Below are 55,556 nucleotides of genomic sequence, written 5' to 3' on the forward strand. Positions count from 1 at the left end.
GGGGGTACCCCGGCCGTGACCGGGGAGTGACGAGAGCCCCGGCAGCTTGCGGCTGCCGGGGCTCCCGTACGTCCGTACCCGGCGGGCCCGGACCGTCAGCCGGTCCAGAAGTCCCACCAGCGGGTCAGGACCAGCATCGCGATCACCCCGATGTGCAGGGCGGGCGGCGCCCAGCCGAACTCGGTGAAGAAGACGCGCACCGGGCCGGGCGCGGGCAGGTGCCGGGCGCGGACGTTGTGCGCCGTGACCGCCCAGAACATCAGCAGCGTCGCCACCCAGGCCAGGCTGCACCACAGGCACAGGGCGTTGATCTCGTAGAGGGACTGGACCATCAGCCAGGCGCAGAAGCCGGTGCCGAAGAGGGTGCCGGCGTTCAGTCCCAGCCAGAACCAGCCGCGGTAGCGGGCCCCGGACAGCAGGCCCGCGCCCACGCAGACCACGACGGCGTAGCAGGCCAGTCCCAGCATCGGGTTGGGGAACCCGAAGGCCGCCGCCTGGTCGCTCTTCATGACGCTGCCGCAGGAGACCACGGGGTTGAGGCTGCACGCGGGCTTGAAGTCCGGGTCCTCCAACAGGAGGAACTTGTCCAGGGTGATCACCCACGAGGCCAGCAGCCCGGCGGCTCCGGTGACCACCAGCAGCCAGGCCAAACCCCTTGGGGCCGGGCCGAGTTCGTCCTCGGGCCGGCTGCGGGTCCGGCGCTGTTGGCGGGGGACGCCCACTGTATTCGTTGCCATGCCGCCCATAGTCCCCCGCAGCGCCACAGAGCGGCACTAACCATGCCTATGCATACGGAAGTTGACCTGAAGGTGTGGCGGGAACCCCTGATACTTCCCGGACGTTTTACCGAACCCCGGACGTGATGTCAGAACCAGGGGCTACGTTGAGCGTCTGCGAAGTGACAACCTGCGACGGCCTGGAGACCCACCTTGAGCGATCCGTACGAGACAACCGAGGCGCACCTCGATCGACTCCTCGGCCGCGCACTCAACTCCTTCGACCTGCCGGACCAGCTGGTCGAGCGCCTGAACACGGCGCTCGCCCACAGCTCTTCGCTGTACACCACGCACCACAGTCCGGCGGCGGGGCTGTGGCGGGAGACCCACCGGCACACGTACCTGCTGGCCGACGGCGGTGCGGAGTCCCTGTGGGAACTGGCCTACCGGCTGAAGGGTGACCGCGCCACCCGCTGCGAGGTCTTCGCGAGCAAGGGCGAGCTGGTCCTGGCGGTGGCCGGGCTGTTCGGCGAGGGGCCGCAGGACGCGGTGCCGGATCCGTTCCCGGCCGGCCACGAGGGGCAGCGGGAGGACGACCTCGCGGTGCTGAGCGCCCTGTTCGCCACGCCGGCCCCGGAGGAGCGGCACCGCGAGTACACCGTGGAGGAGTCCGCCGACCACGCCCGCCGGGTGCTGCGCCGCGCGGAGAACTCCGACCGTCCCGGGGACGGGGTGGGGGCGCGGCTGCGCGAGGCGTACGCCCACCGGATCACCCAGGCCTTCGGGGGCCGGCAGTGCCTCGCCGACGGGCGGGACGCGGGCTTCAGCCTGTACGAGCACGCGTTCGTCCTGCTGGACGGCAGCGAGGTCAGTCTGTGGGAGGTCGAGCACACGGCCACGCCGGACGGCCGCCACATGTGCGAGGTCTACGAGAGCGAGGCCGCCGCCCGTGGTGCGATGGAGGTCCGCGCGCGGGTGCGGTGACCCCTCCCCGGGTCAGGGGGCGGGGTCAGGCCAGCGGGAGGTCCAGGGGCGGGTCCGCGGTCACGCGGACCGCTCCGGGGCGCAGGTCCCCGGGGGTGGGCATGGCGCTGCCCGGCAGCTGGACGGCCGCGGCTCCGTGGGCCAGGGCCGAGGCGAGGGCGGCCGGGCCGGTGCCTCCGGCGATGAGGAATCCGGCGAGGGAGGCGTCGCCGGCCCCGACGTCGCTGCGGACGGCGGTGACGGGCGCGGTGCCGTGGAAGGTGCCCTCCGCGCAGACGAGGAGCTGTCCGTCGGCACCGAGGGAGGCCAGGACGGCTCCGGCGCCGAGCGTGCGGAGCTCCTCGGCGGCCTTGACGGCGTCGCCGAGGGTGGGCAGGGGGCGGCCGACGGCTTCGGCCAGTTCCGCCGCGTTGGGCTTGATCACGTCCGGGCGGGCCGGCAGGGCCGCGAGGAGCGCGGGGCCTGAGGTGTCCAGGGCGACCCGGGCGCCGCCCTCGTGGGCCCGGGCGACGAGTTCGGCGTACCAGCCGGGGCCGGGGCCGCCGGGGAGGCTGCCGCAGCAGGCGATCCACTCCGCCTGGCCGGCGCAGGTGCGGACGGTGTCCAGGAGCAGGGCCGCTTCGTCCGGGAGCAGCTCGGGGCCCGGCGCGTTGATCTTCGTGAGGGTGCCGTCCGGTTCGGCGACCGAGATGTTCGAGCGGGTCTGGCCGGCGATCGAGACGGCGGTGACGTCGACGCCCTGGGCGCCGAGCAGTTCGGCGAGGAGTATGCCCGGGGAGCCGCCCAGCGGGAGGACCGCCGTCGTGCGGACGCCCGCCGCGGCGACGGCGCGCGAGACGTTGACGCCCTTGCCGCCGGGGTCGACCCGGTCACCGGTGGCGCGCAGGACCGTACCGCGTTCCAGCGAGGGGACCTCGTACGTCCGGTCGAGGGAGGGGTTGGGGGTGACGGTGACGATCATACGAGCACGACTTCCGTACCGGCGGCTTCGACGGCCGCCTTGTGAGCCGGGTCGAGCCCGGTGTCGGTGATGAGGAGGTCCACGTCCGCGAAGGTCCCGAAGCGGGCGAAGTGTTCCTGCCCGGCCTTCGCGGAGTCGGCGAGCAGCACCACCCGGCGGGCTGCGGCGATCGCGGCGCGTTTGACGGCGGCCTCGGCCAGGTCGGGCGTGGTCAGGCCGGTACCGGCGCTGAAGCCGTTCGTCGCGAGGAAGAGGACGTCGGCGCGGATCTCGGCGTAGGCGCGCAGTGCCCAGGCGTCGACGGCGGCCCGGGTGCGGTGGCGGACGCGGCCTCCGACGAGGTGCAGGTCGATGCCGGTGTGGTCGGCGAGGCGAGCGGCGACGGGCAGCGCGTGGGTGACGACGGTGAGCGCCGTGTCGAGGGGGATCCGGGCGGCGAGGCGGGCGACGGTGCTGCCGGCGTCGAGGATGACGCCCGCGCCGTCGGGGATCCGGGTGAGGGCGGCGGCCGCGATGCGGTCCTTCTCGTCGGCGGCGGTGGCTTCGCGTTCGGTGAGGTCGGGCTCGAAGTCGAGGCGGCCGGCGGGGATGGCTCCGCCGTGCACCCGCCGGACGAGGCCGGCCCGGTCGAGGGCCGTCAGGTCGCGGCGTACGGTTTCGGCGGTGACCTGGAAGCGGTCGGCGAGGGAGAGCACGTCGACGCGTCCGGCCTCGCGGGCGAGGCGCAGGATCTCCTGCTGGCGTTCGGGTGCGTACATGTGGTTTTCGGTCCGTTCCGTGCCCGACTCTGTGGATTCCCCTCCACCGTACGTCCCCGGAACGGGATGAGCAAAGCAAAACGGACATGCCCGCAGTTAGGGGGCATGTCCGTTCAGGCGTGGGGCAGCGGCAGACCTAGGCGGCCGGAACCTTCTCGGGTGCCGGGGCGGATCCCTCGGCCGCCTCCGGGACGGCGCCTTCGCGCTCGCCCATCGGGACCTGCTTGCGCGGCAGCATGAACATCACCGCGAAGATCACGACGAGGACGGCGACGACCCACCAGAGCGCGCTGCGGAAGGCCTCGACGTACGGGGGTCCGTAGATCGCGTCGTTGTCCATGACCCCGAAGAAGACGACGGAGGTCAGGCCGAGGCCGAGGGCGTTGCCCATCTGGCCGGTGGTGTTGATCAGGCCGGAGGCGGACCCGGCGTGCTCGCGCGGGACCTGCGACAGGACGGTGTCGGTCAGCGGGGCGACGATGAGGCCCATGCCGGCGCCCATGACGATCAGCGGGGCAGCCATCTGCCAGGAGGCGATCCCCATGCCGTAGTGCTCGGACTCCCAGATGTAGAGGAGCAGGCCCGCGGCCATGGTCAGCGCGCCGGCCTGGAGCACCTTGCGGCCGAAGCGCGGGACGAGCTTCTGGACGGACATGCCCGCGGCGGCCGAGACGGCGATGGAGAACGGGATGCCGGTGGTGCCGGCCCGCAGGGCGCTCCAGCCGAGGCCCATCTGCATGTACAGGGTCCAGACGAGGAAGAAGATGCCCGTCGCTATGCCGAAGGTCAGCTGGACGGCTATGCCGCCCGCGAAGCTCTTGACCTTGAAGAGGGAGAGCTCGACGAGCGGCGAGCCGTCCTTCTTGATCTTGTACTTCTCGTAGGCGATGAAGGCGGCGAAGACGAAGGGCACCGCACCCATGCACAGGAAGCCCCACAGCGGCCAGTCGTTCTCCCGGCCGTGGGTAAGCGGGAAGATCAGCATGACGAGGCCGGCGGTGGCGAGGACGACGCCGACCAGGTCGAGTCGCAGCGCCTGGGGGGCCTTGGACTCGGTGATGAACTTGCGGCCCAGGAGCACGCCGGCGATGCCGACGGGCAGGTTGATCAGGAAGATCGGGCGCCATTCGAGGCCGAAGAGGTTCCACTGGGTGAGCAGCGCGCCGAGCATCGGGCCCGAGACGGCGCCGAGGCCGACGATCGCGCCGAACATGCCGAAGACCTTGCCGCGCTCGTGCGGCGGGAAGGTGACGTGGATGATCGCCAGTACCTGCGGGACCATCAGGGCCGCCATCGCGCCCTGGAGGATGCGGGAGGCGACGAGCATGGACGGGTTCGCGGCGATGCCGCAGAGCAGCGAGGCGGCGGTGAAGCCCGCGATGCCGATGAGGAAGAGGCGCTTGCGGCCGTAGATGTCACCGAGACGGCCTCCGGTGATCAGGCCGGCGGCGAAGGCGAGGGCGTAACCGGCGGTGATCCACTGGATCGCGCTGGTGGAGGCGCCGAAGCCGTCGCGCATGCTGGGTATCGCGATGTTGACGATCGTGACGTCGACCAGGTCCATGAAGGCCGCGGTCATCACGATGGCGAGGGCCAGCCAGCGGCGGCGGTCGCCGGGCGAGCCCGCCCCCTCCGCGGGGGCGGCCTGGGAGGATCCGGCGCCCGGTGCGGCGCCCTTGTCCGGTGCGGGTGCGGCGGGTGCGTTCCGCTCTTCTCGTACGGGCCCGTTCTCTCTTTCGGGCGATGTCTGGGACGTCTCGGTGCTCATGGAGAGAAACCTAGACGGGATGTAGGTCAGATGGTGTCCTATTTCGGTGGCAGCCTTGAGCCATGAACGACACCCCGGCGCGGCTGCTCACCCTGCTGTCCCTGCTCCAGACCCCGCGCGAGTGGCCCGGGAGCGAGCTCGCCGAGCGGCTGCACGTCAGCGCGCGGACCATCCGGCGGGACATCGACCGGCTGCGCGACCTCGGCTACCCGGTCGAGGCCTCCCTCGGATCGGAGGGCGGGTACCGGCTGGTGGCGGGGGCGGCGATGCCGCCGCTGCTGCTGGACGACGAGGAGGCGGTGGCGATCGCGGTGGGGCTGCGGGCGGGGGCCGGGCACGCGATCGAGGGGGTCGAGGAGGCCTCCGTACGGGCCCTGGCGAAGCTGGAGCAGGTGCTCCCGTCGCGGCTGCGGCACCGGGTGGGCGCGCTCCAGTCGGCCACGGTCGCGGTGACCCGGGGCGACGGGGCGAGCGTGGATCCGCGGACGCTGACGACGATGGCGGCGGCCATCGCCGGGCCGGAGCGGGTGCGGTTCGCGTACCGGGCGCGGGACGGGGCGGACACCCGGCGGCAGGTGGAGCCGTACCGGCTGGTGAGCACGGGGAGCCGCTGGTACCTGGTCGCCTACGACCTGGAGCGGGAGGACTGGCGGACCTTCCGGATGGACCGGGTCAGCGAGCCCTTCGCCACCGGGGCCCGGTTCGCGCCGCGTGAGCTGCCGATGGAGGCGGCGGAGTTCGTCCGGCGTGGGCTGCGCGGCGGGGAGGGGTACCGGGTCGACGTGTCCTTCGCGGCGGCTCCGGAGGACCTCCCGGGCTGGCTGCGCGAGGCGGCCGAGGCGGAGGCGGGCGGCGCCCGGGTGCGCTTCGAGACGGCGGACACCCCGGAGTGGCTGGCGGCGCGGCTGGCGCTGGCGGGGCTCCCGTTCACGGTGCGGGAGCCGGAGTTCCTCGCCGGGGCGGCGCGGACGCTGGCGGCCCGGCTGTCGGGGGCGGCACGGGTGTAGCGGAGCCGGCGCGGGTGGGGCGGAGCCGGCGCGCGGGGCGACCCGGTCGACCCGGCGTGAGGGAGCCCCGGCACCTGGGGGGGTAGGTACCGGGGCTCGTCAGGGGGGCTGTGACGCGGGCCGGTCAGGCCACGGCGTCGAAGCCGGTGTCGCGGGCCATGCGCTTCAGTTCGAGCAGCGCGTGCTTCTCGATCTGGCGGATCCGCTCGCGGGTCAAGCCGTGCTGCTTGCCGACCTCCGTCAGCGTCCGCTCGCGGCCGTCCTCGATGCCGTACCGCATCTTGATGATGGACGCGGTGCGCTGGTCCAGCTTGCCGAGGAGGTCCTCCAGCTCCTCGCTGCGCAGCAGCGAGAGCACGGACTGCTCGGGGGAGATCGCGGAGGTGTCCTCCAGCAGGTCGCCGAACTGGGTGTCGCCCTCGTCGTCCACCGACATGTTCAGGCTGACCGGGTCCCGCGCCCAGTCCAGGACGTCGCCGACGCGCTTCTCCGTGGTGTCCAGCTCGGCGGCGATCTCCGCGTGCTCCGGGTCGCGGCCGTTCTCGCGGTTGAACTCGCGCTGCACCCGGCGGATCCGGCCGAGCTCCTCGACCAGGTGGACGGGGAGGCGGATGGTGCGGGACTGGTCGGCGATGGAGCGGGTGATGGCCTGGCGGATCCACCACGTGGCGTACGTGGAGAACTTGAAGCCCTTGGCGTAGTCGAACTTCTCCACGGCGCGGACCAGGCCGGCGTTGCCCTCCTGGATCAGGTCGAGGAGGGGCAGGCCGCTGCGCGGGTAGCGGCGGGCGACGGCCACGACCAGGCGGAGGTTGGAGCGGATGAACACTTCCTTGGCGCGCTCGCCCTCGGCGGCCAGGGCCTCCAGCTCCTCGCGCGCGGGGGCCTCCCCTTCGCGCTCTATCGCCTCGTCGAGGATCTGCCGGGCGTACACGCCCGCCTCGATGATCTGCGAGAGCTCCACTTCCCTGGCGGCGTCGAGCAGCGGGGTGCGCGCGATCTCGTCCAGGTACATGCCGACCAGGTCACGGTCGGCGATCTCCCCGCCCACGGAGCGGGCGCTGCTCGTGGACTGACGACGGGCGACGGCGCGGGTTGCCATGCGTGCTCCCTTGCGATGCGATGAGTCGGTCGCGGTGCGGCTGGTGGACGGCCCGGGGCCGCTGGTGGTGCGGCGGTCCGTCCTTCGGACACTCTCCCGAGTGCCCGCTTCCGATGGAAACAACGACTGGAATCGGGACAGAATTCCCACGGTGCTCCCTCTTTTTCGAGATCTTGCAGTATCCTGCCCCGCCATCACCCGAACACTCAGGGGGCGCGATGCCGCGAGAAATCGAAGGGGTGCAGGTCAGGCCCGGAACCGAGGCGGATCTTGCGGGCCTCACGGAGCTGTACAACCACTACGTCCGTGAGACCGCCGTCACATTCGACACGGTCCCCTTCAGCCCGGAACAGCGCCGGCCGTGGCTGCACTCCCACCCTGAAGACGGCCCCCACCGGCTTCTGGTTGCCTGGACTGGCGAGCGAATGGCCGGATACGCGACAAGCAGCGCTTTCCGCCCCAAACCGGCGTACGCGAGTTCGGTGGAGGTCAGCGTCTACCTCGCCCCGCACGCGGTGGGCCGGGGCATCGGCACCCTGCTCTACGACGCCCTCTTCGCGGCGCTCGCCGACGAGCCCGTGCACCGGGCGTTCGCGGGCATCGCCCTGCCGAACGAGGCCTCGGTGCGCCTGCACGAGCGGTACGGCTTCCGCCGCGTCGGGGAGTTCACCGAAGCGGGCTGGAAGTTCGGCCGCTACTGGGACGTCCGCTGGTACGAGAAGCCCCTGAAGCCGCCCCGCCACCCGCCCGAGTGAGCCGGGGTCGCACTCCTGCGGCCCATCCCCGGCCCCACCCAAGGTCGGGGGCGTCGCTTGTGCCGCCCGGCCGGCGGCGCCCACACTTGAGGAGGAGGTGCTGCACCCATGACCGCTCTCGCCCGCGAGACCGCCACACCCCCTTCAGATCTGGACGAGGCCCTGTGGCTCGCATGGCGAGCCGCAGTCGAGAAACTCCCCGAGGGCTTCCACGCCGAGATCATCGAGGGGAACATCGAAGTGTCATCCACCGGGCGCTTCTCGCACGGCGAGACCGCCAACGTCCTGCGTGACGCCCTCGTGGTGTTCCTGGCCGGCAGCGGCTACGCCGCGCGACAGGACATGAACGTCGTCCACGGGCGCAAGGTCTCGATCCCCGACCTGTTCATCGCACCGAAGGACGCCCGGGAACACGTCACCGAGGACGGCATCGGCATCATGGCCTCCGGCGTGGAGCTGGTCGTCGAAGTGGTCTCCCCCGGTCACGACAGCGTCTCCCGCGACCGGATCCGCAAGCGGCGGGCCTACGCCCGCGCCGGCATCCCGGTCTACCTCCTGATCGACGACCACGACGACCGCGGCACCGTCACGGTACTGAGCTCACCCGATCCCGAGAAGGCCGTCTACGACGACGAGGTCCGGGCGGCCTACGGGACCGCGGTCACCATCCCCACGGGACCCGCCAAGGGGTTCACGGTCGACGAATCGATCACCGGGGCGCCCCGCGGCGGCTAGCCGAACTGGAGGGAGCGCTTCGAGAGGCCCATCCAGAAGCCGTCGACCGGGGTGCGCTGGGCGGCGAGGTCGGCTTCGGCCGCGCCGAGGGTGACGAACAGCGGGGCGAAGTGCTCGGTCCGGGGATGGGCCAGGCGGCCCGCCGGGGACTTGGTCTCGAAGTCGAGCAGGGCGTCGACGTCGGCGGCGGCGAGGGCCTCGCGGCCCCACGCGTCGAACTCCGCCGACCAGCCGGGGACGCCGGGGCCGGTGTGCCGCAGCGCGGCCAGGTTGTGGGTGAAGAAGCCGCTGCCGACGATGAGCACGCCCTCGTCGCGCAGCGGGGCGAGCCGGCGGCCGATGTTCATGAGGCGGGCGGGGTCGAGCGTCGGCAGGGAGATCTGCAGGACCGGTATGTCGGCCTCGGGGTACATCTCGACCAGGGGGACGTAGGCGCCGTGGTCGAGACCGCGGTCGGGGATGTCCTGGACGGGGGTGCCGGGGGCCCGCAGCAGGGAGCGGACCGAGGCGGCGAGTTCCGGCGCGCCGGGGGCCCCGTAGCGCACCGCGTAGTAGTGCTCGGGGAAGCCCCAGAAGTCGTAGACGAGCGGGACGGGCTCGGTGGCGCCCAGGGCCAGGGGGGCCTCCTCCCAGTGGGCGGAGACCATCAGGATCGCGCGCGGCCGGGGCAGCTCCGCCGACCAGGCGGCGAGCTCGGCGGGCCAGAGCGGATCGTCGGCCAGCGGCGGGGCGCCGTGGCTCAGGTACAGCGCCGGCATGCGGGCGGGAGTGGGCGCGGTGGTCATCGGGCGCTCCTCGGTCGTCGGGAGTTCGGTACGGGGCCTGCCGGGCCGCCGTACGGAGCCGGGCCGCCGGACAAAAGACTAACCCCGCTTCGTTCAAATTTGAACGAAGCGGGGTGATCAGTCATTCCCGCACCGGGAGCCGCGTCAGTGGGCGATCACCGGGACCTTGAACTCGGCGTCCTCGGAGCCGGAGCCGGAGGCCACCGGCGCGCCCGAACCGGGACGGCCCGTGTTGATCAGGGTGAGCGCGATGGTCGCGCTGATCACGAGGATGCCGACGGCCCACCAGATCGCGGACGAGTAGCCCTCGACCATGGCCCGCGCCTGCACCAGCTGCGCCGCCGGTCCGCCCGCCGCGGCCTCGGCCGCGTGGTCGGTCAGGTACGCGGTCGTCGCCGAGGCGGCGATCGTGTTCAGCAGGGCGGTACCGATGGCTCCGCCGACCTGCTGCGAGGTGTTGACCATGGCCGAGGCCACGCCGGCGTCGGCCGGGTCGACCCCGTGGGTGGCCAGGGACATGGCCGGCATGAAGGCCGTGCCCATGCCGAGGCCCAGCAGCAGCTGCGCCGGCAGGATCAGCGCCGGGTAGGAGGAGCCGACCTCCAGCTGGGTCAGCAGCAGCATGCCCGTCGCGGCGATCAGGAAGCCCGGGCCCATGAGCAGGCGCGGCGGCACGCGGGTCATCAGACGGGCGCCGATCTGGGTGGATCCCGTGATCATGCCCACGATCATCGGCAGGAAGGCGAAGCCGGTCTTGACGGGCGAGAAGCCCTTCACGACCTGGAGGTAGTAGGTGAGGAAGAGGAACAGGCCGAACATCGCGATGACGGCCAGACCGAGCGAGAGGTAGACGCCGCCGCGGTTGCGCTCCAGCAGGACGCGCAGGGGCAGCAGGGGGGACTTCACCTTGGACTCGACGTACACGAAGGCCAGCAGCAGCGCCGCGGAGGCGATGAACAGGCCGATGGTGACCCCGTCCGACCAGCCCTCGGACTCGGCGCGGGTGAAGCCGTACACGAGCGAGACGAGACCCAGGGTCGAGAGGACCACGCCCGGGACGTCGAGCTTCGCGGCGTTGCGGGAGCCGGCCGGCTCGCGGATGACCATCCAGGCGCCGACGGCGGCGACGATCGCGAAGGGGATGTTCACGTAGAACGTCCAGCGCCAGTTCAGGTACTCGGTGAGGAAGCCGCCGAGGATCAGGCCGACGGCGCCGCCGCCGCCCGCGATCGCGCCGTAGATGCCGAAGGCCTTGGCCCGCTCCTTGGCGTCGGTGAAGCTGACGGCCAGCAGCGAGAGCGCGGCCGGTGCGAGCAGCGCGCCGAACGCACCCTGGAGGGCGCGGGCCCCGAGCATCATCGCCTCGCCGGTGGCGGCGCCGCCGAGCGCGGAGGCCAGGGCGAAGCCCGCGAGACCGATGACGAAGGCGTTCTTACGGCCCCACTTGTCGGCGATGCGGCCGCCGAAGAGGAGCAGTCCGCCGAAGGCCAGCGCGTACGCGGTGATGACCCACTGGCGGTTCCCGTCCGAGATGCCGAGGTCGGTCTGGGCGGACGGCAGCGCGATGTTCACGATGGTCGCGTCGAGGACGACCATCAGCTGCGCCAGGGCGATGAAGACGAGCACCTTCCACCGATTGGGATCGGCGGCGACCGGCGGCGCGGTCACGGCGGTTTTTGACATGGGGGTACCTACTTCACTGTGCGGGGTGACTGAAAAGACTACTTAATGAGGGTTTTGTACGTCATGTGGTTTTCCGTCTGAGGTCCTGCAAGGTGGCCGCGGCGCCGGGCAGTTCGGAGCGGGCCGGAGCCCGCAGGCCGTCGAGGAAGAGCTGGAGGTGACGGTGCGCGTACCGGTCCGCGTCCGGGCAGCCCGTACCGGGGAGGGGTCGGCTGAGCTGGGACAGGGCGACCATCAGATCGCCGGCGCCGATGTCGGTGCGCACCAGTCCGCCGTCCTGCCCGGCGGCCACGAGGGCCTCGACGGCCTCCGCCAACACGTCGCGGGACGCGAGGAGTTCGGGATGGTCGTGGTCGAAGCCGCCGGCGAGCATCGGGCACAGGGCGCCGATCCGCTCGTCGGCCGCCGCGTGGGCGAAGCGGCAGAGCGCGGCGAAGGCGTCGGGGAGCTCGGCCCGCGCTTCCTCGGCGAGGACCTCGTCGGCGAGGGCGGCGACCCGGCCCGTCACGTAGAGCACCACGTGGTGGACGAGGGCGGCGCGGTCGGGGAAGTGCCGGTAGAGGGTGGCGTTGCCGACGCCGGCCCGGCGGGCGATCTCGTCGAGCGGGGCCTCCGAGCCGTGCTCCACCAGCATCTCGCGCGCCGCCACCAGGATCCGCTCCCGGTTGCGCACGGCGTCCGCGCGCGGCTTCGGAAGCCGGGTGGGGCCCGCGGCCCGCTCCGGCGCCGGGACCGTGAGGTCCACGGCCGCCGCCGTGAGGTCCACGGTCTGCGCCGTGAGGTCCACGGTCTGCGCCGCGAGGTCCACGGCCTGCTCCGCGAGGTCCACGGCCGCCGCCGGAGCGGCGGTGCGCGTGCGGGTCGGGCTCTTCATTCCGGGGGCCTTCCTGGGGCGAGTACGGCGGCGGCGGGTACCGCGGTGGCTGCGGCCGGATGAAACGGGGAAACGGTCCCCGCTTCGTGCGACGTACGTGCAAACGGGGATCCAGTCCCCGGTTATTTCACTCGTCCGTGTGAGCTGGGTCACAAGCCGGTTCGGGGGCCCGGTCCCGTTTGGACGCTCCCGGCGCGCGGGCGCGCCGCAGCCGTCGGAGGGTGGGCGGACAGAGCGCAGACCGGACCCGGCCGGCTGCCGCGGACCCGAAGGCGATCTCCATGCCGCAGACCCGCCACCGGATACGCAGACCCTGCCGCACCAGCGCGTTCATCGGCCTGACCGCGCTGGCCCTCGGCGTGACGGCGACCGCGAGCACGGGCATATCCGGCCGCGGGCACTCGGCGGCCGGTCCGGTGGCCACCACCGCGGAGTCGGTGCTGGCGCCCTGCCGGATCACCGGGACCATGGGCGTGCAGATGTCCGAGGGCCTGCCGACGCCGCCCGGGTACTCGCGCTCGACCGGTGAGGTGCGCGCACTGAACCTGATGATCGACTTCCCGGACGCCAAGGGCGAGGGCACGGCGATGGACCGGCTGTCGGAGTTCTTCCCCCAGACCTCCGACTGGTTCCGGATCAGCTCCTACGGCCGGCTCACCTACCGGGCCGAGGCGCCGATAAGGGACTGGCTGCGGATGCCGATGCCGTTCGCCGCGTACGGGATCGGGCGCGGGTCCCCGTACGAGCCCGGCTACCGGCAGCTCGTCGAGCACATCGCGAAGGCCGCCGACAGCGACGTCGACTTCGGCAAGTACGACCTGGTCAACGTCCTGGTCACGCCGAACGCCGGACCGTCCGCCCTCGACACCGTCCTGTCGGTGACCTTCTCGGGCAACGGCGAGGCACCGGTGGCCGACGGCGTACCGCTCGCGAACACGTCCTTCGTCTACAGCCGGCAGGACGACGGTTCGGGCTCCTACCGGGAGACCGGCTACCGGGTGCTCCCCCACGAGAACGGGCACGTCTTCGGACTGCCCGACCTGTACACCGCCGACGGCGGCGGCACGGTCGGGCACTGGGACATCATGAGCGAGGACTGGGGCGCCAACAACGACCTCCTCGGCTGGCACAAGTGGAAGCTGGGGTGGCTGGACGGGGAGCAGATCAGCTGCGCCTCCAAATCGGGGGTCAGCGACCACGTCCTGTCGCCGCTGGCCGTGGAGGGCGGCACGAAGCTGGCCTTCGTCCCGCTGTCGGAGAGCTCCGGGTACGCGGTGGAGGTGCGGACGCGGGCCGGGAACGACGAGGCCGTCTGCAAGCCGGGCGTGCTCATCTACAAGGTGGACTCGGACGTCGACACCGGGCGCGGCCCCGTCACGGTGCGGGACAGCGCGGTGGAGAGCGGCGGCTGCACCCGGCGGCCGAACGTGCACGCCGAGCTGTCGGACGCGCCGTACGTGCCGGGCGAGACCTTCACCGACGACAAGTCCGGCATCAGCGTCTCGGTGGTGGGCGAACTGCGCAACGGCAGCTACCAGGTACGGATCACCCGGCCCTGACGGGCGGGCGGCTCCGGGCCGGCGGCCCCCGGGACGGGGCCGCCCGGCCCGGCGGGTCCGGCCCTCCGGCCCCCCGCGCCGGGGCGCGTGATGACCACCCGCGCATTCCCCTTCACCCGGGTGGAGGAGGCCTTTCGGCGGCTTTCGGCGCGGGAGCCGGGCATGGTCGAACCCATCGTCCGCTTCCCCCGAAGGAGCCCGTCGTGACCGTGACCCCCACGACCCCCGAAGAGCGCCTGGCCGCGGCCGGGCTGACGCTGCCGCCCGCCCCCGCCCCGGTCGCCGTGTACGTGCCGGCCGTGCTGAACGGCCACTACGTGTACACCTCCGGCCAGCTGCCGATGGTGGACGGCGCCCTGCCGCTGACCGGCAAGGTGGGGGCCGGTGTGACCCCGGAGCAGGGCAAGGACCTGGCCCGGCAGTGCGCGCTGAACGCGCTCGCCGCCGTGGCGTCGGTCGCCGGGGACCTGTCCGCGGTCAAGCGGGTGGTGAAGGTCGTGGGCTTCGTCGCGAGCGACCCGTCGTTCACGGGCCAGCCGGGCGTGGTCAACGGCGCGAGCGAGCTGCTCGGCACCGCGTTCGGCGACGCCGGCATCCACGCCCGGAGCGCGGTCGGGGTGACCGTGCTGCCGCTCGACGCGCCGGTCGAGGTGGAGCTGGTCGTGGAACTGCACACCCCGATGGGGGTGTGAGCCCGTGACGGCCCGCCAGGAGGCGTCGTAGGCACGGCCGTCCGGCGGCGTCGCGGCGCGATCCCCTCCGCCGCGCCGCCGGGGGGCGAACCCCGGGCCGGTCCCGGGCGTCCTCGAAGGCATGACCGCGATACCCCGCCAGGACCCTCCCGGCGCGCCCGACGCTCCCGGCGTTCCCGGCGCTCCCGGCCCGGGCCGCCCTCCCGGCGCGCCCGGCGCGCCCGGCGCGCCCGACCCGGGCCGCCCTTCCGGCGCTCCCGACCCGGCCGCACGACGTGCGGGCACCGACGCGGCGGCCGCCGTGACGGCCGGTCCCGGGCGGCCCGGGGGCGGGGCGGTCTCCTCCGCCCGGGGCCGGATCCTGGCCGGGCTCTGCCTCCTCACCGCCCTGGTGATGCTGCTGAACCCCTGGATCCCCAACGGCCGCGCGACCGGCAACCTCGGCAGCCTCGTCCAGACCTTCCTCCCCTGGACCGGCCTGCTGGTCCTGCCCCTGCTGGCCGGCGCGCTGGCGCGCCGCTCGCGGACCGCCCTGGCCGCCGTCCTGCTGCCCGCGCTCACCTGGACCGGGCTGCACGGCACGACCCTGCTGACCGACCGGGGCGCGGGCGGCCCCGCCGACCTGACCGTGGTCACCCACAACGTGGACGACGCGAACCCCGACCCGGCCGGCGCCGCCCGGGCCGTCGCCGCGTCCGGCGCGCAGCTGATCGCCCTGGAGGAACTGACCCCGCCCGCGACGGACGCCTACGAACGCACCCTGGCCGCGACGCACCCGTACCACGTGGTGCGGGGCACGGTGGGGCTCTGGAGCACCTACCCCCTGCGCGACGCCGAGGCCGTCCCGATCATGCCGTGGACCCGCGCCCTGCGCGCCACCGCCGACACCCCGAAGGGGCCCGTCAGCGTCTACGTCGCCCACCTGGCCTCGGTCCGGCTCCGCCCCGCCGGCTTCACCACCGAACGCCGCAACGAGGCCGCCCGGAACCTCGATGCCGCCCTGCGCGCCGACCCCGCCCAGCGCATCCTGCTGGTCGGCGACTTCAACGGCACCACCGCGGACCGCGCCCTGGCCCCGCTGATGTCCCGCTTCCGCTCCGCCCAGGAGGCGGCGGGCGCCGGCCCGGGCTTCAGCTGGCCGGCCCGCTTCCCGGTGGCCCGCATCGACCAGATCCTGGTCCGCGGCCTCACCCCGGTCTCCGCCCACACCCTCCCCCCGACCGCGAGCGACCACCTCCCGGTCGCGGCCTCGCTGCGGTTCCCGTAGCCCCGCCCGGCCCGAATGGGGCCGCTGCCAAGGAGGTTGCCCACCACCGCCCGAACACCCCGGCCGAACACTCCGGCCACCACCCCTGCCGCCCCCACCCCGAATCGGGGCGACCACCCGCATCCTGATCCGCTAGGCTGTCAGCGGTCTCCGCCTTCGTAGCTCAGGGGATAGAGCACCGCTCTCCTAAAGCGGGTGTCGCAGGTTCGAATCCTGCCGGGGGCACAGTGAGGTCCGTGCAGGTCACGGCCCTGATCGCGAACCTGCCCCCCGGATCCCATCCGGGGGGCAGTACGCATTCTGTACATGATCCACAGCCCGCTACGCCGCCACGATTGGCGCTCCCAGCCTGAGAAGAGCGGCGGCGCGGCCCAGGTCCAAGGCGTCTGCGACCTCATCCAGACGGTCCGGGAACAGGTGCCCGTATACGTCCAGCGTCATGGCTGCCGACTTGTGGCCCAGCATCGTCTGCACCACCTTCACGTCTGCGCCGGCTGCGATGGCCAGCGAAGCGGCCGTGTGCCTCAGCTTGTGCGGAGTCAGGTTCAGGTCGTCCAGGCCGGCCGCCTTCACTGCCTTGTCCCAGTCCCGGCGCCGGAAGTTCGGGTAACGCATGGGGCCACCCTCCGGTGCCGTGAACAGTAGGGCGTCCCTGGGGCGGCCGACGACCAGCGGCCTCAGCTCTTCGGCGAACGAGCGAGGAACGGGTACCGACCTCTTCTCGTGGTTCTTCACCGGGCCCAGCTCCAGATGTCCGTCAATGTCGGAGTACGCCTGCAGGATGCGGATCCGGCGGTCGCTGAGCTGCGTTCGCCCCACCTTGATGGCGATGGCTTCCCCCCACCGGATGCCGGTGTACCCGAGCGTCCGGACGAACGTCGCGTAGCGGCCGGCCTGTGCTGCGAGCGCCTCTAGCTGGTCATGGGTGAGGTAGACGTGGTCATCCTGGTCGTCGCTACGGGGCAGGTCATGCTCGTGGCAGGGGCTGGCTGAGATTCGGTGCGTCTTGACCGCGTGCTTCATGACACTGCTGAGCACGTAGTACGTCTTCTTGATGCGATCCGGCCCCAAGGTGGAACCCCGCTTCCCAGGGGTGGTGCACAGCTCGGTCACCCATTGGTCGACGTCCGCCCACTGGATTGCCGCGGTCTGCCAGTCGCCCCACTTCGGAACCACGTAGAGGTCCAGCAGCTCCCGATAGTCGTCGCGGGTTCGACGGCCCTGTTTCCGCAAGGAGCCGTGCCACTCCTCGGCGACCACCCTCATCGCAGCCTTGCCCGACTTCGGATCACGGTACGAGCCCTTGTCGAGCTTGGCCGTCAGGGCGTGGACCTCAGCTTCGGCCTGCGGCAGCTTCTGGAAGGTCCTCGCCTTCCCCTTCCCGTCCGGCCCGTACCAACGGACACGCCACCTACCCGGCGGCTGACGCTTGGAACCGGCCCGCTTCGCCGCCTGCCACCCCTCAATGGCCAGCTGGTAGTCCGCGTGGGTCTCCCGGTCCTCAATCCACACTCGGGCCATCGGGCCTTCCCCTCTTGCGTGTACCAACCGCCGACGACATAAAACGGTCGTCCCCCTCGGTCGTCAGCAGTCCCACAGGGCGGGAGTTCAGCAGGAAGTCCATGACCAAGCGGTGGGCCTCCTCTTCGCCGAGGTCCGGGTCGAGGGTCAGGGGGTCCACGCACCAGGCCCAGCGCCAAGCGCTGATCACGTCGACCTCACCGGCGCCCGTCACCTCCGTCCGGGCGTGCTGAGGAATGCCGTTCTCGTCCTTGCCGCCGCGAGCATTCGCCGGCAGCAGCAGCGTCGTGGGCGAGACTCCGAGCGCAACGGCAAGCGCTGTGAGCTCGTCCACCGTGATCTGACGCTCGCCCTTCTCCATGCGGGTAATCCCGGAGGCGGGAATGGGTCGGCCGTTTCGCTCCAGGAGTCCAGACAGCTGGCGCGTCGTGAACCCCCGCAGCTTCCGCAGTCGGGCCAGGTTGTCGGCGACGGTCTTACCCGTCGGGCCGGTCTCGATTGCTCGTCGTCCACGCTGCTGCTCGCTCATGCCCAACAGCGTATGCACCAGGGGAGGGCTTGAATCACAGCGACCATGCGCTACTCTCAGCTTCATAGGTGCAGCATGACATCAGTTGATGCATGTAAGCAACAAGGCAAGCTCCGAAAGGACCGCCAGTGAAGACCGACATCGCATCGCAGCGGGATGAGCTCCTGACTCCGAAGCAGGTGTGTGAGCAGTACCCGATCTTCGGAAGCACACAGTCGCTGGCCGAACGGCGCTGGCGGCAGGCCGGCCCCGCGTACCTCAAGACCTCGGAGGGACGCGCTGGCCGCGTCTTCTACCGCCGGTCGGCCATCGAGAAGTGGCTGGACGAGCGCACTGTGCAGAACGGGGGCGCCGCCGCATGATCCGAGACGCAAAGAAGGGCCTGCTCGCAACAGGCCCTTCTCAGGAAGTCTCCGCGGCTGGCGGGTCGACTGCAGCCACCGTAGCCCAGGGAGACCCCCCGCGTGTAGCGGGTCGACTGGACACGTACAGGTCCCGGTCGAGGAAGTGGCACCGGCAGGTCAAGGTCGAGCGGTGCCCCGGGTGCGGTCACCCGCACCTGCACCGCGCGCCTCTCCCGCTCGTGCGCTCTGTCCTCAAGACCGGCCCGTGCGGACTCACCTACGTCGTGCAGCTGCGCGTGGAGGCGGTGACCGTATGAGCGCATTCGCTCGCGTCACCGACGCTCTCGACGCGCACGGCAGCAAGGGCCGCGGCACGGCCTGGCAGTGCGTCGCCCACGAGGACCGGTCGCCGTCCCTCTCGGTCACCAACGGCGCCAAGGGCGTGGTCATCAACTGCCACGCCGGCTGTGCGACCGAGGACGTCGTCGGCGCCCTCGGCCTGACCATGGCGGACCTGTTCGACGAGCCCCTGCCGAAGCGGGACCGCCCCCAGGTCGTCGCCGAATACCCCTACGTCGACGAGCACGGCCAGGTGCTGTTCCTCGTGCGGCGCATCGAGCCGGGCTACAACGGGGAACGCAAGACGTTCCGGCAGTACCGGCCCAACGGCACGGCCGGGGTGTCCGGCATCCGCCGGGTGCTCTACCGACTCCCCGAAGTCCTCGAGGCGGTGAAGGCCGGCGGCCCGGTGTTCGTCGTCGAGGGCGAGAAGGACGTCGACAACCTGAGGGCCACGGGCGCCACCGCCACCTGCAACGTGGGAGGGGCGGGGAAGTGGAGCGACGACTACACCCGCGCCCTGGCCGGCGCCTCCGAAGTCATCGTCATCCGTGACCGTGACGAGCCGGGCGCCAAGCACGCCGCGGCCGTCGTGGCGTCGGTCCAAGCCGCTGGGATCCCGGTCCGGGTGCTGGAGCCCGCGCGGGGGAAGGACGTCTCGGATCACCTTGCGGCTGGGCTCGGATACGAGGATCTGCTCACCCCGGATTCGCATCCCACAAATCCCACAATGGCGGTGCCGTCTCAGGGAACGGGACCGGATTCGAGTTCTGGGATTTCTGGGACGCAGATCCTTGATGGCGGCTGGGATGAGCCGGTCTCCCTGGCGGCGGCCCCGGTCCCGCCGTTCCCTGTCACCTCCCTGGGCAGCCTCGGAGAGTTCGTCACCGCGGCCGCCGAGTCCCTGCAGGTGCCGGTCGACCTGGTGGCGTTCGCCGCCCTGGCGACCATCTCCACGGCAACCGGCGGCCGGCGGCGCGTGCAGGTGAAATCCGACTGGCAGGAGTCGACGGCCCTGTACCTGGCGGCCCTGGCGGACTCCTCCGAGAAGAAGACCCCGGCCCTCAACGCCGCGGCGAATCCCCTGCGGGAAATTGAGGAGGAGCTGATGGAGGCAGCCCGCCCTGACGTCGAGGCGACCGCCCAGGAGATCCGCATCACCACGGCCCGCATGACCAAGGCCGAGCAGAACGCCGCCAACTCCGACAGAGACAAGCGGCTGTCGGCCGAGGCGGACGCCGAGGCGGCCCGCGTGAAGCTCCTCGAGCTGGGCGACGCCCCGGAGCTGCCCCGGCTCCTGGTCCGTGACATCACCCTCGAAGCACTCGCCAAGCGCATGTACGAGCAGGGAGGCCGGATCGGCTCCCTGGCTTCCGAGGGTGGCCTGTTCAAGGTCGCGGCTGGCCTGTACGGCAACAACGGCAAGGCCAACACTGATCTGCTGTTGGAGGCGTACACGGGCGGCCCGTACACGATCGACCGGACCGGTCGGGCGTCCGCGCGGATGTCGCACACGTTCCTGGCGCTCGGTCTGATCGTGCAGCCCGGCATCATTTCCGGGCTTGAGAAGCAGAACCCTGAGTTCAGGCAGTCCGGCCTCCTGGGCCGGTTCCTGTACGCGAAGCCTGCGCCCACGGAGACGGACACCTTCGAATCCCCGCCCATCCCCGCGCAGATCGCCCAGGCCTACGACCACCGGATCCGGGACCTCATCAAGCAGGTGTGGGCCAGCCCCGACGTCCTGACGATCGAGCTGTCGGAACCGGCCCGGAAGGCGTTCGGGGAGTTCTACAACGCGTTCGCCAAGCGACGGAAGCCCGGCGGGGACCTGCACGACCTCGCCGACTGGGCGGGGAAGCTGCGCGGCCAGCTCATCCGCGTCGCGGCGTGCCTCAGCCTCTACGAGGACCCCGGGGCCCGAGAGATCAGCCACCAGCGGATCGCGGACGTCCTCGCGATGACCCCGTACTTCATCTCGCATGCCCGCGCCGTGTTCGACCTCATGGGCAAGAACCGCGAAGGTGCCGTCAAGCCGCTCCGAGACGTCGTCGGCTGGCTCCGGGGTCGCAGCAGTCCCGGAGACTCCTTCTCCGCCCGTGACGCCTGGCAGGCCCTTAAAGGTCGCGAGTGGGCGACGGAGATGGACGTCATGAACGACGTCCTCCTGCAGCTGGAGGAGTACGGCTGGCTCGCCCTGATCCCGCCGCCCGAGACCGCCAGGCGCGGGCGGAAGCCCTCGCCGAAGTTCGACGTCCACCCGTACATCGCCAGCCCGAAGGAGAAGACGTGAGTCCCCGCCACCGGCGTCAGCCGCTCCTGTGCGCGGCCTGCTCGACCACGGTCCGCCGCGGCAAGTACCGGCTCTGCGGAAACGGATGCGGTGCCCGGCTCCACACCGACAACCGCAGCCCCTGCCTCGACGCACACGCCCCCGTCTGCCCGAACCACACCCCCCACCCCCTAGCCGCATAGCCCCCCCACCCCACTCAGGTTCCCCGGGGGCGACCACCCCCGGGGGCCCACGGCCGGCCCGCGCACCACCCCGAAGGCCACAGCCGGCAGGAACCCACACACCCCACACCGAAGGAGCACAGCTCATGCCAACCGCACCACCAAGCAGATGTACACAGCCACTGTGCAAAGAGATGGCCACAGTCAGCGGCCGATGCGACGAGCACAAGCGCAAGGCCTGGGCCAACAGAACCACCATGCGCGAGCGCTACGGCATCAGCAGCGGTACGTGGCGCTCACTCAAGAGGCGCGTCGGCGTCCGCGACAACGGTTGCTGCCACTACTGCGGAGGCGAACCCGACGAGGGCGAGACGCTGCAGCTCGACCACATCCGACCAGTCGCCGAGGGCGGCGCCATCACCGACCTCGACAACCTCGGCCTCATCCACGCCGAACCCTGCCACGCCGACAAGTCCAAGGCCGAAGCCGCACGCGGCAACCAGCGACGACTCGCCCGGCGGGCGACCGGTGGGGGGTAGGGGCCCGCGGATCGCTGGAAGTCGCGACAGGGGCGCCGCCGAGGTCAGTGAAAAACGCCGCTGCACAGAAAGCCACATAGGGGGTCTAAGGAGGAATGATGACGAAACAGACAGGCGATGAGACAGGTCAAGCGGAGCCGACGAAGAAGCGGAAGCCGCTGAAGGTTCCGACGGACAGGCCGCACTGGCTGACCGGTGAGCACTACGAATTCCTGGAGCTGGATCCTTCGGAACCCGGTATTCAGCATTGGGACGAGCGGCTTTGGAGGCGGATATGAAGCTTCACCCCGTGGACGGCTCGGAGCCGCAGGGTCTGCGTATCGCCGCGGAAGTCATGCTGGAGATGCCGGCCGACATGCCGCTGCCCGGCCCGTGGCGGACACACGCTACGGATGGGCAGCTGCTCGACGGTTCGGGCGCGCACTGGTTCCTCGAACCTGACGGGACCGGCGTGCGGCGGATCGTCTGGTTTCCCTGCGCCTGTGCGCACTATGAAGCGACCTGGTATTGCGGTGGAATTGAGGTCTCGCGCATCATCCACTGCCTGCCGTAGCATGTGATCAGGCCAGCCTTTCGGCGCCGCGTAGGCATCTGCCCGCCGCGCCGGGGCCCGCCGCTAACTCTGCGGCCGTCACAGCCAGCCCCTTTCGGGGCCCGCTAGCTGACCGCCAGCATTCCCCCTCGTATGCCCCTGTCGCAGCCATGTCTCCGGGGGCGTGCATCGCGCCTTTTCCGAGCAGGCTCAGCCCCGTTTCGGGCCGGCCTGCGGCAAGGACAGACATATGAAGGTAAAGGAGGCTCGGGCCGTCGTGAAGGCGGCCGAGCAGAACGGCGATACCGGCACTGTGACCGCGCTTGTATCCGTCTTCGGAAACGAGGACAGCGTAGGAGATGTGGTCCTCCCCGGCGCTTTCCAGAAGTCTCTCGACGACTGGCAGGGATCAGGTAATTCGATGCCGGTCCTGTGGTCGCACCGTATGGACGACCCGAACATGGTCATCGGGCATGTCACCAAGGCGGAGGAAACCGCTGAGGGACTGCAGGTGACCGCGCAACTGGACCTCGACAGCCCGAACGGCGCCCAGGTGTACAAGCTGCTGAAAGGCCGCCGTATCAAGAACTGGTCGTTTGCCTACGACGTGAAGTCGGGAGGCTTCGCCGAGCGCGACGGCCGGAAGGTGTACGAGCTGCGCGAGCTGAAGCTGCATGAGGTCTCGCCGTGCATCATCGGGGCCAACCAGGAGACCCGCACCGACGACGTCAAGTCCGCTTTCGTGGACGGCTTCCAGCTGGCCCAGGAGCGGTACGAGCAAGCACTCCGACAGCAGGGCTCGGCCAAGGGCCGCGATGCCGCTGAAACGGCGTACAGCGAGGCAGTGAAGGCGCGTAGCGCCATGTTCGAGGCGCGAACGAAGGCCCTCTCAGAGGGAGTCACCGAGGAAGAACTGGAGCAGGACATGGCGCACACCGAGGACATCGCGGCTCTGAAGGCCCAGGTTGCCGAACTCGCGGGCCTTCTGAAGGCCCAGCAGCCCCCTGAGGCGGAGTCGGCGCTGAAGGCTTCCGAGGCCAAGGCCGAGGCTGCCAAGGGGGCCGACGCAACCATGCGCCAGGCCCTCATCGAGCTCGGCGAGGGTATCGCGCCCGGTAACCAGCAGAAGACCGACCTGATGCACCCGAGGGTGAAGGCTTCCGGCGGTACCGACTGGGCCGACACGATGGTGAAGGCCCTCGGCGGCGCCCAGGGCTACAAGGGCATCCTCGCCGGCGGCACGATCGCCGTGAACGTCCCCCTGAACCCGGACCCGGTTCGCATCGACGTCCCGGTGCTGTCGCTTCGGCAGCTGATCCCGACGGTGCGGAACACCACGGGCCGGTTCGCGTACCTGCGGCAGACGGTCCGCACGAACAACGCCGCGGTCGTCGCCGCCGGCGCGCTGAAGCCGACGTCGGTGTACACGCTGGCTCGTGTCGACGACCGGGTGCGGACGATCGCGCACCTGTCGGAGCCGATCGCCAAGCAGGATCTCGACGACATCGGCATGCTCCGGCAGTTCATCGACCAGGAGATGCGCCTCGGCCTCGACGTCGCCCTCGAGGAGGAGATCCTCGAAGGGTCCGGGTCGGGCGAGCACATGACCGGCATGGCGAACGTGTCCGGGTCGCAGTCGCAGGCCTTCGTCACGGACATCCTGACGACCGCCCGTAAGGCGGTGACGAGGCTCGAGCGGTACGGCTACCTGGCTCGCGCCGGGTTCGTGATGACGCCGGAGGACTGGGAGGCGTTCGAGCTCCTGCAGGACAACGAGGGCCGGTTCTACTACAACGGTCCGGCCGGACCCGCGGTGAACGCCGCCAGCCGTCGCCTGTGGGGCGTTCCGGTGGTCGTCTCGGACGCTGCGACGACCGGCACGGCGCACCTGGCGGACTTCTCCCAGATGCGGCTGCAGGTCCGCCAGGAAGGCGTCCTGGACTGGTCGGAGAACATCTACCGGCCGGACGCACTCGGCGAGGACGTGGGCGCCTCGGACTTCCAGCGGAACCTCGTCACGTTCCGCTTCGAGGGCCGGTTCGGTCTGGAGATCCTCCGCCCGTCCGCGATCGTCGAAATCGACCTGACCGCGTAGCCCCGAGACCGGTGCGCCTTCCTGGGCACGCGCCGCGCAGCGCCCGTCCCAGCTTCGGCCGGGGCGGGCGCTGCGACGTTTGGGGTCGGGGTATGGCCTGCTACTCGGGGCAGTCGACCGGCTCGCCCTCAACGGTGAAGTGGACGGGCGGCTGCGGCAGCCCAGTGACGGGGTGCGTAAGCTCCGCCACCGGACGCCGACAGTCGGGGCAGAACGACGTCGTGCGGGCTCCGTCGTGAGACATGTAGTCCTCCTGATAGTTGTTGTCAGTACCAGTGGACGGTCACGGGTCCCCCGCGCAAAGCCTCCTAAGGATCCTTGGGGTGTCGCCCGCGATCGATGGCGGGAACGCAGAAAGGGGCCCGCGGCGTACTGCCGCAGGCCCCTCGGCTGTGCTGTCAGAAGGTGTCAGGGCGCCTGTCAGACGGCCCTGACACCCGCTCCCGCCTAAGGGTTTGGGTGTCAGGGCCGTCTGACGCGTCAGAGAGTGTCAGGGGTGTCAGGCGTCGGCCATGGCGGGGACGATCCGGTACCGTCCGGGCTTCGACGTCTCGGCGATCCGGCCTTCCTGGAGGAGCCGCTGCAGCTCTCCGGACACCCATCCGCGCTTCCGGCCGAGCCGGTCGCCGTGCTTCAGGATGTCGACCGGACCGATCACCATGGTGCCTTCGCTCTCGTACTCGGCGAGGATCTCCTCGAGGACGGCGCGAGCCTGGTCGGCGTTGAGGTCCCGGCCTTCCAGCTGACCGAAGACGACGTTTTCCTCCCCGGCCTGCGCGGCTGGCAGCTCCTCGTTCGGGTCGATATCGCGATCCTCGTCGTCCAGGCGGCTCACGTTCGTCTCCTCGTCGTCGTCGCCAGGCTCGGGGTTCTCCTCCTGGTGCCGGGCGCGCTCTGTGTACGCCTTACCCACGGCCGAGGCTGCCGCACCAGCGGTGACGGGGTCGACCTGGGCGCCGTTGCGGGCCGCCCAGTTGGCGACGGTCTCCATGAGGGAGCTGGCGGTCGGCGTGAACCAGCGGGTCCGGCCGGGACTGGAGTAGCGGGCCTCCTCGACTCCGGGGGTGACCAGGTAGCAGTAGCCGGGCCGGCGGTTGGACCAGCGTTCGGGGGCGGCCCCGGCATCGACGACCGTGTCGGGGAGCATGAAGCCGGCCGCGGTCGCGTTCGGTACGCCGAAGCACAGCCTGGTGCCGAGGGCGTCACGGGTGGTGGTGCTGATCTGGTCGTGGCTGGGCCGCTGCAGGGAGACGACCAGGGCGACACCCGCGGCGCGGGCCAGGTTGGCGATGTTGTTGAAGGCGTCGTCGCCGAGGACGGACAGGGACGCTCCGGCCTCTTCGAACCAGCTGACCAGGAACGGCATGCCGGGGCAGCCGCAGGCGGTGCCGTCGGTGCGGCAGCTGTGGGCGGGGTCGTTCTGGACGTCGGCGGCGGCGCGCGTCCACTGCCGGTAGCGGTGGGCTCCAAGCCAGCTGGTCCGGGCGGGAATGATGGCGAGAACGGCTTCGACCATGGTCTCGGTGCCGGTCGCGTCGGTTGCCCAGTCCATGCCGGGCAGCAGGTCACGGAAGTCCTGGAAGCCCTTGGGGTCGTTGAGCCAGAGGACGACGTCGGTGCGGGACAGGATCTCGGTCATCAGGTTCAGGGCGCCGTCGCCCTTGCCGGCCCCGGTCATTCCGGCGATGAGGACGTGGGTGGCGTTGCGGCTGGCTTCCGGGTCTCCGGGGAGCCACAGCTGTAGGGGCTGTCCGTCGTCGTACACGCCCAGGCGCAGGGCGTCGGTGATGGATCCGCCGGGCAGGGACGGGCCTACCTCCTCCCAGCGGACGGTGTCGGCCAGCATGTCGAGGGGGACGATGACCAGCTCGCCGCGGCGGGCCGAGTCGGGGTCGGGCAGGTAGCGGACCGCGGTCGCCGGGATGTCCAGGGCGGACGCGACGTTGACGAGGGCCTTGTTCATGTCGTCGTTGGTCTGGGTTCCGGGCTCGAGGGCGATCGGGACGGTGACCCGGTTCGGCTCCACCTTGGCGGCGCCCATCCTGGCTTTGGCCAGGCCGATCTTCTCCAGCAGCCCGCCGTCGGATGCCTTCGCCTTGGCGCCGTCCGGGTCCCGCCGCATGATTTGGCGGATGTTCCACGACAGGGCGGTGACGATCCCGCCCACGAACAGCATGTCGAAGCTGGGCCCGAAGATGGCCGCCGAGGTGAACCAGGACGATCCGGCGGCCACGGTGATGGCCGAGTGCAGCCGGCGCTCCTTGCCGGTCATGCGGGCTGCCCACCAGGTGGAGCCGGTCAGGGCCACGGAGCCGAGGGTGAGGAGCACCCCCATGCCTGCGTCATCGGACCACACCGCGTTGGCCGCGAGGCCCGAGGCGCCTACCGCCCCGACTCCGAGCCACGGCGGCAGGTAGGGCTTGGCGCGGTGCAGCAGATAGCCCTTGATGCCGCCTCCGTCCGAGCTGCCCTTCAGCTGGTCCTCGTGACGCTGTTCGATGTCCTTGCCGGTCATGGGGGTGCCTCCTCTCAGTACTGGAACGGGCGGGACTGGGCCGGACGCTGTGCGGGCCGGGCGGTGATGATGTCGGCGTACTCCCGCTGGAACGCGGCGTAGGTCGCGGCGGCGTTCGAGGCCGCGTCGGCGAGGGACTCGCCGGCCTTCTTCAGCTTCCGGGCGATCCGCCGGGCCCGGATCTTGTGCTGGATGATGTTGTCCTGCGGGGTGCCCTTGGCCTGCGACAGGGCGGCCTGCAGGATCTCCGCGGCGACCATGACCTCGATGGAGGCGTGGACGGCGAAGGCCCGCAGGCTGTTGCAGTAGTTCCGCAGTTCGGCGGCGGATCCGAACTCGGGGTCGGGGAGCATGAACTGAGACCGTCCCTGGCCGCCGGCGCCCCCGTGGCTTCCGGTGGTGGTGGTCCGGGTGGAGTTGACGTTGAGGTTCGGGCCGAGATTGAACGTGGGCCCGTGCTTGGTCTTGCTGGTGCCGCCCTTGGTCTGAGGGTTCGACCGCGGCGTGCTGCTCGTGCGCTGCCCGTTGATCGGCATCCGGTGGTCCTCCGGCTGTAGCGGACTGGGCTGATCCCGGTCCCCACCACCCCCGACAGGCGGACGACCTCCGTCACGGATTTCGTCACCTGCCGCGGGCGGAAGGGGTCGGGGTCTACCGCTGGCCCTTCTCCCAGGCAGCGTCGCGGGCGTCCATCTCGTCGTTGAAGGCGTCGTACTCGGCCTGGTCCATGGCCTCGTAGTCGGCGTGCATCTGCTCCATCTCCGCCATGCGGCGGTGGTAGGCGTCCATCTCTTCGGTCGGTTCGGGCATGGCTGTGCTCCTCAGGTGGTGTGGGTGGGTGAGGGTTTACCTGTAGGCGGCGCGGTCGAGCTTGTTCCGCTCCCGCCGCACCGTCGCCTCGACGGACGCGACCTTGGCCGCGGGGAGCTGAGCCAGGATCGCCTCGACGGCTTCCTGCCGGGAGGCTCCGGCGGTCAGCTCGACGCGGGCCAGGTGCGAGATGTTCGCCTCGGGTTCGGGGTGTTCGCGAACCGTGTTCGCCCTGTTCAAAGCCGGTTCGGGGCGCTCCGAAGCGTCCTCGTGTTCGCGGACCTGTTCGGCCGTGATCGCATCCGCGCTGCCGCGAAAGTGATCGAGCCCGGCGAGTTCGTTCAGGTCTCGCTCGGCGGCCAGGAGTTCCAGGCGGGCGGCGACTTCCGCTTTCGCGGCCTGCCGGCGTACTCCGGCGATGGCGAGCTTGGCGTTCGCCTTCGACATCTCCGCGGCGACCCACTGGGAGTCGGCCGGCGACAGGTCCTTGTCGATGTGCCTGAACACGGCCCACCACAGAACCTTGGCCACGATGGACACGGCCGCGCCGACCGCTGCCATCTGCCAGCCGCCGGCCATCATTCCTTCGAGGAAGATGGCAGCCGCGGCGACCAGGGCCAGAACCCATCCGACCTTGCGGGGGAACTCCCGCTTCGTCTCATCGAAGCGGGCCAGCCATTCCAGGACCAGGACGGCCAGCCAGGCGACGTCGAACACGACGCCGGCCATGTAGCCGACTCCACCGCCGAGCAGCGTGCCGATGCTGTGCGTCGACCAGACGATCGCTACGAGGGTGAGCACCAGGACCAGGACGGACACCCCGATCAGAGCGGCGCGGTCCTTGTCCATCGGCGGCTTCGGCGTGCGGACCGTGTACGGCTGGGACACCTGGTTCGTGGTGCCGTCGATGGTGCGGTCGACAAGCCGGTGCCGGATCTCGTTGATGAACTTCATGGTCTTCAGCTCCCTTCGGGACGCGGCATGGCCCGGCAGGTCTCGGCGTGGGACTGGGCCCAGGTTCGGGCCTTCTCGTCGCCCGCTCCGGGGTCGTGTTCTTCGGTGAACGTGCCGTCGAAGTGGCTTCCGGAGGCGATCCAGTGGCCGAACTCCTGCGAGGCGGGGCATCCCCCGCAGGCGGCGAGCGTGACGAACGGCTCGGGCGGGTTCAGTGCGTTGAGTCGGTACGTCAGGTCGACGGTGGCCCCGCCAACGGTCAGGTAGCGGGCGATGACCCCTTCGGGCCAGGCGCCGGGCTCGTCGGGCCGGCCGCTGGGCGGGAAGGGGTAGACAAGATCGCGGCTCATTCGGTGACTCCTTCGGCTACGCGCACCACGCGGTGGGCGGCCAGGTTGGCGCCGTGCCGGTCATGGGCACGGTTCGCGGTGATCAGGGCGGCCATCAGGGCCGGAACGCTGGGGAGGGGCCGGGCCGACCGGCCGAGGGAACGCAGCGCGGCGTTCTCCGTCGGCCGGCGGATCGGCCAGTGCGAGGTCACTCGCCGTCCTGCGGTTCGATCGGGTCGGAGCCGCCCTGACCGCACCAGTCGCAGGCGGTGGGCTGCTCGGCGCTGGCCGCTGCGGTCTCGAAAGCGAGGCGTGCGGCCAGCTGGTAGGCGGGGAGGCTGCGGCGGGAGGGGTTCGCCGGGTCCGCGAGGATGTCGAGGATGCGGGAGGCGAGGCCTTCGGCGCGGTGCTCCTCGGTGATCGCGAGGGCCGGTGCGGGGGCGCTCACAGCGTCTCCTGGAGGGCCTGCAGCCGGTCCCGCACGGGCAGCAGACCGAACAGGGCGTGGGAGGTGATGGCCGCGGCCAGGTCCCCGAGGCCGGCGGGGTCGAACTCGTGGTGCTCGCCCTCGATCTCGACCGCCACCGTCACCCCCCGGCCGGCGTGCTCGGCGAACGGGTACTGCGACAGGAACGCCGTCAGGAACGACACCCGGCCATAGCCCGGGACGTCCACGGATGCGGCGTGCTCGACGCCCTGGTGGTGGATGTCCGCCCGGTGCACGTCGTCGCGGTGCGCCTTCACGCACCAGGACGGCTCCGGCAGATCGACCACACCGTGGTCCACCGTCCGCACCGACACGATCCGCGCGGCGCTCACAGCTCCACCCGGTTCTGCGCGCGGAGCTCGACGAGCTGGGCGTGGACAGCGCGCATCTGCTTCAGCTGCGCCTCGAGGCCGAGGATGACCGTTGCAAGGCCGTCCGGGTCGAGGGGCTCGATGAACGAGTCCTCCATGACCTCGACCGCGGCGTGCGGGACGCGCTTCGCGAGGTTCGTGTCGAACGGGTCCTGCCGGATGCTCGCGGCCAGTAGGCGGACCTCGTCGGCCGGCTTTCCGCCCGTCGACACGGGCAGCCATACGTCGTCGGTCTCGGCGGTCATGCACCAGACGTCCTCGGCGACGACGCCCAGGGCGATCTCACGCTCGTGGGAGACGACGCAGCCGGGGAGGCAGGTCACCTCGTGCCGGAACCCGGTGCGGCGGTCGACGAACGACCAGGAGCGCGGGGCCGGCTCGGCGACGAGCTGGGCAGCGAGGGGGAACTGCGCGTCGACGGAGGCCTGCGCAGCCTTGGTTTCGAGGGCCTCCCGGTCGCGGCCCGTGGGCTGGGTCGGGACGGCGGACAGCTTCGGCTCCGGACGGAACATCCGGGGCAGGTCTGCGGGTACGGTGTTGGACATGGTTCGACTCCCTTTGCAGAGGGGTTCGGATCGCAGGCCCCGTCTGGTGTTGACGCACCGGGCGGGGCCGTCCTCGTTTCCGAGGAGCGATGTCTCTATGTAACACCATCTGATGCTGGATAGCAACACACCCGCTGTGAAGCGTAATCGCATGAGCGCCCCTGATCGTCTACCGGAGGGTCTCAGCGTGACGCCGCAATGACGCCTCGCGCGGCGTCTCCAAGGGCGTCATAGCGGCGACAGACGGGGCGTCATATCGGTGTCATAACTGGCAGTTGAGGACTACCGTGAACGGATGAACACACCAAACTCGACTCTTCGGGCGGTGCGCATGGGCCTGCTCATGAGTCAAGACGACTTCGCCCGAGCGATCAGAGAGTCTGGTCTGCGAGCAGGGCAACCCAACGAAGCGAACAAGCGGCTCGTTCAGCGCTGGGAGGCAGGCGTCATTGCGGCCCCGAGGCCGCTGTACGCTCGCGCGCTCGAGTCCGTGACGGGCCTTCCCATCGAGTCCCTGGGGTTCTCGGCAGCCCTCCCCCTGGCCCGTCTCAGCTCAGACGGCAACGGCGGCCACGACATCGAAGCCGCTCCGGCTGGCGCTGCCGAGGGCGTCGCCTCCCCTGCGGCCGGCCCAACTCCTCAGGTGGCCCCTCGGGCCAACTACTCCGGCGTCTGGCTCTCCCGGTACGAGTTCTACTCGAGCGGCCGCGACTCCAGCCTCATCGGACAGCACTTCGTCATCGTCCTGCAGCACGGCAACCGGCTCACCGTGCGGTCCCTGCCGAACGGCTCCTCTAACCCCGCGTCGCCCCTGACGATGGACCTGACTGTCGATGGCAGCGTCGTGACCGGCACCTGGGTGGAGCAGACAGCCGAGGACGGCTACTACCGCGGCGCCCGCTATCACGGCGCAGTGCAGATGCTCGTGGAGCCCACCGGGCGGCGCATGGCGGGCAAGTGGATCGGCTTCGGTAAGGACATGGACATCAACACCGGCCCCTGGGAGTTGGTGTTCCGCGACGCCTCCACCACGCAGGCAACGCTCAACCAGTACAACGTGCCCCCCACGTAGCAGTACACATCCCGTACACACGGTGACAGGAGACGAGCGAATACCAGCTGACACCAGCTGATACGAAACCTGCAGGTCAGAAGCCCATTCACCCAACTGCGCAGGTGGCGCAAGTCAATTGAACGGACTCCTAAAGCGGGTGTCGCAGGTTCGAATCCTGCCGGGGGCACCAGGGACGACGGCCCGGAGCGATCGTGCTCCGGGCCGTTTGACGTCGCCCTCCGACAGCGCCGGGGGCACATCGGTGGCTCAGTGGCCGACGGCTGCTTTCGCTGCCACGATGAGCAGCACGAACAGCAGGTTGACCAGGCCCTCGACGGTCGCCTGGGTGCGGGACGCGCCGGCGTTCAGGGCTCCGAACAGGGCCCAGGTGAACTGCTGCACCCCCGTCACGGCCAGGGCGAGCCACGCCGTGCCGCTCAGCCCCAGTCCCAGGAGCGGGCTCACCGCCACTGCCGCCGCCGGCAGTACGGCCGCCTCGATGATGGGCAGCTCGCGCCGTCCGGTCCCCCGGACCTCGGCCCAGCCGACGGACCGGCCGACGAGCCGTTCGGCGGCGAGGTTCGCGTAGACGTGGGCCGCCCAGAAGACCGCGCCCGTCACGAGGAGCAGCACGATGAGCTGGAGGCGCGGGAAGGCACCGACCGCGCTGGCCGTGGCGATCACCGAAGCCGCGAGGAGCGATCCGTAGACCGCGCCCGCGTGCTCCGTCCGCGAGGCCGTCCCGGTGTGGTCGGATCGGCGGGGCCATCGGAAGAGGCGGTGCACCCGTCCAACCTATAGACCGCGGGCCGCCGTCGGCCGCACCACACGCTGAGGCGGTGCCGGGACGACGACGGCCCTCCCGGCAGGAGCCGGGAGGGCCGGTCACGTCATGGGCCGGGGCAGTGCGCGGCCGTCAGCTCAGGCCTCTGCTGCGCTCGCCGATCCGGTCGCCCTGGGGAGTTCCGGCCCGCTTGAGGGCCGCCTTGGTGTGCGCCCCGCCCTTGACCTTGCTCCGGACCGGACCGTCGAAGCCGTGACCGGCCGTGCGGGGCAGCTGGACCTGTTCCGTCGCCTTCGCGATCGCGGCCTGGACGTCCTGCTTCTGCTCTTTGCTCATCCCGTCGTCAACTCCCTCGGGAAGCACCCAATCGGACTACTCGGATCGTATGCAGATATACGGAGCAATGCACCCGGAGCAGGACGTAAAGAAATCCCTTGCAGCAAGAATGACGGCTCAGGGCGCCGTCGGGGCCGCCGGCGGCGACGGCCGCTCCGGGGTCCCCAGGGTGGCGCGGACCAGCTCCTCCGGGCAGGGCGTTCCCCGGGGCAGCTGGTACTTCGCGGACACCCGGTACTCCCCCGCCACCGGGGCCAGCAGCTCCGTCCACACGTCCCCGGCGTCGTCGGGGGCCGCCTTGAAGAGGCACCCGGCGGTGTTCGCGTACTCCTTCGGCTTCGCGGAGGCGCCCCGCGCCTTCGAGGAGAACGTCTCCTGCGGGGGCAGGACCGCCTTGCCCTCGGAGTCCACCAGGCCCAGCCACGGCGAGTGCGGGATGCGCACCAGCACCCGGCCGCGCCGCTTCACGTCGATGACCAGCTGGTCGGCGCCCGCCCGCACCACCGTCGCGGGTCCGGCCACCAGGCTCGTGGGGTCCTGCACCTCGAACAGCCGCCAGTTATCGTCGCCCCACACCTGCCGCAGGTACGGCAGGCCCCCGCGCACGAGCTTCGCCTCGTCCTCCCCGCCCGAGTCGGGTTTGCCGGCGGGCAGGACCACGTAGTGCACGGCCCAGCGTTCGAGCCAGGCCCGGTAGTTCTCGGCGGTGAGGGTGTCGTCGTAGAAGAGCGGGTTGCGCTCCAGGTCGGCCTGCCGGTTCCAGCCGCGCGCCAGGTTCACGTACGAGGGGAAGGCCGAGGATTCGCGGTGGCTGCTGGCCGGGACCACCTCGACCCGGCCGCGGTCGGCGTCCGCCTTCTTCAGGCGGTCGACGAGCGGGGCCAGCTCGCGGTTCCAGGCGGCCACCGGGGTGGTGCGGACGATGTCGGTGACGCTGTTGGTGGTGATCCATACGGTGAGCCCCGCGAACCCGAGCAGCACCAGGCGCCGGCGCCGCGAGCGCGGGGCGGTGTGCGGGACGGCGGCGAGGAACACCGCGCCGCCGAACAGCATGACCAGCCGGGTGACGTTCGAACCGACCTGGGAGTCGATCGCCCAGGTCAGGAACACGCCGAGGGCGTAGACGGCGGAGGCGATCCGGACGGTCTTCCACCGCGCGGGCACGAGGAAGACGAGGGCCAGGCCGAACACGAAGGGCAGCCAGGCGGAACCCAGCTTCATCGGCTGCGTCCCGGAGAAGGGGAACAGCCACGCCGACAGCCCGACGACGGCCACCGGGGCCAGCCCGAGGGCGTACGCGCCGGGCCGCCGCCGGCTCAGGAACAGCGCGGCGGCGATCACCCCGAGGAACAGGCCCGCGACCGGGCTCGCGGCGGTGGCCAGCCCGGCGAGCGGTGCGGCGACGGCGGCCTTGGCCCAGCGCCGCCGGGCCCACCGGCGGGGCCAGCAGAAGACGGCGGCGACGGCCCCGAGCGCGAACAGCACGCCGAGGCCGAAGGTGACCCGGCCGGACAGGGCGTTGCACAGCAGCCCGTAGACCCCGGCCAGGGCCGGCCACAGGGGGCGCCGGACGGCGCCGCGGCAGCGGGTGAGGATCAGCGCGAGGAGCCCGGCCGAGGCCGTCCCGGCGATCATCATCGTGGTCCGGACGCCGATCATGTGCATGACGTACGGGGACACCACGCTGTACGAGACCGGGTGCATGCCCCCGTACCAGGCCAGGTTGTACGCGGTGTCGGGGTGGCGGCCGACGAACTCGGCCCACGCGTCCTGCGCGGCCAGGTCGCCGCCGCTGTTGGCGAAGGTGAAGAACCAGACGACGTGCAGGACGGCGGCGAGCGCGGTGGCGACGGCCACCGGATGCCGGTGCGCCCGGCCGAGCAGGCGGGCCCCTATGCCCTCGGGCCCTGCGGGCACCGACGACTGCTCCCCGGCCCCGGAGGCCGCGGACGGCTGCTCCCCGGCCCCGGGGGAGCCGGACGCGCCCGAGGACCCGGACGGTGCCGACGGCGCGGCGAGGCCGCCCGGCCGGCCCGACTGCTCGGAGGACCCGGACTGCTGGTGCTGCTCAGCGGTGGTCACTGATGACGCTCTCTCCCGACACGACACGGCACGGCGCGCGAGCCCCGTCCCGGTCCCCTAGACGCGCCGCGGCGCCCCGGGGTTGCCCGGGGCGCCGCGGCGCAGCAGCGGTCAGCCGACGCGGACCAGCTTGCTGCCGATGCCCGGCGCGGCCAGCTCGGTCTTGAGCGCCACGGGCACCTTCACCTGACTGGCTCCCTCGCCGACGGTCAGCACGCCGACCTCGGTCCCGGCCTTGGCGGTTTCGGGGAGCTTGGCGCCCCCGTCACCCAGCTTGATGTCCACGGTCAGCGAGGACCAGCCGACCGCCTGGACGTCGGCCGTGGCGACGACCGGGGTCCGGCCGCCGAGGCCGTCGTCGACGTACCCGACGACTTCGCCCTTCTTGACGACGGTCGCGCCTTCGAGGGACTTCTGGGTGGCGACCAGCAGGGTCCGGCTCGCCGCGATGACGCTGTCGATGATCGGCGGCTTGTGCTGTCCGAGGACCGCTCCGACGATCAGCTGGTTGGTGCCGCCGATCTTCTTCTGGGCGGCGAACAGGAGGTTTCCGCCGGCCTTGGTCGTCGTACCGGTCTTGATGCCGAGCGAGTCGTTGTACGGGACCAGGCGGTTCCAGTTGGGCCAGGTCTTGCCGGACGGGTCGACCCAGCTGGGCTTGCTGGTGATCTCGATCAGGGCCGGGATCTCGACGATCTTCAGACCCAGCTTGACCTGGTCCTCGGCGGTGCTGACCGTGGTCGCGTCGAGGCCCGACGGGTCCGTGTACGTGGTGTTGGTCATGCCGAGTTCCTTGGCGGTGTCGTTCATCTTCTTGACGAACGCCTCCTGGGAACCGGAGTCCCAGCGCGCGAGGAGCCGCGCGATGTTGTTGGCCGACGGGATCATGAGGGCGGCGACGGCGTCGTACTCCGAGATCTTGTCGCCCTCCTTGACCGTGTTGAGGGTCGACTCGTTGTCGGACTTGTCCTTCTGGCCCTCGGTCTCGGCGGTCTTGTCGACGTCGATCATCGCGCCCTTCTCACCCTTCTTGAAGGGGTGGTCGCGCAGGATGATGTACGCCGTCATCGACTTGGTGACGCTGGCGATCGGCACGGGCTTCTGCTCGCCGGACGAGCCGATCGTGCCGAGGCCGGCGGCGGCCATGGAGGCCTGCCCCTCGGTGGGCCAGGGCAGCTCGGGCTTCCCGCCGGGGAAGGCGTACGTGGCCTTCGCGGTCATCGCGAGCTTCGGAGCGGGCAGCGGGCGCACCAGCTGCACGACGGCGAGGACGACGGCCAGCAGCAGCACGACCGGGGCGTAGATCTTGAACCGCCGGACCGCGGTGCGCAGCGGGCTGGGCGGCGGGGGCGGGTTGTTCGTCAGGTCCGCCAGCATGTCCAGCGGCGGCCTCGGCGGCAGCGGCTGCTGCGTGGTGCGCTCGCTGGGGTCGAGCCGGTTCGCGGCGGGCCCCGGGGGGGCCGGGGGTGCGGGTGCGGGCGCGGGCTTCGGCGGGGCGGGGGCGTCACCGCGCAGCGGTACGAAGGTGCTGGACTGGCGCTCCCCCGCCTTCGGGGTGTCACCGGCCGGAGCCGGGGCGGGGGCGGGGGCCGGGGCGGTGCCCGGCTTCACGGCCCGGAAGACGGCGGTGCGCTCGCTGTCGGAGCCCGTGTCCTGGCCGTCCTTCTTGGCGCCCGGGGTACTCGGGCGGCCCTGACCGTCCTGGCCGTCCCGGCCGCCTTCCTTGCCCTTCGCGCCGGTCGCGGGCCCGGAGCCTGCGGCGGAGGGGCGCTTGGGAAGGCCCGGAGCGCCGGTGGCCGGCTTGCCGGGAGCGGCGGGGGCCGCATCCGGCTTCACCGCACGGAACACCGCGGTCCGCTCACTGTCGGACTCGGCGTCCTTCGGAGCCTTCGCGGGCGCGGAGGGAGCGGAGGGCGCGGAGTCGGCCTTCACGGCCCGGAACACGGCGGTACGGCTGTCCTGGCCGTCCTCCGCCCGGTCCTCAGCGCCCTTCGCGGACCCGGAGCCCTCGGAAGGCCGCTTCGGACCGCCGGGGGCACCGGGAGCGTCGGACGCGGGCTTGCCGGGAGCCTCGGAAGCGGAGGTGCCCGGGATGCGCGGAGCGGCGGAAGCGGGCTCGTCGCCGGTGTCCGGGGCCTCGGAAGAGGTCTTGCCGGGGGCGCCCGGAGAGCCCGGGGCGGGCTTCGCCGGGGCGTCGGGAGCCGCATCCGGCCGTACTGTGCGGAACACCGCGGTCCGCTCACTGTCGGGCACGGACGCGGGCTTGGCCGGGGCGTCGGGGGCGCCCGGAGAGCCCGGGGCGGGCTTCGCCGGGGCGTCGGGAGCCGCATCCGGCCGTACCGTGCGGAACACCGCGGTCCGCTCGCTGTCGGGGGCAGCGGGCTTCTGCTCGGGCTTGACCACCCCGAAGGCCGTGGTGCGGGAATCCGCGCCCGGCTTCTTCCCCTCGTCCCGGGCCGGACCGGAACCGGAAGCGGAACCAGGAGCGGATCCGGAACCGGAGCCAGAACCGGGCTTGACCACGCCGAACGCCGTCACCTCGGGCTTGTCCGACCCGGCCGGCGCGTCCACCGAAGCGGAATCCGGCTTCACGGCACGGAACACCGCCGTGCGCTCACTCTCGACCGCCCGGGACTCCCCGGCCCGCTCCCCATCCGCCTCGGCCGGACCGGACTTCGCAGCCCCGGTCTCCTCGGCGGGCTTCCCCGCACCCCGCGGGTCCCGCACCGGACCAGAAGCGGAACCAGAACCGGAACCTGATCCGGAGCCAGAACCGGGCTTGACCACGCCGAACGCCGTCACCTCGGGCTTGTCCGACCCGGCCGGCGCGTCCACCGAAGCGGAATCCGGCTTCACGGCACGGAACACCGCCGTGCGCTCACTCTCGACCGCCCGGGACTCCCCGGCCCGCTTCCCATCCGCCTCGGCCGGACCGGACTTTGCAGCCCCGGTCTCCTCGGCGGGCTTCCCCGCACTCCGCGGGTCCCGCGCCGGACCAGAAGCGGAACCAGTATCAGCACCGGAATCAGAACCGGAACCGGACTTCGCTACGCCGAAAGCCGTCACGGCCGGCTCGTCCGACCCGCCCGGCTCCTCACCGGAAGCGGAATCCGGCTTCTGCTCCGCGTCCGCCGGCGAGGCCTGCCGTACGACCCCGGAGGGCTTGGTGCGCCCGGCCGGGGAGTCCACCCGACCGGGGGACGGTTCCGCAGCGGTGACGGCTTCGAACGCCTCGGTCTCGGCGCCCGCGTCCGCACCCGCGTCCGCACCCGTGTCCGCGCCCGCCTTCCCGCCGGACGCGGCCGGCTCGGCCGTGGCGACCCAGGCCGCGACGGCCTCCTTCAGGGGGTCGCGCGGCTGGAACACCGAGAGCCTCGGATCCCGCTCCGCGGAGGAGGACTCCGCCGCCCCCGACGCTCCTTCATCTACCGACTTGTCGGGGGACTCGCCCGCCACCGTTCCTCCTCGATCGCCGTCCGGTCACTGTCCGAACCGTCTAACAGTGTCCCGTCTAGGGGGCATCGCCCCCGTGCTAGACGAGAACGACATAGCTGCGGGTTCCCGCACAAAGCGGCCACGCGCTCTCGACAGATGAATGTGAGAGGCGTCACCCTGTCACTCATCCACGCGGGGAGGCATGGATGGGCAGGAGCCGCAGAACAATTCCGGAGGAGCTTCTGCTGCTCGCCTTGGACCCGACCACGGGAACCACGGCGCAGCCGCAGTCGCTCGACCTCGGCCTGGCCGGGGCACAGCTAGTGGAGCTGGCTCTGGCAGGACGGATAGCCCCTGATGGGGATCGTATCGCCGTGGTGATGCCACGGCCGACAGGAGATCCGACTCTGGACTCCGCACTGGAACTGCTGCGCAGGCGCGGCAGCCCGGTACGGGCCGTCCACTGGATCGGCGGACCCCGGCTGGGGCTCCGCCAGATTTACCTCGCTCATCTGGAGCGCTGCGGCATGGTCCATGCCGTCGCGGGACAAATGTGCGGGGTGCTGCCGACGACTCGCTACCAGGCGACCGACACGGCGATCAGCCGGGAGATCCGTGCCCGGCTCGACAGTGCGATCCGCACCGGTGTACCGCCGGACCCGCGGACCGCGGCGCTCGCCGCTCTGGCCCACGCGGTCGGACTCGGCAAGCACCTGTACCCCGGCAACGAGGGGCGGTCGTCCAGGTCCCGGCTGCGGGACCTGATCCGGCACGACCCGATGGGCGGACTCGTGGCGCACGCCGTGATGGACGTCCAGAACGGTGTGGCCGCCCAGCCACGCCGCGACCGTGCTCCGGCTCCGCCGGCCGCCCGGCCGCCGGCGAACGGCGGCGTACCGCTGCAACCGCGCCGGACGGGTGCGATGGCACGGGTGGCCGCGCACTGAACGGCGGCGACAGCGGCACCGGGCACGAACCGTAGGACACGTACGACCCGTAGGACCACGCACGAAAACCCGTAGTGCCCGCGACACCCCTTGACCCATCGCGGGGACTACTGCCGCACCGCTCCACCGCATTGTCAGCGCCTCGGCCGGTAGTCCCCCAAAGACCCGGTCCGCAGGACGCCTTCGCGCGGGGTGGCGGGGCCGGACCACCGGCCCCGCCAGCCCGCGCGTCCGCATTTCCGGCCCGTTCGCCAGCGGCGTCGCGCCTTTCGGTGGCAGTCTGCTGAACACCAGACACACAGAGAGAGGTGCCGACCCGTGGCGTCCAATGTCAATCCCACCGTCCGACGCCGCCGACTGGGCATGGAATTGCGCAAACTCCGCGAGGACAAGGGCATGACGGCCGAACAGGTCGCCGAACGCCTCCTCGTCTCCCAGTCGAAGATCAGCCGGCTGGAGAACGGCCGCAGGTCCATCAGCCAGCGCGACGTCCGCGACCTGTGCGAGGTGTACGAGGTCGAGGACCCGCGGCTCGTCGACTCGCTCATGCAGATGGCGAAGGACTCCCGCCAGCAGGGCTGGTGGCACGCCTTCGGCGACATCCCGTACAGCGTCTACATCGGTCTGGAGACGGACGCGGCCAGCCTGCGCACCTACGAGCCGCAGATGGTCCCCGGGCTGCTCCAGACGCCCGAGTACGCGCAGGCCCTGATCCGCGGCGCCCTGCCCGAGACGGCGCCCGCCGACGTGGAGAAGCGCGTCCAGGTCCGGATGCACCGGCAGAAGCGGCTGTCGGAGACGGACAACAACAACCCCGAGGTCGGGCCGCTGCGGCTGTGGGCGGTGATCGACGAGGCCGCGCTGCGCCGGCACGTCGGCGACCCGCAGTTGATGGTGCGGCAGCTGGAGTACTTGATAGAGCAGTCGGAGCAGCCGTACATCACGGTGCAGGTGATGCCCTTCTCGATGGGCGCGCACCCCGGCGTGAACGGCCAGTACGCCATTCTGGAATTCCCGGACGCCTCGGACTCGACGGTGGTCTACATCGAGGGCGTGACGAGCGACCTGTACCTGGAGAAGGCCAACGACGTTCAGAAGTACAGCGTGATGTACGAGCACCTGCGCGCCCAGGCGCTCAATGTCGAGCAGACCCGGCAGTTCATCTCGGAGATCATCGGCCACTACGCCGTCAAAGCGGGGTAGCGGGGCCCGAAACACCCGTGACCGAGGTGGCGGAAGTGGCAGGGGATGACGGAGGGCCCGGTACGGTACACCGTCCATCCCCGGCCACAGAAGGCCTGAATGGAATATGCCACCCGGTCGAGTGAATGCCTCCTTCACCCCTCGGGAGGTGCGGGTAGCGTCGATCACGTCAGCCGGGGAATTGGCTGGCACGACACCGGAACTACTCGCTGAACCGGAGAGAAACATGGCTATTCGTCAGGGCGCCACGGAAAACTGGACCAAGTCCTCGTACTCCGGCGGAAACGGCGCCTGCGTCGAGGTCAAGTCCCCCGTGGTCGAGTCCATCTCGGTCCGCGACTCGAAGGTGCAGGACGGTCCGTCCCTCACCTTCGCGCCGGGTTCCTGGACCTCCTTCGTCGCCGACGTCATCGAGGGCCGGCCGGGACGCCTCGTCTGAACCCCTCGGCATCCACTCCGACCGTTGTCCCCGTACCACTGACCAGAGCCCTCTCGACCGGCCCGCCGTCCTGGCCGAGGGGGCTCGGCCGTGCCCGCACGCACCCCTCGGCGGCACGGTCAGCCCGAACGGCTACCGGAGTTCATCGACGTACCGGTCGGTGCCCGGCACCGTGGGAACGAACGGGGCCACCAGCTCCACCCGGCCCAGCCCCGATTCCGCGACCTCCGCGTCCAGATCCCGGAAGCGGTCCCAGCAGGTCCGCGGGTCGGCCTCCAGGAACCACAGCAGCGTCAGCCGGCTGCCGACCCCCTCGACCTGCTTGACGTAGGTCATCCGGTCGCCGGGAAGCGGCGTCGGCTCGAAGACCGTCACCATCGCCGCAGGAGAACCGTTCAGCCGCTGCGGCAGGGCCCGCGAGCGCAGCCACTCCAACAGCTCCGCCCGCTGTCCGGGGCCCTCGGCGTCGACGACCTGGAGCACCAGCCCGGCGTACGGGTGGTCCAGGGCGTGGAAGTCCCGGGGGCCGGCGGCACCGTCGCGGTAGACGGTGGCCGCGTGGTCCTGGAAGGCGGTGAAGACGTGGGTGCGGTCGCGGTAGACGCGGCCGTCGCGGTTCAGCCGCTTGTTGATGCCGACGGTCCACTTCATGTGCTCGTCGTAGCGGCCCTCGGTCACCCAGTACGTCGAGAGGTAGCACCCGGCGGTCACGGGCTGGGCGACCGCCGACTTCTCCGGGTAGCGCAGCTCCTGGAGCTCCCGGGGGGCCACCCAGCGGCGGCCCGCGTACATCCACGGCATGGCCATGGCGCCGGCGTAGTAGTGGTCGTCCTCGTACCAGCGGTTGTACGCGAACTCGTGGCCCGGGTGCGGTTCCACCATGGTGATCAGCGCGTGTCCGGGCCGGACCCCGTAGGGGCCGACGGCCGCGAGCGCGGCGTAGTCATCGGCCCGGGTGCCCCGGCCGTCGCTCTCGTCCCGGTCTGCTGCTCGCTCGTCTGTGGTCATGGCACCGGTGTATCTGATGATGCGTCAGTTGGGGAGGGGGTGGGCGGCGTTCACCTGGCGGACGAGTAGGTGCCGTCTGCACCTTTCGCCGTTAGGCTGCGCCCACCCGCCGCCCGAAGGAGCCCCCATGAGCGCCCACGCCGAGCCCCGGCCCCTGCCCGCCTTCGCCGCCCGCGCCGTCTCGGTGGGCGGCTCGCCCGTACGGGAGATCCTGGCGCTCACCGAACGCCCCGGGGTGATCTCCTTCGCCGGCGGCCTCCCCGCCCCCGAACTCTTCGACACGGCCGGACTGCGCTCCTCCTACGCGGCCGCCCTCAGCGGCGCCACCAGCGCCCGGGCCCTCCAGTACTCCACCACCGAGGGAGCCCCCGAGCTCCGCGAGGCCGTGGCCGCCCGGGCCGGGGCGCGGGGCCTGGCCACCACCGCCGACGAGGTCCTGGTGACGACCGGTTCCCAGCAGGGGCTCGCCCTGCTGGCCGCCACGCTCCTGGAGCCCGGCGACACGGTGCTCGTCGAGAACCCCACCTACCTGGCGGCCCTCCAGTGCTTCGGCCTGGCGGGGGCCCGGGTCGTACCCGTCCCCTGCGACGGGCAGGGGCTCCTGCCCGACGCCCTGGAGGAGGTCCTCGTCCGGGAGCGGCCCAAGCTGCTGTACACCGTCCCCACCTTCCAGAACCCGACCGGCCGCACCCTGCCGGGAGCCCGCCGGGCCGAGGTGGCGGCGATCGCGGCCCGCCGGGGCCTCTGGCTGGTCGAGGACGACCCGTACGGGGACCTCCGCTACGAGGGGACCCACGTGCCGTGGCTCGCCGCCCACCCGGGCGCCGAGGACCGCACGGCCCTGCTCGGCAGCTTCTCCAAGGTGATGGCCCCGGGGCTGCGCCTCGGCTGGCTGCGCGCCCCGGCCGCGCTGCGCCGTGCGGCGGTCGTCGCGAAGCAGGCGGCCGACCTGCACACCTCGACGGTGGACCAGCTGGCCGCCGCGCACTACCTGGCCGCCCACGACCTCGACGCCCACGTGGCCACGGTCCGCGAGGCCTACCGGGCCCGCCGGGACGCCCTCCTGGCGGGCCTCGGCGCGGCGCTCCCGGCGGGCTCGGAGTGGAACCGCCCCGAGGGCGGCATGTTCGTGTGGGCCCGCCTCCCCGAGGGGTACGACGCGACGGCCCTGCTGAAGTCGGCCGTCGCCCACGACGTGGCCTACGTGCCCGGCGCCCCCTTCTTCACCGGCGCCCCGGACCCGCGCACGCTCCGGCTGTCGTTCACCACGCACACCCCCGGCGAGATCGCCGAGGGCCTGGAGCGGCTGGGCCGGGCCCTGCGGGGCTGACCCGGAGCCCGAGGCGCCCGTCAGCCCCCGTACAGCGCCTCGATCTCCGCCGCGTACCGTTCGGCGACCGCGCCCCGGCGCAGCTTGAGCGTCGGGGTCAGCGTCCCGGCCCCGACCGAGAACTCCTCGTCCAGGACCCGGAACGCCCGGATGCGGGCCGGGCGGGAGACGGTGGCGTTGGCCGCGGCGACGGCCTCACCGACCAGGGCGAGCACTTCCGGATGGGCGCCCGGCCGGTCCCCGAGGTCGAGGGAGCGCCGGGCCGCCCAGGCGGCGACCTCCGCTCCGTCCAGGGTGATCAGGGCGACCGGGTGGGGGCGCCGGTCGCCGATCAGGACGGCCCGCGAGACGTACCGGGAGGCCGCCTGGACGGCGAACTCCACCTCGGTCGGGGTGATGTTCTTGCCGGCGGAGGTGATGACGAGTTCCTTCTTGCGGCCGGTGACGGAGAGGAAGCCGTCGGCGTCCAGTTCGCCCAGGTCGCCGGTGTGCAGCCAGCCTTCGGGGTCGAGCGTGCGCTCCGTCGCGTCGGCGTTGGCGTGGTAGCCGGGGAAGACCATGGGGCCCCGGGCCAGGATCTCCCCGTCCGCCGCGATGCGGACCTCGCAGCCAGCGACGGGACGGCCGACCGTGCCGTAGCGGACGGCGTCCGGGTGGTTGAGGCTGATCACCCCGCCGGACTCGGTCATCCCGTAGCCCTCGAAGACCCGTATCCCGCAGGCGCGCAGGAAGTCCAGCGTCGCGGGGGCGATCGGGGCGCCGCCGGTCAGCGCCCACTTCAGGCGGCCCCCGAAGGCGGCCCGGACCAGGGAGTACAGGGACCGGTCCGCGGCCTCGTGCGCGGCCCGCAGCTCCTCGGGGAGGCGGCCCTCCGCGGCCAGCACGCCCAGCCGGACGGCCTCCTCGAAGCGGGCGCGGCCGCCCTCCTGCCCCTCCGCCAGGGCCAGCACCACCGAGTGGACCTTCTCGAACAGCCGGGGCACGGACGGCAGGTGGGTGGGCCGGGCCTCGGCCAGCTCGGCCAGGACGTCCTCCACCCGGCCCCCGAAGTAGCAGAGCTCCCCGCCCTCCAGCAGCGTCGTGAACTGGATGAGCTGCGCCAGCAGGTGCGCCAGCGGCAGGTACAGGTACGTGGAGTCCCCCGGGCCGCCCCGGATCAGCGGGAGCGTGCCGTCCTGGACGGCCCCGAAGTTGCCGTGGGTGAGGCGGCAGCCCTTGGGCAGGCCCGTCGTGCCCGAGGTGTAGACGATCGAGGCGTCGTCCGCCGGGGTCACGGCGGCCGCCCGCGCCCGCAGGGCCGCCTCTGGGGCGGCGGCACGCTCGGTGACCGCGTCCATCCGTACGACCGCCCGCAGCGCGGGCAGTCCGGGCCGCAGCGCCTCCACCCGGGCCGCCTGGGCGGCGTCGTCGCAGACGGCCACCACCGCCTCGGAGTCGGACAGCACCCAGGCCAGCTCCTCGTCCCCCGCCGTCGGGTAGACGGGCACCAGGACCGCGCCGGCGGCCAGCACCGCGAAGTGGGTGTACGTCCACCGCGGCCGGGTCTCCGCCAGGACCACGACCCGCTCGCCCGCGGCGACGGCCAGGTCGGGGCCGATCAGGGCCCGCGCGGCCGCCCGTACGGCCGCGGCGAGTTCGGCGTAGGTCCTGGTCCGCCATCCGTCCGACCCCGCCCGGAACCGCAGGGCCGTCTGCGGGCCGTACCTCTCCTCGGTCCACTGGGTGAACTCCGCCAGGGTCTCCGGCCGACCGTCCATCGCATGCCCTCCCGGGATAGGTGACCCCCCGACGCTAGGCACCGGCGGACCGCGTCCGGCATGACCGGACGCGTCAGCACCGCTGACCCCAGCGCTCAATGCGGCTACCGTCGAAGCCATGGGGAGGCGGACGATCACCGTGCACCACGTGCGTGCCGTGCTCGCGGGGGCACGGCGCGGGGGCTTCGACCTGCTGCCGCTGCTCCAGGAGGCGCAGATCCCGCCGCTGTTGCTGGGCGACGACCGGGCGCGGATCACGCCCGCGCAGTTCGCCCGGCTCTTCCGGGCGCTGTACCGGACCACGCAGGACGAGTTCCTCGGGCTGTCGGCGGTCCCGAGCCGGCCGGGCACGTTCGCGATGATGTGTCACGCCTCGCTGGGCTGCCGGGACCTCGGGGCGGCCGTGGAACGGGCTGCGGCCTTCTACGGGCTGTTCCCCGGCGGGCCGGAGCTGGCACTCGAAGTCGACGGCGGCGAGGCCCGGTTCGCCGTCGGCAACGACTTCGAGCGGGACGAGGAGCGCTTCCTCACCGAATGCGTGCTGGCCATCTGGCACCGGCTCGCGAGCTGGCTGATCGGGCGGCGCATCCCGCTGTCCGCCGCGGCCTTCAGCTATCCGGCGCCGCCGCACGCGGACGAGTACGAGCTGCTCTTCGACTGCCCGGTCCGCTTCGGGGCGCGGCGCACGCAGGCGGTGTTCGGCGCACAGTGGCTGACGGCCCCGCTGGTGCGGGACGAGGCGGAGCTCGACGCGATGCTCCGCCGGGCCCCCTTCGACCTGCTGTCGCGCCCCGAGTACGGGACGACGGTCGCGGAGCAGGTACGCCGCACCCTGACGCAGCGGCTGCGCAGCTCTCCCCGGCTGCCCGAACTCGGGGAGGTGGCGGCCCGCCTCGCCGTCTCCCCGGCCACGCTGCGGCGCCGGCTGCGGCAGGAGGGGACCTCCTTCCAGCAGCTCAAGGACCACGTCCGGCGGGACGCGGCCATCGCGGGACTCGCCGAGAGCGGGGAACCCATCGCGGAACTCGCCGCCCGGCTGGGCTTCTCCGAGGACACCGCCTTCCACCGCGCGTTCCGCCGCTGGACGGGTACGACCCCGGGGGCGTACCGGATCGCGTCCGGGGGCTAGGCAACGTCCGCGCGCCGGGGGGCGTGCGGGGACCGGCGCGCAGGGCCGGCGAGTGCGTCCGGGCTCCGTTGACCACGTACCGCGCACGCCAGGAAACTCGGCGTGGCGAACGCCCGGCCGGGCTTCGCCCGGGGATTCGCCGGTGGAGAGGTGGACGCATGGGCTTCCTGACAGAGGGCGAGAGGGATCCGCGGCCGGACCGCAGGAAGGTGCTGACCCGGGCCCTGGGCGCGGCGGCGGCCGGGCTGGCGGGCGCGGCGCTGGCGACGGGAGCGGCGGCCGGTCCCGCCGCGGCGGCGGTCCGCGCGAACCAGACGGACTGGCGGTTCTGCACCAAGTGCTACGGCATGTTCTTCCGCGGCTATCCCACGGACGGCGTCTGCCCGGCGGGCGCGGGTCACGACGCGGCGGGCTTCAACTTCAACCTCCCGTACAACGTGCCCGAGACGCCGAAGACGCAGCGCAACTGGCGCTTCTGTACGAAGTGCTACGGCATGTTCTACTACGGCTACCCCACCAACGGCCGCTGCCCGGCCGGCGCCGCGCACAGCATGGCCGGGTACGACTTCGTCCTGCCCCACGACATCCCCGAGCCGGCGGGCTCGCAGCGCAACTGGCGCTTCTGCCCGACCTGCTACGGCCTCTACTACTACGGCTACCCCACCAACGGCCGCTGCCCGGCCGGGGGCGCCCACGGCGTGGCCGGGTACGACTTCGTCCTGCCCCACCTGTAGGAACGGGCCGCCGCCGCGCCCCGCGACGGGGTGCGGCGGCGGCGTGGCGCTGCCCGGCGGCGGTGCGGGCGGGGGTGAGGGTGGGACTCCGGGTCAGGAAAGGTGAGCTGCGCAGTCAGCGACATCCTGACCGGTCGGTCACTACCTTCGCCTGACCCACCCCGTACGGACCGTTGGGAGAGCCGCCCCATGCGTTTCCGCAGGACCGCCCTCGCCGTCGTGGCCGCCATGGCCATGTCCGCCTGGATCCCCTCCGCCGCGACCGCCGCCACCGAGAACGAGACCGAGACCGCCACGGGCACCGTGTCCGCCCGTCCCGGCGACCTCGTCTCCAGTGCGCCCTCCGCCTTCCACCCGCTGCCCGGGCAGCCGACGAACACCAAGGCGTGGAAGGTGCGGTACCGCTCGACCACCGCCGACGGCGCCCCCAACGTCGTCTCCGGCACCGTCATCGTCCCGCAGGACGGCCGCACCGGCCCGCGCCCGCTGGTCACCTACGCCGTCGGCACCGTCGGCATGGGCGACTCCTGCGCACCGAGCGAGAACCTGCCGTACGGCACCTCCATGGAGGCCAACCTCATCCAGCAGCTCACCCTGCGCGGCTGGGCCGTGGTCGTCACCGACTACGAGGGCCTCGGCACTCCGGGCGTGCACACGTACACCGTCGGCCCGTCGGCGGGCCACGCCGTCCTCGATGCCGCCCGCGCCGCCCTCCGCCTCCCCGCGGCCGGGCTCGGGCCGGACACCCCGGTCGGCATCATGGGGTACTCGCAGGGCGGCCAGGCCAGCAGCTGGGCCGCCGAGCTGCACGGTTCGTACGCGCCCGAGCTGAAGGTGAAGGGCACGGCGACCGGTGGCGTCCCGGCGGACCTGATGAAGGTGGCCGACTTCAACAACGGCTCCTTCGGCTCGGGGCTGATCTTCATGGCGGCCGCCGGCCAGGACGCCGCCTTCCCGGAGCTGCGGCTGGACTCCTACCTCAACCCGGCGGGCAAGGCCCTGGTGGCCGGGATGAAGGAGCACTGCGTGGCCGTCGACGCGATCGCCGGGTCCTTCAAGCGGATCTCCGACCTGACCGTGCGCAACCCTCTGGAGCAGCCCGACTGGCGGGCCCGCCTGGACCAGAGCCGGCTCGGGCGCACCGCCCCGGCCGCGCCCGTGTACCAGTACCACGCGCTCGCCGACGAGCTGATCCCGTACGGGGTGGGCAGCCGGCTGCGCTCGGAGTGGTGCGCGAAGGGCGCGAACGTCGAGTTCGACACCATCTGGCTCGGTGAGCACGTCAGCGGGGTGATCACCCACTCGCCGGCGGTCGGGAACTGGCTGGCGGACCGCTTCGCCGGGCGCCCGACGCACGCGAACTGCTAGTTCCGGTACGCCCCTGCGCCCCGCCGGGCCGTTCGCCCCGGCGGGGCGCAGGCGTGTCGCGCCCGGCGGCGGCCGGCCCGGCGGCGGCGGTCAGTGCCGGTCGACCTCGACCTCGGTGATCTCCACCTTCGGTTCTGCGGGCGCCGCCCGGCCCGGCATCGAGACCTTGACCTCGGTGGGCCAGGACGCGCCCGGGTACACGCCGACGGTGTCGGTGCTGAAGCTGCCCGTGGCCTCGTAGCCGTCGGGGCCGGTCACGCGCACGGTGACCTCGTAGAAGGACCGCACGGTGCTCTGGTTGGTGAGGGAGACGGGCACCCGCAGCGCACCGCCGCCGTCCGGTACGGCGGCGTAGGCGCTGGCGTCGCCCTCGCGGTCGACGACCGGGCCGAACTCCTCGGTGCCCGCCGGGGGCGGCGGGGGCGCGGACGGGGACGGGGTGCGGGTGACGACCGGGGGCGGGGACGGTACGGCGTCCGGAGTGGGGTCCGCCTTCGGTTCGGCCTCCGTGCACCCCGCGAGGGCGCCGACGGCGGCGACGGCCACGAGCACGGACACGGCCCTGGTCAGCATCTTGGAGTGGTACTCGGGCACGGCTTCCCCCCGGAGCGCGGGTGCGCGGTCGGTCCCCGCGCACCGGATCGCCATGATCATATGACCGGCACTCCGGAGGGTCCCGGGCTCAGTGCTCGCGCGGCCCCCGGTACAGGGCGTCGATCTCGGCGGCGTAGTCCCGGGCCACCGCGCCGCGCCGGAGCTTGAGGGAGGGCGTGAGGTGCCCGCGCGCCTCGGTGAACTCCCCCGGCAGGACGGCGAAGCGCCGGATGGACTCGGCGCGCGAGACCAGCTGGTTCGCCTCGTCCACCGCCCGTTGCAGGTCGGCCAGCAGTTCCTCGTCGGTGACCAGCTCGCGGACCGGCACGCCCTGCTTCTTGTGCATCTGGCGCCAGTGCGCCAGCCCGTCCGGCTCCAGCGTGACGACGGCGGTGACGTAGGGCCGGTTGTCGCCGATCACCATGCACTGGCCGACGAGCGGATGGGCGCGCAGCCAGTCCTCCAGGGGCGCGGGGGCGACGTTCTTGCCGCCGGAGGTGATGATCAGGTCCTTCTTGCGTCCGGTGATGGTGAGGTACCCGTCCGCGTCCAGCTCGCCGATGTCCCCGGTGGCGAGCCAGCCGCCGGCCGGCTGGGCGGCGACGTTCCAGTAGCCGGCGAACACGTGCCGGCCGTGCAGCAGCACCTCCCCGTCGTCGGCGATCCGTACCGCCGTGCCCGGCAGCGGCCAGCCGACCGTCCCGAGCCGGGGCCGCAGGGGCGGGGTGACGGTGGAGGCGGCCGTGGTCTCGGTCAGCCCGTAGCCCTCGAAGACCTCGATGCCCGCGCCGGTGTAGAAGGCCGCGAGCCGCCGGCCGAGCGGGGAACCGCCGCTGAGGACGTAGCGCACGCGCCCGCCGAGGGCGGCCCGGATGCGCCGGTAGACCAGCGGGTCGTAGAGGGCGTGGGCGGCGCGCAGGCCCATGCCGGGGCGTTTGCCCTCGACCGCCTCGCCGATGCTCCGCGCGATCCGGGCGGCCCGGTCGAAGGAGGCTCCGCGGCCCATCCGTTCGGCGGTGGCGCGGGCGGTGTTGTAGACCTTCTCCAGCACGTACGGGATGGCGAGCAGGAACGTCGGCCGGAAGCTCGCCAGGTCGGCGAGCAGGTCCTCGGTACTGATGCTCGGCGCGTGTCCGAGCTTGACCCGGGCCCGCATGCAGCCGACGGCGACCATCCGCCCGAAGACGTGGCTGAGCGGCAGGAACAGCAGGGTGGACGCCGGATCGGTGGTCACCGACCGGAAGACCGGGTGCAGCAGTTCCACCGCGTTGTCGACCTCGGCGAAGAAGTTGCCGTGGGTGAGGACGCAGCCCTTGGGCTGTCCGGTGGTGCCGGAGGTGTAGACGAGCGTGGCGACGGAGTCCGGCGTACGGGCGGCCCTGCGCGCGTGCACGAGCGCGTCGGGCAGGTGCTCCCCGGCCTTCACCAGGCGGGCGACGGCGCCGGTGTCGAACTCCCACAGGTGCGTCAGCCAGGGCAGGTTGCCGCGCTCGGCGCTGATGATCCGGGCCTGGGCGGTGTCCTCGACGGCGCAGGCCACGGCCCCGGAGTCGTGGATGATCCAGCGCGCCTGCACGGCGGAGGAGGTCGGGTAGATCGGTACGGTGACCAGCCCCGCGGCCCATCCGGCGAAGTCCAGCAGGGTCCACTCGTAGGTGGTGCGGGCCATGATGGCCAGCCGGTCGCCCTCCTTCAGCCCCTCGGCGATGAGGCCCTTGGCGACGGCGAGCACCTCGGCGGCGAACTGGGCGGCGGTGACGTCCCGCCAGGTGCCGTCGCGGTCCTTGCGGGCGAGGACCGCCTCGGCGGGGGCTTCGCGGGCGTTGTCGAAGGGGATGTCGCCGAGCGAGCCACTCCGTGGCATCCCGGCGAGCGGGGGCAGGGACACCTCGCGCACCACCCCGCCGACGATCGTCTTGACGGGTTCCACCAGCTTCGGCTCGGTATCCACGGCACGCTCTCCTCGGGTCGATCGGAGTTACCGCCGGTAATCTACGCACGGGTAACCCGGTCCGACCACCCCCCGGACCGGGTCTTTTCCCTCGCGGGGGCCGTTCAGCCCCGGGTTTCGGCGGGCCGCACGGGCCCACGAGCCGCACGGCGTGGGGTACTTGCGGGCGGGGCCGGGCGCGGAGCCGTGGGCGAACCGGGGACTCAACCGGGGCGGCGGGCGACCAGGGAGTTCAGGAGGGCCGCGCCGCGTTCGGCGTCGTCCACGCTGACCGCGAAGTCCTTGCCCCTGGAGCGGACGACCAGACACCCGCCCGCGCGCAGCATCACGGTCGTGCCGAGTCCGCTGAGCCGGTAGCCCCAGCCGCCGACCTGGGCGGGCTCGCGGTCCTCGACGCGCGCGGAGTCGACGTCCTCGGCGGCCCAGCGGCGCACGGGCCACCGGAGCGGCCCGAAGGCGACCTCCAGGCCCTGTGCGCCGACCCGCGCCTGCGCGGAGGAGAAGGTGAGGACGAGGACGGACGCCACGGCGAAGGGGGCCACCAGCAGCCACTCCGGCCCCGTCAGCCCGCCCAGCCCGGCGAGTGCGCCCGCGACGGCCACGAGTCCGGTGACGGCGGCGGTCAGCTGGAGCCATCCGTTGGAGGCGCGCGAGAGCCAGAAGAGGCGTTCGCCCTCCGGGATGTCCATGGTGGGCCCCTGTGGCGGCTCCGCACCGGCTCCGGGGCGGCGGGCCAGGAGCGCTCCGACGACGCCGGCCACCGAGGCCGCCACGACGACGGCCAGCACCCAGCCCGACACGGACCCGGCCTGTCGCCAGTCCTCCCGGTCCAGGTTGGCCCGGACGACCGAGGCCTGTCCGCCGGCCAGGAACACCCCGCCCGAGAGCAGGGTCGCGGCGGTCCACCCCCCGGCCGCGGCCCCGGCCCGGCGCCGCGCGAGGGCGACGCCCAGTACGAGCAGGGCCCAGACCAGTGCGGGGGCGAGCGCCGCCGCCCACAGCGGCATCGAGCCGTCCGGGGCTCCGGAGTCCCCGGTGTTCCAGGGCGTGGCGAGCCGGTCGGGCAGCCGCCCGCTCGCGGCCGGCGGCAGCGCCACGAGCAGCACCAGGATTCCGGCCACCCAGGCGACGGCTCCCCACGCGCGCACGCTCGTCGTACCGACGTTGCGGTCGTTCACGGCACCTCCCTGATCATTTCTATGAGATCGGCCTTGCTGTAGCCCAAGTGCGCGCCGTCCTCGACGAGTTCGCGCACCCGCGCCAAGAGCGCCGACCGCCGGTCCGCGCCGTCGGCCACGGTCACCCCGCGGCCGCGCCGGAACTCCAGCAGTCCCTCGTCGCGCAGGGCGCGCAGACCGCGCAGCACGGTGTTCGCGTTCACTCCGAGCGCCTGCGAAAGGTCGCGGGCGGGCGGGATCCGGTCACCGGGGGCGCATTCGCCCTCGGCGATGGCGCGCCGGATCGCCCCGGCCACCTGCTCGTGCAGGGGGCGGTTGTCCGCGGTGTTCAGCTTCAGCAACATGATGCTAATAACGCTAGCACCATCGATGTCAGTTCGGGGGATCGTATCCGGACAGCCCCCGGCCGGAAGCAGCCTGGCGCTCCGCCGCGCCAACTCCCCTGTCCTGTAGGGCGGAACGGCTGCGTCACCCGTCGCCCACCGGGCAGAATCCGTGGGGGTCCGTCCGACGCCACGGCCCCCTCACCCCTAGGAGACGCCGGTGCCGTCCGAGGAAATCGCGTTAACGCTCACCGCCCAGCAGGCCGCCACGGGTGTGACCGTCAAGGTCCCCCTGGCGACCGGCACGGTCAGCCTGAACATCCCGCCCGCCCGCAACGGCGACCTCGTCCGCGCCCGTGTCGCGGGCGAGGAGGTGCTGATACGGATCCGCGTGAGCGGGACCCCTCCCGGCGCGGCGTTCCCCGCCGCGACGCAGAGCACTCCGGTCGCGTCCGGTACGGGTTCCAGAACGGGCCGCGGCGGCTGCCTGGTGGCCCTCGGCGTGGTCGCGGCCCTCGTCGTCGGCATCGTCCTGCTGGGCAACGACGGCGACGACTCCGACAACAAGGCCTCCACCTCCAGCAGTTCGACACCGGAGCCCCGCGGCGGGAACTACAGCCCGACGTACGCGCCCGCCCCCACCTACATGGCGACGGAGCCGGCCCCGTCGCTCAGCGCCGCCCCGGCGCCGGATCCGACCACCGCGACGCCCGACCCCGTCACCCCGACCACCGAGGCCGCCCCCACCCCCTTCGACCGGGGCACCTGCCTCAACGGGGAGCTCCCCGATTCGACGACGGCGCAGCGCGTCACGAACGTGGAGGAGGTCTCCTGCTCGGCGGGCGACGCCCACTACCGGGTGATCGAGAGCATCCCGCTGACCTCGGACATGGACCGCTGCAACGGCAACCCCAAAACGGAGTACGCCTTCTCCTACCGGTACACGATCAACGGTGCGGTCGTGAACGAGTACGTGTACTGCCTCGTCGGCATCGGCTCGTACTCCCGCGGTTGACGCCTCCCGCCTGATAAACAGGGAGGCTCCCGTTCCGCAACTCGGCAGACGCAAGGGCGACATGATGCTCCACCACCTGGACCACACTCTCGACGAGATCGACGGCCCCCCGTGGCCGCCCGCGCCGCCGAACGCGACGAGCCTCGTCTCCAAGGTCCACGCCCTGCGCCGCCGCCCGCTGGGCAGTCTCGCCCCGGCGGACCTGCGCACGCTGATCAGCCAGGACGTGGCACTGCCCTACGTGCTGCCGCTGGCGGTGGACCTCCTCGTGGAGGATCCGCTGCTGGACGCGTACTTCTACGAGGGTGACCTGCTGCACGCCGCCGTCACCCGGCCGGCCACGGCCTGGATCCCGTTCCCGGACCTGGCGGCCCGCCTCGCGCAGACCGTCGCCACCCTCCCGGACACCCCCGAGCGCTCGGCGTTCCTGGAGGAGCACGCGGGTTCCTGAGCGGCGGCTCAGGCCGCGGCCGCCGTCGGCGCGCCCGGGGGCGGGCAGTCGCGGCAGCGGCCGGGCTCGGGGGCCCGGAAGGCGCGGTCGCAGCCGTCGCAGTTCTGGAGCGGGTCCGGGCGGGCGGCGGGAGCCGGGGCCGGGGCGGGCGACAGGCGGGGCGGCCTGGACGACCTGAGCCGGTAGCCGAGCAGGGAGGCCGCGCGGCGCAGGTTCGGGGGCAGGTCCGCGGCGAGGGCCGTCCGCACGGCCTCGGGGGCGGCACCCCGGTGCAGCCAGTCGGCCACTCCGGGCGCGAGCCGCCGCACGTCCCGCTCGGAGAGCAGCAGCCGGTGGTCGTCCTCCCGCAGCCGGGCGAGCAACACCTCGGCCTCCCGCAACTCCGGCCCGCCGGCGACCGGGGCGGGGTCGGGGTACGGGTCGGGGTCGGGATACGGCTCGGGCTCGGGCCCCGGGTCAGGCTCGGGCTCGGGATACGGCTCGGGCTCGGGCTCGGGCTCGGGCTCCGGCTCCGGCTCCGGCTCCGGCTCGGGCTCCGGCTCGGGATCAGGCTCCGGCTCGGGCTCTGGGTTCGGCTCCGGCTCGGGTTCCGGTACCGGTGCGCGATCGCCCGGCGGGGTCGGGGGCGGCGGGGGCGGGGGTTCCCCCTTCGGCTGGTTGTAGGACACCGTCCTGGTCACGATCCGCCCGTCGTCGACCCGTACGCGGCGCCGCTCCAGGTACCCGTACGCCTCCAGTTCCCGCAGGGCCGTCGCGATCCGGACCTCCCCTTCCGGGAACCGGTCGGCAAGGACCTTGATGCCGACGAGGGCGCCGGTCGGCAGCGACTGGATGTGCAGGGCGAGCCCGATGGCCGTCAGCGACAGTCCGCGGTGCTGGGCGAGGTGGTTGCCGACCACGGTGTAGTGATCGGCGTGCCGCACGTTGACGTGGACGACACCGGATCGGATGGTCCCGGCGGGAACTCGGGACGAGGCGCCAGAGGGCGCGCTAGGCTGCGTTGAAACCATTGGGAAGGTCTTGCTTCCTGGTTGGTCAGGCCCTCGCCCGGGATGCCAGTCCCGGCGGGGGCCGTCTCATGTCTGGGGTTGTCGGGCCGAGCATATGCCCGGCAACCATCCCGAAATCCAGCCCAGTTGGGACAGTTCACCCGTGCGAGTGAGCGGGGAGCCGGAGGGGTGGGGTTGGTTGGTTTCCCCTCGGTACTTGAACGGGGTTGGACGTCTCATCAGACCGGATCCCGAGGCCCCGCGTCATGGTTTCAGGCCCTCACCGGACAGATCCACCTCCGCCCACACCGCCTTGCACGGCGGCAGCCCCGGCTCCACCCCCCACCGGTCGGCCAGCGCGGCCACCAGCACCAGTCCCCGCCCGCCCTCCGCACCCGGACCCGCGTCGCGAAGACTCGCGACACGGTCCCCGCGCGTGTCGACCACCTCGATCCGGAGGACCTTCGCGCCCCGGGTCAGCACCACCTGGAAGCCCCGCCCGGGCACCCGCCCGTGGGTCACCGCGTTGGCGGCCAGCTCCCCCACGATCAGCCCCGGCCCCTCCACGGGCAGCCCCCAGGAGCGGAGTTGCCCCACGGCGAGCAGACGAGCCTGCCGGGCCCCTCGGGGCGTCGCGGGCAGACGGACGGCGAACTGCGCCTCGGTGTAACCGATATGAGTATTCACGTCACCCAGCGTGGCGTTCCGTGCGTACCGTGAGAAGCGCCAACGCCCTTGCGTCCGGGCTTTGTCCCGCGCTTGTCCGGCGCTGTCCCGGCTGTCCGGAGGCCGTACGGGCAGGGCGTGTGGAGACATTCGGTACGTCGGAGGTGGGCGCGCATGAGCGTGGACAGTGACGGTACGAAAACGGAAGACACCGGCTGGGAGATCGACCCCGAGGACGAGCAGGGCGCGGCCGTCCTGTCGGCGCTCGGCCGCCAGCTGAGGGCGTGGCGGGAGGAGGCGGGCAAGCGGGCCGCGGATTTCGGCGTCGAAGTCGGGTACGGGGAGGCGCTGGTCCGCAAGATCGAGGGCGGCAAGCGGATCCCGCGCCCGGAGTACCTGGACCGGGCGGACGAGGTCCTCCGGGCGAACGGGAAGATCGCCGCGATGAAGGCGGACATGGAACGGGTCCGCTACCCGAAGAAGGTCCGGGACCTGGCGGACATGGAGGCCCGGGCAGTCGAAATCGGGGCCTACCGCATCCACGGAATACACGGGGTTCTACAGACGGAGGACTACGCCCGGGCCCTGTTCGAAATGCGCCAGCCCGCCTACTCGCAGGACGAGGTGGAGCGGTATGTGTCGGCCCGGATGACCCGGCGTTCGCTCTTCGACCGGACCCCCTCGCCATCTCTCAGCATCGTCCAGGAAGAGGCGAGCCTCAGGCGGCGCATCGGAGGCACAATGGTGTGGCGCGGACAGCTTGAACGCCTGCTGGA

The 55,556-nt window shown here is 72.0% G+C and carries 55 protein-coding genes and 1 tRNA gene (1 of these 56 only partly in view); 25 read left to right on the plus strand and 31 right to left on the minus strand.

The features are described from left to right. Positions 1-95: 95 nt before the first annotated feature. Positions 96-737 carry a vitamin K epoxide reductase family protein gene (locus tag ABZZ17_RS05365; protein ID WP_356872215.1) on the minus strand — a complete coding sequence of 214 codons (642 nt, stop codon included), beginning with the start codon at positions 735-737 and terminating at the stop codon, positions 96-98. 192 nt (positions 738-929) lie between these two features. Here ABZZ17_RS05365 and ABZZ17_RS05370 point away from each other — a divergent pair, with 192 nt between their 5' ends. Further along, positions 930-1,700: a DUF6227 family protein gene (locus ABZZ17_RS05370; protein ID WP_356872217.1), complete on the plus strand. Its 771-nt coding sequence runs from the start codon at positions 930-932 to the stop codon at positions 1,698-1,700. A gap of 25 nt (positions 1,701-1,725) precedes the next feature. Here ABZZ17_RS05370 and pfkB read toward each other — a convergent pair whose 3' ends face one another. The 3 genes from pfkB to ABZZ17_RS05385 all read right to left on the minus strand — a co-directional run bounded on the left by pfkB (position 1,726) and on the right by ABZZ17_RS05385 (position 5,187). Then, positions 1,726-2,661: a 1-phosphofructokinase gene (pfkB, locus tag ABZZ17_RS05375; protein WP_356872219.1), complete on the minus strand. Its 936-nt coding sequence runs from the start codon at positions 2,659-2,661 to the stop codon at positions 1,726-1,728. Further along, positions 2,658-3,419 (minus strand): DeoR/GlpR family DNA-binding transcription regulator, encoded by a 762-nt coding sequence (locus ABZZ17_RS05380; protein ID WP_356872221.1) that lies wholly within the window; start codon positions 3,417-3,419, stop codon positions 2,658-2,660. The genes pfkB and ABZZ17_RS05380 overlap by 4 nt, the downstream gene beginning before the upstream one ends. Before the next feature lie 136 nt (positions 3,420-3,555). Next, positions 3,556-5,187 (minus strand): MFS transporter, encoded by a 1,632-nt coding sequence (locus ABZZ17_RS05385; protein ID WP_356872223.1) that lies wholly within the window; start codon positions 5,185-5,187, stop codon positions 3,556-3,558. Between the two features lie 62 nt (positions 5,188-5,249). On the opposite strand from ABZZ17_RS05385, the gene ABZZ17_RS05390 reads away from it, so the two are divergent. Next, positions 5,250-6,194 (plus strand): transcriptional regulator, encoded by a 945-nt coding sequence (locus ABZZ17_RS05390; protein WP_356872225.1) that lies wholly within the window; start codon positions 5,250-5,252, stop codon positions 6,192-6,194. A gap of 124 nt (positions 6,195-6,318) precedes the next feature. On the opposite strand, the gene ABZZ17_RS05395 is transcribed toward ABZZ17_RS05390, so the two are convergent. Beyond that, positions 6,319-7,296: a sigma-70 family RNA polymerase sigma factor gene (locus ABZZ17_RS05395; RefSeq protein ID WP_356872227.1), complete on the minus strand. Its 978-nt coding sequence runs from the start codon at positions 7,294-7,296 to the stop codon at positions 6,319-6,321. A gap of 218 nt (positions 7,297-7,514) precedes the next feature. On the opposite strand from ABZZ17_RS05395, the gene ABZZ17_RS05400 reads away from it, so the two are divergent. Then, positions 7,515-8,051 (plus strand): N-acetyltransferase family protein, encoded by a 537-nt coding sequence (locus ABZZ17_RS05400; RefSeq protein WP_356872229.1) that lies wholly within the window; start codon positions 7,515-7,517, stop codon positions 8,049-8,051. A gap of 108 nt (positions 8,052-8,159) precedes the next feature. Continuing rightward, complete coding sequence (locus tag ABZZ17_RS05405) at positions 8,160-8,786, plus strand: Uma2 family endonuclease (RefSeq protein WP_356872231.1); 627 nt, start codon at positions 8,160-8,162, stop codon at positions 8,784-8,786. On the opposite strand, the gene ABZZ17_RS05410 is transcribed toward ABZZ17_RS05405, so the two are convergent. From ABZZ17_RS05410 to ABZZ17_RS05420, 3 genes are all read right to left on the minus strand, one after another. Then, on the minus strand, positions 8,783-9,571 hold the full coding sequence (locus tag ABZZ17_RS05410; RefSeq protein ID WP_356872233.1) for a class III extradiol ring-cleavage dioxygenase: 789 nt from the start codon (positions 9,569-9,571) through the stop codon (positions 8,783-8,785). The two genes, ABZZ17_RS05405 and ABZZ17_RS05410, sit on opposite strands and share 4 nt — an antisense overlap. A 144-nt stretch (positions 9,572-9,715) precedes the next feature. Beyond that, positions 9,716-11,254 carry an MFS transporter gene (locus tag ABZZ17_RS05415; RefSeq protein ID WP_356872235.1) on the minus strand — a complete coding sequence of 513 codons (1,539 nt, stop codon included), beginning with the start codon at positions 11,252-11,254 and terminating at the stop codon, positions 9,716-9,718. A gap of 61 nt (positions 11,255-11,315) precedes the next feature. After that, positions 11,316-12,128 (minus strand): TetR/AcrR family transcriptional regulator, encoded by an 813-nt coding sequence (locus ABZZ17_RS05420; RefSeq protein ID WP_356872237.1) that lies wholly within the window; start codon positions 12,126-12,128, stop codon positions 11,316-11,318. Between the two features lie 281 nt (positions 12,129-12,409). On the opposite strand from ABZZ17_RS05420, the gene ABZZ17_RS05425 reads away from it, so the two are divergent. The 4 genes from ABZZ17_RS05425 (at position 12,410) to ABZZ17_RS05440 (ending at position 15,871) form a co-directional block, all read left to right on the plus strand. Next, complete coding sequence (locus ABZZ17_RS05425) at positions 12,410-13,687, plus strand: M6 family metalloprotease domain-containing protein (RefSeq protein WP_356872239.1); 1,278 nt, start codon at positions 12,410-12,412, stop codon at positions 13,685-13,687. 209 nt (positions 13,688-13,896) lie between these two features. Continuing rightward, positions 13,897-14,379: a RidA family protein gene (locus ABZZ17_RS05430; protein ID WP_356872458.1), complete on the plus strand. Its 483-nt coding sequence runs from the start codon at positions 13,897-13,899 to the stop codon at positions 14,377-14,379. Positions 14,380-14,500: 121 nt separating this feature from the next. Further along, on the plus strand, positions 14,501-15,646 hold the full coding sequence (locus tag ABZZ17_RS05435) for an endonuclease/exonuclease/phosphatase family protein (protein WP_356872241.1): 1,146 nt from the start codon (positions 14,501-14,503) through the stop codon (positions 15,644-15,646). A gap of 152 nt (positions 15,647-15,798) precedes the next feature. Next, positions 15,799-15,871 (plus strand) — tRNA-Arg (locus ABZZ17_RS05440). A gap of 96 nt (positions 15,872-15,967) precedes the next feature. Here the strand turns inward: ABZZ17_RS05440 and ABZZ17_RS05445 are convergent. Together ABZZ17_RS05445 and ABZZ17_RS05450 are read right to left on the minus strand one after the other, a co-directional pair. Continuing rightward, positions 15,968-17,167, minus strand: a complete 1,200-nt coding sequence (locus ABZZ17_RS05445) for a site-specific integrase (protein WP_356872243.1) — start codon at positions 17,165-17,167, stop codon at positions 15,968-15,970. Further along, the gene (locus ABZZ17_RS05450) at positions 17,148-17,696 is read right to left on the minus strand and encodes a helix-turn-helix transcriptional regulator (RefSeq protein ID WP_356872245.1); all 549 of its coding nucleotides are present in this window, start codon (positions 17,694-17,696) and stop codon (positions 17,148-17,150) included. Before ABZZ17_RS05450 ends, ABZZ17_RS05445 begins: the two co-directional genes overlap by 20 nt. Positions 17,697-17,824: 128 nt before the next feature. Between ABZZ17_RS05450 and ABZZ17_RS05455 the strand changes: the two genes are divergently transcribed. The 6 genes from ABZZ17_RS05455 to ABZZ17_RS05480 all read left to right on the plus strand — a co-directional run bounded on the left by ABZZ17_RS05455 (position 17,825) and on the right by ABZZ17_RS05480 (position 23,996). Beyond that, complete coding sequence (locus tag ABZZ17_RS05455) at positions 17,825-18,058, plus strand: DNA-binding protein (RefSeq protein ID WP_356872247.1); 234 nt, start codon at positions 17,825-17,827, stop codon at positions 18,056-18,058. A gap of 295 nt (positions 18,059-18,353) precedes the next feature. Beyond that, positions 18,354-20,669 carry a DUF3987 domain-containing protein gene (locus ABZZ17_RS05460; RefSeq protein ID WP_356872249.1) on the plus strand — a complete coding sequence of 772 codons (2,316 nt, stop codon included), beginning with the start codon at positions 18,354-18,356 and terminating at the stop codon, positions 20,667-20,669. After that, positions 20,666-20,851, plus strand: coding sequence for a hypothetical protein (locus ABZZ17_RS05465; protein ID WP_356872251.1), 186 nt, complete (start codon positions 20,666-20,668; stop codon positions 20,849-20,851). Before ABZZ17_RS05460 ends, ABZZ17_RS05465 begins: the two co-directional genes overlap by 4 nt. 236 nt (positions 20,852-21,087) lie before the next feature. Beyond that, complete coding sequence (locus ABZZ17_RS05470) at positions 21,088-21,369, plus strand: HNH endonuclease signature motif containing protein (protein WP_356872253.1); 282 nt, start codon at positions 21,088-21,090, stop codon at positions 21,367-21,369. A gap of 274 nt (positions 21,370-21,643) precedes the next feature. Further along, positions 21,644-21,922: a hypothetical protein gene (locus ABZZ17_RS05475; protein ID WP_356872255.1), complete on the plus strand. Its 279-nt coding sequence runs from the start codon at positions 21,644-21,646 to the stop codon at positions 21,920-21,922. Between the two features lie 229 nt (positions 21,923-22,151). Next, entirely contained in the window at positions 22,152-23,996 is a 1,845-nt protein-coding gene (locus ABZZ17_RS05480; protein WP_356872257.1) for an HK97 family phage prohead protease, read from the plus strand. A gap of 499 nt (positions 23,997-24,495) precedes the next feature. Here ABZZ17_RS05480 and traB read toward each other — a convergent pair whose 3' ends face one another. The 9 genes from traB to ABZZ17_RS05525 all read right to left on the minus strand — a co-directional run bounded on the left by traB (position 24,496) and on the right by ABZZ17_RS05525 (position 30,007). Continuing rightward, on the minus strand, positions 24,496-26,511 hold the full coding sequence (traB, locus tag ABZZ17_RS05485) for a plasmid transfer protein TraB (RefSeq protein ID WP_356872259.1): 2,016 nt from the start codon (positions 26,509-26,511) through the stop codon (positions 24,496-24,498). Between the two features lie 14 nt (positions 26,512-26,525). Next, positions 26,526-27,047, minus strand: coding sequence for a plasmid transfer protein TraA (gene traA / locus ABZZ17_RS05490; protein WP_356872261.1), 522 nt, complete (start codon positions 27,045-27,047; stop codon positions 26,526-26,528). A 115-nt stretch (positions 27,048-27,162) separates the two neighbouring features. Then, positions 27,163-27,321: a hypothetical protein gene (locus ABZZ17_RS05495; protein ID WP_356872263.1), complete on the minus strand. Its 159-nt coding sequence runs from the start codon at positions 27,319-27,321 to the stop codon at positions 27,163-27,165. Positions 27,322-27,357: 36 nt separating this feature from the next. Next, positions 27,358-28,275, minus strand: coding sequence for a hypothetical protein (locus ABZZ17_RS05500; RefSeq protein ID WP_356872265.1), 918 nt, complete (start codon positions 28,273-28,275; stop codon positions 27,358-27,360). A 5-nt stretch (positions 28,276-28,280) separates the two neighbouring features. Then, positions 28,281-28,625 (minus strand): hypothetical protein, encoded by a 345-nt coding sequence (locus ABZZ17_RS05505; protein WP_356872267.1) that lies wholly within the window; start codon positions 28,623-28,625, stop codon positions 28,281-28,283. Continuing rightward, positions 28,622-28,816 carry a hypothetical protein gene (locus ABZZ17_RS05510; protein ID WP_356872269.1) on the minus strand — a complete coding sequence of 65 codons (195 nt, stop codon included), beginning with the start codon at positions 28,814-28,816 and terminating at the stop codon, positions 28,622-28,624. The genes ABZZ17_RS05505 and ABZZ17_RS05510 overlap by 4 nt, the downstream gene beginning before the upstream one ends. Continuing rightward, on the minus strand, positions 28,813-29,052 hold the full coding sequence (locus tag ABZZ17_RS05515; RefSeq protein ID WP_356872271.1) for a hypothetical protein: 240 nt from the start codon (positions 29,050-29,052) through the stop codon (positions 28,813-28,815). The genes ABZZ17_RS05510 and ABZZ17_RS05515 overlap by 4 nt, the downstream gene beginning before the upstream one ends. Further along, positions 29,049-29,423: a hypothetical protein gene (locus ABZZ17_RS05520; protein WP_356872273.1), complete on the minus strand. Its 375-nt coding sequence runs from the start codon at positions 29,421-29,423 to the stop codon at positions 29,049-29,051. Before ABZZ17_RS05520 ends, ABZZ17_RS05515 begins: the two co-directional genes overlap by 4 nt. After that, complete coding sequence (locus tag ABZZ17_RS05525) at positions 29,420-30,007, minus strand: hypothetical protein (RefSeq protein ID WP_356872275.1); 588 nt, start codon at positions 30,005-30,007, stop codon at positions 29,420-29,422. The genes ABZZ17_RS05520 and ABZZ17_RS05525 overlap by 4 nt, the downstream gene beginning before the upstream one ends. A 295-nt stretch (positions 30,008-30,302) precedes the next feature. Between ABZZ17_RS05525 and ABZZ17_RS05530 the strand changes: the two genes are divergently transcribed. Then, entirely contained in the window at positions 30,303-31,079 is a 777-nt protein-coding gene (locus ABZZ17_RS05530; protein WP_356872277.1) for a helix-turn-helix transcriptional regulator, read from the plus strand. Positions 31,080-31,328: 249 nt separating this feature from the next. Here ABZZ17_RS05530 and ABZZ17_RS05535 read toward each other — a convergent pair whose 3' ends face one another. The 4 genes from ABZZ17_RS05535 to ABZZ17_RS05550 all read right to left on the minus strand — a co-directional run bounded on the left by ABZZ17_RS05535 (position 31,329) and on the right by ABZZ17_RS05550 (position 37,719). Then, entirely contained in the window at positions 31,329-31,847 is a 519-nt protein-coding gene (locus tag ABZZ17_RS05535; RefSeq protein WP_356872279.1) for a hypothetical protein, read from the minus strand. 130 nt (positions 31,848-31,977) lie between these two features. Next, complete coding sequence (locus ABZZ17_RS05540) at positions 31,978-32,181, minus strand: hypothetical protein (RefSeq protein WP_356872281.1); 204 nt, start codon at positions 32,179-32,181, stop codon at positions 31,978-31,980. Positions 32,182-32,298: 117 nt separating this feature from the next. Next, positions 32,299-34,077, minus strand: a complete 1,779-nt coding sequence (locus ABZZ17_RS05545; RefSeq protein WP_356872460.1) for an MFS transporter — start codon at positions 34,075-34,077, stop codon at positions 32,299-32,301. 297 nt (positions 34,078-34,374) lie between these two features. Further along, the gene (locus ABZZ17_RS05550; RefSeq protein ID WP_356872283.1) at positions 34,375-37,719 is read right to left on the minus strand and encodes a hypothetical protein; all 3,345 of its coding nucleotides are present in this window, start codon (positions 37,717-37,719) and stop codon (positions 34,375-34,377) included. Between the two features lie 185 nt (positions 37,720-37,904). Between ABZZ17_RS05550 and ABZZ17_RS05555 the strand changes: the two genes are divergently transcribed. The 3 genes from ABZZ17_RS05555 (at position 37,905) to ABZZ17_RS05565 (ending at position 40,287) form a co-directional block, all read left to right on the plus strand. Further along, a complete protein-coding gene (locus tag ABZZ17_RS05555; protein ID WP_356872285.1) occupies positions 37,905-38,645 on the plus strand; it encodes a GPP34 family phosphoprotein in 741 nt (246 codons plus the stop codon). Positions 38,646-38,963: 318 nt separating this feature from the next. Beyond that, positions 38,964-39,848, plus strand: coding sequence for a helix-turn-helix transcriptional regulator (locus ABZZ17_RS05560; protein WP_356872287.1), 885 nt, complete (start codon positions 38,964-38,966; stop codon positions 39,846-39,848). Between the two features lie 226 nt (positions 39,849-40,074). Next, positions 40,075-40,287 (plus strand): DUF397 domain-containing protein, encoded by a 213-nt coding sequence (locus tag ABZZ17_RS05565; RefSeq protein WP_356872289.1) that lies wholly within the window; start codon positions 40,075-40,077, stop codon positions 40,285-40,287. A gap of 132 nt (positions 40,288-40,419) precedes the next feature. Here ABZZ17_RS05565 and ABZZ17_RS05570 read toward each other — a convergent pair whose 3' ends face one another. Further along, the gene (locus tag ABZZ17_RS05570; RefSeq protein WP_356872291.1) at positions 40,420-41,295 is read right to left on the minus strand and encodes a hypothetical protein; all 876 of its coding nucleotides are present in this window, start codon (positions 41,293-41,295) and stop codon (positions 40,420-40,422) included. Positions 41,296-41,422: 127 nt separating this feature from the next. Between ABZZ17_RS05570 and ABZZ17_RS05575 the strand changes: the two genes are divergently transcribed. After that, on the plus strand, positions 41,423-42,625 hold the full coding sequence (locus ABZZ17_RS05575; RefSeq protein WP_356872293.1) for a PLP-dependent aminotransferase family protein: 1,203 nt from the start codon (positions 41,423-41,425) through the stop codon (positions 42,623-42,625). Between the two features lie 20 nt (positions 42,626-42,645). Here the strand turns inward: ABZZ17_RS05575 and ABZZ17_RS05580 are convergent, their stop codons facing one another. After that, a complete protein-coding gene (locus tag ABZZ17_RS05580; protein WP_356872295.1) occupies positions 42,646-44,382 on the minus strand; it encodes an AMP-dependent synthetase/ligase in 1,737 nt (578 codons plus the stop codon). Positions 44,383-44,500: 118 nt separating this feature from the next. Between ABZZ17_RS05580 and ABZZ17_RS05585 the strand changes: the two genes are divergently transcribed. The 3 genes from ABZZ17_RS05585 to ABZZ17_RS05595 all read left to right on the plus strand — a co-directional run bounded on the left by ABZZ17_RS05585 (position 44,501) and on the right by ABZZ17_RS05595 (position 47,613). Next, a complete protein-coding gene (locus ABZZ17_RS05585) occupies positions 44,501-45,511 on the plus strand; it encodes an AraC family transcriptional regulator (RefSeq protein ID WP_356872297.1) in 1,011 nt (336 codons plus the stop codon). 158 nt (positions 45,512-45,669) lie between these two features. After that, positions 45,670-46,245, plus strand: a complete 576-nt coding sequence (locus ABZZ17_RS05590) for a hypothetical protein (RefSeq protein ID WP_356872299.1) — start codon at positions 45,670-45,672, stop codon at positions 46,243-46,245. 189 nt (positions 46,246-46,434) lie between these two features. Beyond that, entirely contained in the window at positions 46,435-47,613 is a 1,179-nt protein-coding gene (locus ABZZ17_RS05595; RefSeq protein WP_356872301.1) for a lipase family protein, read from the plus strand. Positions 47,614-47,703: 90 nt separating this feature from the next. On the opposite strand, the gene ABZZ17_RS05600 is transcribed toward ABZZ17_RS05595, so the two are convergent. The 4 genes from ABZZ17_RS05600 to ABZZ17_RS05615 form a co-directional block, all read right to left on the minus strand. Next, positions 47,704-48,207 (minus strand): hypothetical protein, encoded by a 504-nt coding sequence (locus ABZZ17_RS05600; RefSeq protein WP_356872303.1) that lies wholly within the window; start codon positions 48,205-48,207, stop codon positions 47,704-47,706. Between the two features lie 88 nt (positions 48,208-48,295). Continuing rightward, positions 48,296-50,158 (minus strand): AMP-dependent synthetase/ligase, encoded by a 1,863-nt coding sequence (locus tag ABZZ17_RS05605; RefSeq protein WP_356872305.1) that lies wholly within the window; start codon positions 50,156-50,158, stop codon positions 48,296-48,298. A gap of 203 nt (positions 50,159-50,361) precedes the next feature. Then, on the minus strand, positions 50,362-51,336 hold the full coding sequence (locus ABZZ17_RS05610; RefSeq protein WP_356872307.1) for a DUF1648 domain-containing protein: 975 nt from the start codon (positions 51,334-51,336) through the stop codon (positions 50,362-50,364). Continuing rightward, the gene (locus ABZZ17_RS05615) at positions 51,333-51,680 is read right to left on the minus strand and encodes a GntR family transcriptional regulator (RefSeq protein WP_356872309.1); all 348 of its coding nucleotides are present in this window, start codon (positions 51,678-51,680) and stop codon (positions 51,333-51,335) included. The genes ABZZ17_RS05610 and ABZZ17_RS05615 overlap by 4 nt, the downstream gene beginning before the upstream one ends. Positions 51,681-51,879: 199 nt before the next feature. On the opposite strand from ABZZ17_RS05615, the gene ABZZ17_RS05620 reads away from it, so the two are divergent. After that, complete coding sequence (locus ABZZ17_RS05620) at positions 51,880-52,674, plus strand: hypothetical protein (RefSeq protein ID WP_356872311.1); 795 nt, start codon at positions 51,880-51,882, stop codon at positions 52,672-52,674. Positions 52,675-52,735: 61 nt separating this feature from the next. Beyond that, on the plus strand, positions 52,736-53,125 hold the full coding sequence (locus tag ABZZ17_RS05625) for a contact-dependent growth inhibition system immunity protein (RefSeq protein ID WP_356872313.1): 390 nt from the start codon (positions 52,736-52,738) through the stop codon (positions 53,123-53,125). Between the two features lie 8 nt (positions 53,126-53,133). Here ABZZ17_RS05625 and ABZZ17_RS05630 read toward each other — a convergent pair whose 3' ends face one another. Beyond that, on the minus strand, positions 53,134-54,048 hold the full coding sequence (locus tag ABZZ17_RS05630) for a helix-turn-helix domain-containing protein (RefSeq protein WP_356872315.1): 915 nt from the start codon (positions 54,046-54,048) through the stop codon (positions 53,134-53,136). A 330-nt stretch (positions 54,049-54,378) separates the two neighbouring features. Further along, positions 54,379-54,801, minus strand: coding sequence for an ATP-binding protein (locus ABZZ17_RS05635; protein ID WP_356872317.1), 423 nt, complete (start codon positions 54,799-54,801; stop codon positions 54,379-54,381). Between the two features lie 153 nt (positions 54,802-54,954). Between ABZZ17_RS05635 and ABZZ17_RS05640 the strand changes: the two genes are divergently transcribed. Further along, positions 54,955-55,556, plus strand: the 5' portion of a protein-coding gene (locus ABZZ17_RS05640) for a helix-turn-helix transcriptional regulator (protein WP_356872319.1). It continues 262 nt past the right edge of the window; only the first 602 of its 864 coding nucleotides appear in the window; the start codon lies at positions 54,955-54,957; its stop codon lies beyond the right edge, outside the window.

The sequence above is a fragment of the Streptomyces sp. NPDC006512 genome (assembly GCF_040611935.1).
GTDB lineage: Bacteria > Actinomycetota > Actinomycetes > Streptomycetales > Streptomycetaceae > Streptomyces.

Bases quoted from the DNA above. Each gene is read 5' to 3' on its own strand.
- ABZZ17_RS05365 (WP_356872215.1), bottom strand. From the start codon at position 737: ATGGCAACGAATACAGTGGGCGTCCCCCGCCAACAGCGCCGGACCCGC.
- pfkB (WP_356872219.1), bottom strand. From the start codon at position 2,661: ATGATCGTCACCGTCACCCCCAACCCCTCCCTCGACCGGACGTACGAG.
- ABZZ17_RS05380 (WP_356872221.1), bottom strand. From the start codon at position 3,419: ATGTACGCACCCGAACGCCAGCAGGAGATCCTGCGCCTCGCCCGCGAG.
- ABZZ17_RS05385 (WP_356872223.1), bottom strand. From the start codon at position 5,187: ATGAGCACCGAGACGTCCCAGACATCGCCCGAAAGAGAGAACGGGCCC.
- ABZZ17_RS05390 (WP_356872225.1), top strand. From the start codon at position 5,250: ATGAACGACACCCCGGCGCGGCTGCTCACCCTGCTGTCCCTGCTCCAG.
- ABZZ17_RS05395 (WP_356872227.1), bottom strand. From the start codon at position 7,296: ATGGCAACCCGCGCCGTCGCCCGTCGTCAGTCCACGAGCAGCGCCCGC.
- ABZZ17_RS05400 (WP_356872229.1), top strand. From the start codon at position 7,515: ATGCCGCGAGAAATCGAAGGGGTGCAGGTCAGGCCCGGAACCGAGGCG.
- ABZZ17_RS05405 (WP_356872231.1), top strand. From the start codon at position 8,160: ATGACCGCTCTCGCCCGCGAGACCGCCACACCCCCTTCAGATCTGGAC.
- ABZZ17_RS05410 (WP_356872233.1), bottom strand. From the start codon at position 9,571: ATGACCACCGCGCCCACTCCCGCCCGCATGCCGGCGCTGTACCTGAGC.
- ABZZ17_RS05415 (WP_356872235.1), bottom strand. From the start codon at position 11,254: ATGTCAAAAACCGCCGTGACCGCGCCGCCGGTCGCCGCCGATCCCAAT.
- ABZZ17_RS05420 (WP_356872237.1), bottom strand. From the start codon at position 12,128: ATGAAGAGCCCGACCCGCACGCGCACCGCCGCTCCGGCGGCGGCCGTG.
- ABZZ17_RS05425 (WP_356872239.1), top strand. From the start codon at position 12,410: ATGCCGCAGACCCGCCACCGGATACGCAGACCCTGCCGCACCAGCGCG.
- ABZZ17_RS05435 (WP_356872241.1), top strand. From the start codon at position 14,501: ATGACCGCGATACCCCGCCAGGACCCTCCCGGCGCGCCCGACGCTCCC.
- ABZZ17_RS05445 (WP_356872243.1), bottom strand. From the start codon at position 17,167: ATGGCCCGAGTGTGGATTGAGGACCGGGAGACCCACGCGGACTACCAG.
- ABZZ17_RS05450 (WP_356872245.1), bottom strand. From the start codon at position 17,696: ATGAGCGAGCAGCAGCGTGGACGACGAGCAATCGAGACCGGCCCGACG.
- ABZZ17_RS05460 (WP_356872249.1), top strand. From the start codon at position 18,354: ATGAGCGCATTCGCTCGCGTCACCGACGCTCTCGACGCGCACGGCAGC.
- ABZZ17_RS05470 (WP_356872253.1), top strand. From the start codon at position 21,088: ATGCGCGAGCGCTACGGCATCAGCAGCGGTACGTGGCGCTCACTCAAG.
- ABZZ17_RS05475 (WP_356872255.1), top strand. From the start codon at position 21,644: ATGAAGCTTCACCCCGTGGACGGCTCGGAGCCGCAGGGTCTGCGTATC.
- ABZZ17_RS05480 (WP_356872257.1), top strand. From the start codon at position 22,152: ATGAAGGTAAAGGAGGCTCGGGCCGTCGTGAAGGCGGCCGAGCAGAAC.
- traB (WP_356872259.1), bottom strand. From the start codon at position 26,511: ATGACCGGCAAGGACATCGAACAGCGTCACGAGGACCAGCTGAAGGGC.
- traA (WP_356872261.1), bottom strand. From the start codon at position 27,047: ATGCCGATCAACGGGCAGCGCACGAGCAGCACGCCGCGGTCGAACCCT.
- ABZZ17_RS05495 (WP_356872263.1), bottom strand. From the start codon at position 27,321: ATGCCCGAACCGACCGAAGAGATGGACGCCTACCACCGCCGCATGGCG.
- ABZZ17_RS05500 (WP_356872265.1), bottom strand. From the start codon at position 28,275: ATGAAGTTCATCAACGAGATCCGGCACCGGCTTGTCGACCGCACCATC.
- ABZZ17_RS05505 (WP_356872267.1), bottom strand. From the start codon at position 28,625: ATGAGCCGCGATCTTGTCTACCCCTTCCCGCCCAGCGGCCGGCCCGAC.
- ABZZ17_RS05525 (WP_356872275.1), bottom strand. From the start codon at position 30,007: ATGTCCAACACCGTACCCGCAGACCTGCCCCGGATGTTCCGTCCGGAG.
- ABZZ17_RS05530 (WP_356872277.1), top strand. From the start codon at position 30,303: ATGAACACACCAAACTCGACTCTTCGGGCGGTGCGCATGGGCCTGCTC.
- ABZZ17_RS05540 (WP_356872281.1), bottom strand. From the start codon at position 32,181: ATGAGCAAAGAGCAGAAGCAGGACGTCCAGGCCGCGATCGCGAAGGCG.
- ABZZ17_RS05555 (WP_356872285.1), top strand. From the start codon at position 37,905: ATGGGCAGGAGCCGCAGAACAATTCCGGAGGAGCTTCTGCTGCTCGCC.
- ABZZ17_RS05565 (WP_356872289.1), top strand. From the start codon at position 40,075: ATGGCTATTCGTCAGGGCGCCACGGAAAACTGGACCAAGTCCTCGTAC.
- ABZZ17_RS05570 (WP_356872291.1), bottom strand. From the start codon at position 41,295: ATGACCACAGACGAGCGAGCAGCAGACCGGGACGAGAGCGACGGCCGG.
- ABZZ17_RS05575 (WP_356872293.1), top strand. From the start codon at position 41,423: ATGAGCGCCCACGCCGAGCCCCGGCCCCTGCCCGCCTTCGCCGCCCGC.
- ABZZ17_RS05580 (WP_356872295.1), bottom strand. From the start codon at position 44,382: ATGGACGGTCGGCCGGAGACCCTGGCGGAGTTCACCCAGTGGACCGAG.
- ABZZ17_RS05585 (WP_356872297.1), top strand. From the start codon at position 44,501: ATGGGGAGGCGGACGATCACCGTGCACCACGTGCGTGCCGTGCTCGCG.
- ABZZ17_RS05590 (WP_356872299.1), top strand. From the start codon at position 45,670: ATGGGCTTCCTGACAGAGGGCGAGAGGGATCCGCGGCCGGACCGCAGG.
- ABZZ17_RS05595 (WP_356872301.1), top strand. From the start codon at position 46,435: ATGCGTTTCCGCAGGACCGCCCTCGCCGTCGTGGCCGCCATGGCCATG.
- ABZZ17_RS05615 (WP_356872309.1), bottom strand. From the start codon at position 51,680: ATGTTGCTGAAGCTGAACACCGCGGACAACCGCCCCCTGCACGAGCAG.
- ABZZ17_RS05625 (WP_356872313.1), top strand. From the start codon at position 52,736: ATGATGCTCCACCACCTGGACCACACTCTCGACGAGATCGACGGCCCC.